Source organism: Arthrobacter sp. 18067, from assembly GCF_902706295.1.
Classification (GTDB): domain Bacteria; phylum Actinomycetota; class Actinomycetes; order Actinomycetales; family Micrococcaceae; genus Arthrobacter.
In genome coordinates this window covers 1-57671 of sequence record NZ_CACSJJ010000027.1, presented here as the reverse complement: position 1 = coordinate 57671, position 57671 = coordinate 1, and the positions used below count along the sequence as shown (strand labels likewise).

General features: G+C 64.1%; 50 protein-coding genes and 1 rRNA gene (1 of these 51 running past the window's edge). 29 read left to right on the top strand and 22 right to left on the bottom strand.

The window, feature by feature from the left end:
* Window positions 1–179 carry the 3' portion of a N(5)-(carboxyethyl)ornithine synthase gene (locus GVL04_RS21735; protein WP_159708402.1) on the top strand. The gene continues 979 nt to the left of window position 1, outside the view, so the window shows 179 of its 1158 coding nt (coding positions 980–1158); its start codon lies beyond the left edge, outside the window; the stop codon is at window positions 177–179.
* Window positions 180–245: 66 nt separating this feature from the next.
* On the opposite strand, the gene GVL04_RS21730 is transcribed toward GVL04_RS21735, so the two are convergent.
* Window positions 246–1631, bottom strand: coding sequence for an MFS transporter (locus GVL04_RS21730; RefSeq protein WP_159708400.1), 1386 nt, complete (start codon window positions 1629–1631; stop codon window positions 246–248).
* A 166-nt stretch (window positions 1632–1797) separates the two neighbouring features.
* Between GVL04_RS21730 and GVL04_RS21725 the strand changes: the two genes are divergently transcribed.
* The 3 genes from GVL04_RS21725 to GVL04_RS21715 all read left to right on the top strand — a co-directional run bounded on the left by GVL04_RS21725 (window position 1798) and on the right by GVL04_RS21715 (window position 4114).
* Window positions 1798–2652: a LysR substrate-binding domain-containing protein gene (locus GVL04_RS21725; RefSeq protein ID WP_024818365.1), complete on the top strand. Its 855-nt coding sequence runs from the start codon at window positions 1798–1800 to the stop codon at window positions 2650–2652.
* Between the two features lie 48 nt (window positions 2653–2700).
* Window positions 2701–3267 (top strand): GNAT family N-acetyltransferase, encoded by a 567-nt coding sequence (locus tag GVL04_RS21720; protein WP_159708398.1) that lies wholly within the window; start codon window positions 2701–2703, stop codon window positions 3265–3267.
* Window positions 3268–3340: 73 nt separating this feature from the next.
* Window positions 3341–4114, top strand: coding sequence for a sugar phosphate isomerase/epimerase (locus GVL04_RS21715; protein WP_159708396.1), 774 nt, complete (start codon window positions 3341–3343; stop codon window positions 4112–4114).
* A gap of 12 nt (window positions 4115–4126) precedes the next feature.
* Here GVL04_RS21715 and GVL04_RS21710 read toward each other — a convergent pair whose 3' ends face one another.
* Window positions 4127–4891: an alpha/beta hydrolase gene (locus tag GVL04_RS21710; RefSeq protein ID WP_159708394.1), complete on the bottom strand. Its 765-nt coding sequence runs from the start codon at window positions 4889–4891 to the stop codon at window positions 4127–4129.
* On the bottom strand, window positions 4888–5925 hold the full coding sequence (locus GVL04_RS21705) for a LacI family DNA-binding transcriptional regulator (protein WP_159708392.1): 1038 nt from the start codon (window positions 5923–5925) through the stop codon (window positions 4888–4890). The genes GVL04_RS21710 and GVL04_RS21705 overlap by 4 nt, the downstream gene beginning before the upstream one ends.
* 196 nt (window positions 5926–6121) lie before the next feature.
* On the opposite strand from GVL04_RS21705, the gene GVL04_RS21700 reads away from it, so the two are divergent.
* The 4 genes from GVL04_RS21700 (at window position 6122) to GVL04_RS24560 (ending at window position 9767) form a co-directional block, all read left to right on the top strand.
* Entirely contained in the window at window positions 6122–7291 is a 1170-nt protein-coding gene (locus GVL04_RS21700; protein ID WP_026543316.1) for a Gfo/Idh/MocA family protein, read from the top strand.
* Window positions 7291–8505, top strand: a complete 1215-nt coding sequence (locus GVL04_RS21695; protein WP_159708390.1) for a dihydrodipicolinate synthase family protein — start codon at window positions 7291–7293, stop codon at window positions 8503–8505. Before GVL04_RS21700 ends, GVL04_RS21695 begins: the two co-directional genes overlap by 1 nt.
* The gene (locus tag GVL04_RS21690; RefSeq protein WP_159708388.1) at window positions 8502–9344 is read left to right on the top strand and encodes a sugar phosphate isomerase/epimerase; all 843 of its coding nucleotides are present in this window, start codon (window positions 8502–8504) and stop codon (window positions 9342–9344) included. The genes GVL04_RS21695 and GVL04_RS21690 overlap by 4 nt, the downstream gene beginning before the upstream one ends.
* Before the next feature lie 249 nt (window positions 9345–9593).
* Window positions 9594–9767, top strand: a complete 174-nt coding sequence (locus tag GVL04_RS24560; protein WP_200846927.1) for a hypothetical protein — start codon at window positions 9594–9596, stop codon at window positions 9765–9767.
* Between the two features lie 4 nt (window positions 9768–9771).
* Here GVL04_RS24560 and GVL04_RS21685 read toward each other — a convergent pair whose 3' ends face one another.
* The 4 genes from GVL04_RS21685 to GVL04_RS21670 form a co-directional block, all read right to left on the bottom strand.
* On the bottom strand, window positions 9772–10221 hold the full coding sequence (locus GVL04_RS21685) for a group II truncated hemoglobin (protein ID WP_159708386.1): 450 nt from the start codon (window positions 10219–10221) through the stop codon (window positions 9772–9774).
* Between the two features lie 61 nt (window positions 10222–10282).
* On the bottom strand, window positions 10283–10492 hold the full coding sequence (locus tag GVL04_RS21680; RefSeq protein WP_159708384.1) for a hypothetical protein: 210 nt from the start codon (window positions 10490–10492) through the stop codon (window positions 10283–10285).
* Between the two features lie 21 nt (window positions 10493–10513).
* Window positions 10514–11593, bottom strand: coding sequence for a YihY/virulence factor BrkB family protein (locus GVL04_RS21675; protein ID WP_159708382.1), 1080 nt, complete (start codon window positions 11591–11593; stop codon window positions 10514–10516).
* Window positions 11594–12032: 439 nt separating this feature from the next.
* Window positions 12033–13238: an ROK family transcriptional regulator gene (locus GVL04_RS21670; RefSeq protein ID WP_235036392.1), complete on the bottom strand. Its 1206-nt coding sequence runs from the start codon at window positions 13236–13238 to the stop codon at window positions 12033–12035.
* Window positions 13239–13380: 142 nt separating this feature from the next.
* On the opposite strand from GVL04_RS21670, the gene xylA reads away from it, so the two are divergent.
* From xylA to GVL04_RS21635, 7 genes are all read left to right on the top strand, one after another.
* Window positions 13381–14568 (top strand): xylose isomerase, encoded by a 1188-nt coding sequence (gene xylA, locus GVL04_RS21665; protein ID WP_159708380.1) that lies wholly within the window; start codon window positions 13381–13383, stop codon window positions 14566–14568.
* Window positions 14569–14656: 88 nt separating this feature from the next.
* Window positions 14657–16087: a xylulokinase gene (locus GVL04_RS21660; RefSeq protein ID WP_159708378.1), complete on the top strand. Its 1431-nt coding sequence runs from the start codon at window positions 14657–14659 to the stop codon at window positions 16085–16087.
* A gap of 69 nt (window positions 16088–16156) precedes the next feature.
* Window positions 16157–17140, top strand: coding sequence for a LacI family DNA-binding transcriptional regulator (locus GVL04_RS21655; RefSeq protein ID WP_159708420.1), 984 nt, complete (start codon window positions 16157–16159; stop codon window positions 17138–17140).
* 132 nt (window positions 17141–17272) lie between these two features.
* Window positions 17273–19009: a ribulokinase gene (gene araB / locus GVL04_RS21650; protein WP_159708376.1), complete on the top strand. Its 1737-nt coding sequence runs from the start codon at window positions 17273–17275 to the stop codon at window positions 19007–19009.
* On the top strand, window positions 19006–19713 hold the full coding sequence (locus GVL04_RS21645) for an L-ribulose-5-phosphate 4-epimerase (RefSeq protein ID WP_159708374.1): 708 nt from the start codon (window positions 19006–19008) through the stop codon (window positions 19711–19713). Before araB ends, GVL04_RS21645 begins: the two co-directional genes overlap by 4 nt.
* Window positions 19714–19772: 59 nt before the next feature.
* Complete coding sequence (gene araA / locus GVL04_RS21640; RefSeq protein WP_159708418.1) at window positions 19773–21305, top strand: L-arabinose isomerase; 1533 nt, start codon at window positions 19773–19775, stop codon at window positions 21303–21305.
* The gene (locus GVL04_RS21635; protein ID WP_159708372.1) at window positions 21302–22198 is read left to right on the top strand and encodes an aldose 1-epimerase family protein; all 897 of its coding nucleotides are present in this window, start codon (window positions 21302–21304) and stop codon (window positions 22196–22198) included. The genes araA and GVL04_RS21635 overlap by 4 nt, the downstream gene beginning before the upstream one ends.
* A 59-nt stretch (window positions 22199–22257) precedes the next feature.
* On the opposite strand, the gene GVL04_RS21630 is transcribed toward GVL04_RS21635, so the two are convergent.
* Entirely contained in the window at window positions 22258–23274 is a 1017-nt protein-coding gene (locus GVL04_RS21630; protein ID WP_159708370.1) for a LacI family DNA-binding transcriptional regulator, read from the bottom strand.
* 126 nt (window positions 23275–23400) lie between these two features.
* Between GVL04_RS21630 and GVL04_RS21625 the strand changes: the two genes are divergently transcribed.
* The 6 genes from GVL04_RS21625 (at window position 23401) to GVL04_RS21600 (ending at window position 30079) form a co-directional block, all read left to right on the top strand.
* Window positions 23401–23808, top strand: coding sequence for an L-rhamnose mutarotase (locus tag GVL04_RS21625; protein WP_159708368.1), 408 nt, complete (start codon window positions 23401–23403; stop codon window positions 23806–23808).
* Window positions 23805–24971 carry an L-rhamnose isomerase gene (gene rhaI, locus GVL04_RS21620; protein ID WP_159708366.1) on the top strand — a complete coding sequence of 389 codons (1167 nt, stop codon included), beginning with the start codon at window positions 23805–23807 and terminating at the stop codon, window positions 24969–24971. Before GVL04_RS21625 ends, rhaI begins: the two co-directional genes overlap by 4 nt.
* A gap of 8 nt (window positions 24972–24979) precedes the next feature.
* Window positions 24980–27022, top strand: a complete 2043-nt coding sequence (locus tag GVL04_RS21615; RefSeq protein WP_200846928.1) for a bifunctional aldolase/short-chain dehydrogenase — start codon at window positions 24980–24982, stop codon at window positions 27020–27022.
* 8 nt (window positions 27023–27030) lie between these two features.
* Complete coding sequence (locus tag GVL04_RS21610) at window positions 27031–28533, top strand: rhamnulokinase family protein (RefSeq protein WP_159708362.1); 1503 nt, start codon at window positions 27031–27033, stop codon at window positions 28531–28533.
* Between the two features lie 26 nt (window positions 28534–28559).
* Window positions 28560–28991, top strand: a complete 432-nt coding sequence (panD, locus tag GVL04_RS21605; protein WP_024818390.1) for an aspartate 1-decarboxylase — start codon at window positions 28560–28562, stop codon at window positions 28989–28991.
* A 161-nt stretch (window positions 28992–29152) separates the two neighbouring features.
* Window positions 29153–30079: an AEC family transporter gene (locus GVL04_RS21600; protein WP_159708360.1), complete on the top strand. Its 927-nt coding sequence runs from the start codon at window positions 29153–29155 to the stop codon at window positions 30077–30079.
* Between the two features lie 77 nt (window positions 30080–30156).
* On the opposite strand, the gene GVL04_RS21595 is transcribed toward GVL04_RS21600, so the two are convergent.
* The gene (locus GVL04_RS21595; RefSeq protein WP_159708358.1) at window positions 30157–32793 is read right to left on the bottom strand and encodes a trehalase-like domain-containing protein; all 2637 of its coding nucleotides are present in this window, start codon (window positions 32791–32793) and stop codon (window positions 30157–30159) included.
* A gap of 106 nt (window positions 32794–32899) precedes the next feature.
* Entirely contained in the window at window positions 32900–33889 is a 990-nt protein-coding gene (locus tag GVL04_RS21590) for an LLM class flavin-dependent oxidoreductase (RefSeq protein WP_159708356.1), read from the bottom strand.
* A gap of 280 nt (window positions 33890–34169) precedes the next feature.
* Here GVL04_RS21590 and GVL04_RS21585 point away from each other — a divergent pair, with 280 nt between their 5' ends.
* Window positions 34170–35168 (top strand): ABC transporter substrate-binding protein, encoded by a 999-nt coding sequence (locus GVL04_RS21585; RefSeq protein WP_159708354.1) that lies wholly within the window; start codon window positions 34170–34172, stop codon window positions 35166–35168.
* Between the two features lie 151 nt (window positions 35169–35319).
* Here the strand turns inward: GVL04_RS21585 and GVL04_RS21580 are convergent, their stop codons facing one another.
* Window positions 35320–36249 carry a threonine/serine dehydratase gene (locus GVL04_RS21580; protein WP_159708352.1) on the bottom strand — a complete coding sequence of 310 codons (930 nt, stop codon included), beginning with the start codon at window positions 36247–36249 and terminating at the stop codon, window positions 35320–35322.
* Between the two features lie 79 nt (window positions 36250–36328).
* Between GVL04_RS21580 and GVL04_RS21575 the strand changes: the two genes are divergently transcribed.
* Complete coding sequence (locus GVL04_RS21575; protein WP_200846925.1) at window positions 36329–36778, top strand: GNAT family N-acetyltransferase; 450 nt, start codon at window positions 36329–36331, stop codon at window positions 36776–36778.
* A gap of 99 nt (window positions 36779–36877) precedes the next feature.
* Window positions 36878–38059, top strand: coding sequence for a VCBS repeat-containing protein (locus GVL04_RS21570; protein WP_235036391.1), 1182 nt, complete (start codon window positions 36878–36880; stop codon window positions 38057–38059).
* A 154-nt stretch (window positions 38060–38213) separates the two neighbouring features.
* Here the strand turns inward: GVL04_RS21570 and GVL04_RS21565 are convergent, their stop codons facing one another.
* Genes GVL04_RS21565 through GVL04_RS21535 form a run of 7 tightly spaced genes read right to left on the bottom strand, consistent with a single transcriptional unit; the run spans window position 38214 to window position 45518 of the window.
* Window positions 38214–39560, bottom strand: coding sequence for an NtaA/DmoA family FMN-dependent monooxygenase (locus GVL04_RS21565; RefSeq protein WP_159708348.1), 1347 nt, complete (start codon window positions 39558–39560; stop codon window positions 38214–38216).
* A gap of 9 nt (window positions 39561–39569) precedes the next feature.
* A complete protein-coding gene (locus tag GVL04_RS21560; protein WP_159708346.1) occupies window positions 39570–40628 on the bottom strand; it encodes an LLM class flavin-dependent oxidoreductase in 1059 nt (352 codons plus the stop codon).
* Window positions 40625–41470, bottom strand: coding sequence for a DUF1684 domain-containing protein (locus GVL04_RS21555; protein ID WP_159708344.1), 846 nt, complete (start codon window positions 41468–41470; stop codon window positions 40625–40627). The genes GVL04_RS21560 and GVL04_RS21555 overlap by 4 nt, the downstream gene beginning before the upstream one ends.
* Window positions 41454–42620, bottom strand: a complete 1167-nt coding sequence (locus GVL04_RS21550) for an LLM class flavin-dependent oxidoreductase (RefSeq protein ID WP_159708342.1) — start codon at window positions 42618–42620, stop codon at window positions 41454–41456. The genes GVL04_RS21555 and GVL04_RS21550 overlap by 17 nt, the downstream gene beginning before the upstream one ends.
* Window positions 42617–43618: an ABC transporter substrate-binding protein gene (locus tag GVL04_RS21545; RefSeq protein WP_159708340.1), complete on the bottom strand. Its 1002-nt coding sequence runs from the start codon at window positions 43616–43618 to the stop codon at window positions 42617–42619. Before GVL04_RS21545 ends, GVL04_RS21550 begins: the two co-directional genes overlap by 4 nt.
* Window positions 43619–43626: 8 nt before the next feature.
* Window positions 43627–44556, bottom strand: a complete 930-nt coding sequence (locus tag GVL04_RS21540) for an amino acid ABC transporter ATP-binding protein (protein WP_235036390.1) — start codon at window positions 44554–44556, stop codon at window positions 43627–43629.
* Window positions 44553–45518 carry an amino acid ABC transporter permease gene (locus tag GVL04_RS21535; protein ID WP_200846924.1) on the bottom strand — a complete coding sequence of 322 codons (966 nt, stop codon included), beginning with the start codon at window positions 45516–45518 and terminating at the stop codon, window positions 44553–44555. The genes GVL04_RS21540 and GVL04_RS21535 overlap by 4 nt, the downstream gene beginning before the upstream one ends.
* A gap of 288 nt (window positions 45519–45806) precedes the next feature.
* Here GVL04_RS21535 and GVL04_RS21530 point away from each other — a divergent pair, with 288 nt between their 5' ends.
* From GVL04_RS21530 to GVL04_RS21515, 4 genes are all read left to right on the top strand, one after another.
* Complete coding sequence (locus tag GVL04_RS21530; RefSeq protein WP_159708336.1) at window positions 45807–47741, top strand: FAD/NAD(P)-binding domain-containing protein; 1935 nt, start codon at window positions 45807–45809, stop codon at window positions 47739–47741.
* 57 nt (window positions 47742–47798) lie between these two features.
* Window positions 47799–48317 (top strand): GNAT family N-acetyltransferase, encoded by a 519-nt coding sequence (locus GVL04_RS21525; protein WP_159708334.1) that lies wholly within the window; start codon window positions 47799–47801, stop codon window positions 48315–48317.
* A 9-nt stretch (window positions 48318–48326) separates the two neighbouring features.
* On the top strand, window positions 48327–50027 hold the full coding sequence (locus GVL04_RS21520) for a helicase HerA-like domain-containing protein (RefSeq protein ID WP_200846923.1): 1701 nt from the start codon (window positions 48327–48329) through the stop codon (window positions 50025–50027).
* 115 nt (window positions 50028–50142) lie between these two features.
* On the top strand, window positions 50143–51171 hold the full coding sequence (locus tag GVL04_RS21515; protein WP_159708414.1) for a hypothetical protein: 1029 nt from the start codon (window positions 50143–50145) through the stop codon (window positions 51169–51171).
* Window positions 51172–51288: 117 nt separating this feature from the next.
* Here GVL04_RS21515 and GVL04_RS21510 read toward each other — a convergent pair whose 3' ends face one another.
* The 3 genes from GVL04_RS21510 to GVL04_RS21500 form a co-directional block, all read right to left on the bottom strand.
* Entirely contained in the window at window positions 51289–53262 is a 1974-nt protein-coding gene (locus GVL04_RS21510; protein WP_159708330.1) for an NHL domain-containing thioredoxin family protein, read from the bottom strand.
* A complete protein-coding gene (locus GVL04_RS21505) occupies window positions 53262–55427 on the bottom strand; it encodes a cytochrome c oxidase assembly protein (RefSeq protein WP_159708412.1) in 2166 nt (721 codons plus the stop codon). Before GVL04_RS21505 ends, GVL04_RS21510 begins: the two co-directional genes overlap by 1 nt.
* 211 nt (window positions 55428–55638) lie before the next feature.
* Complete coding sequence (locus tag GVL04_RS21500; protein WP_011776355.1) at window positions 55639–55926, bottom strand: HU family DNA-binding protein; 288 nt, start codon at window positions 55924–55926, stop codon at window positions 55639–55641.
* A 497-nt stretch (window positions 55927–56423) separates the two neighbouring features.
* On the opposite strand from GVL04_RS21500, the gene GVL04_RS21495 reads away from it, so the two are divergent.
* Entirely contained in the window at window positions 56424–57413 is a 990-nt protein-coding gene (locus GVL04_RS21495) for a patatin-like phospholipase family protein (protein ID WP_159708328.1), read from the top strand.
* A 132-nt stretch (window positions 57414–57545) separates the two neighbouring features.
* Here the strand turns inward: GVL04_RS21495 and rrf are convergent.
* Window positions 57546–57662 (bottom strand): 5S ribosomal RNA (rrf, locus tag GVL04_RS21490).
* Between the last annotated feature and the right edge of the window lie 9 nt (window positions 57663–57671).

Here is a 57671-nt window from a genome sequence, read left to right as displayed (position 1 = left end):
GGGAGATTAGCGAGGCGTTGCTTCCCTTCCTGGACACTGTGGTTGCGGGACCGGCCGGGTGGGATGCGAACGAGACCATCTCCCGCGCCATCGAAATCCGCGACGGCGTCATCCGCAACCCGGACGTCCTGGAATTCCAAGGCCGCTCAGCGGAGTACCCGCACCTGGCGACTGCCTAAAGAAGCCAACGGTCTGACAATCCATCATTGAAGCGCCCGCGGTCCAACCGCGGGCGCTTCACTCGTTCAGGCCGCCTGCGGCTCCTGCACGATCCGCAGCACCCGCCGCCGGTCGCGCAGATCCACCTTGAGGTGGAGCGAGGACTTCCGGGCAAGTACGACGGCGACTACCGCAGCTGCGATGGCCGGCACACCGCCGGATACCAGAACGGCCAGATGCGGACCGAGGTGCTCGGCCAGCCAACCCATCATGGGACCACCGATGGCTTGGCCACCTATGAGCACCACGAGGTAGAGGCTCATGACGCGGCCGCGGATGCTCATGTTGGAACTGGTCTGCACCATTTGGTTGGCCGCGGTGAGGAACATGAGGCACCAGAATCCGGCGAGGACCATGGTGACGCTGAACCACACCATGGACGGCATCAGCGACGACGCGCAGAGCATGAGCCCGTACAACCCCGCCGACGTCACCACCGAGCGCAACCGAAGCTGACGACGCCGGGTGGACGCGACCGCTCCCGCGAGTGCACCGAGCGCGACCATGGCGTTCAGCAGTCCGTAGCCTCCGGCCCCGGCGTCGTACACGTGGTCCGCAAAGGCGGCCAGCAGCACTGGCAGGCTCATCGCGAAAACTGCCACGAAGCCGGCCATGAGCCACGGCCAGTAGATGGTGGGCTTGCTGAGCGCGTAATTGAGTCCCTCACGCAGCATCCCCTTCTTGCGGGGTGTCGGCTGGCTGAGGTGCAACTGGTCCTTGCGGAGGATCAGCAGCATGGCCACCGTGGAGCAGCACGCCACTGCATTGGCGGCGAAGGCCCATCCGGCGCCCACAGCCGTCAACAGCACGCCGGCAAGCGCCGGACCGATCAAGCCTCCCAGCTGGAAGGTTGTGGAGTTCACGCTGATGGCATTGCGCAAGTACTTGGGGCCGACGAGCTCGTTGACGAAGACCTGGCGGGCCGGCTGGTCCAGGACCGTCACGAAGCCCAGGGCGAGTGCGATGACGTAGACATGCCACACTTCGACGCGGCCACTCAGGGAAAGCACTGCCAACAGGGCTGCCAGCACAGCCGCCGCCGATTGACAGATGATGAGGATCTTGCGCTTGGCAAAGCGGTCGGCAATCATGCCGCCCCACGGACCCAGGAACAGTGAAGGCATGAACTGCAGCGCCACGGTAATGCCGACGGCGGTGACGGAACCGGAAAGCTGGAGCACCATCCAGTCCTGGGCGATGCGCTGCATCCAGATGGCGATCACGGCGATGAAGTGGCCGATCGCGAAGATCCTGAAGTTGGGGACCTTCAAGGAAATGAAAGTATGACGCCAGGGCAGCTTCTCGCTCACGACGGCGAGGGGCTGGGTGACGGTGTCCGGCGCCGGAGGGGCGGACAGGGAATCGATGACGGGCTGGCTGACGTTTGCCGCTGAAGGCGGTGGGGGTGCCAAAAGTAGTCCTCGGATCGAGAGTTTCGGTGGGATACGTTTAACGCTATGGTTGCCAGCAGCAATTATGGAAGCGTATTGCGCCTATAACTAGCATTGCGGAATGCAATGAGCTCTCTTCACTGGCGCAGTACTCCGGCCCGTCGCTGACCTGCGCTTTAGGAGTTCCGTGTTCGAACCTGTCCAGCTCCGTTCCTTTTTGGCCGTCGCGGAAACCTTGAGTTTCACCAAAGCGGCGGAGCGTCTTGGGCTGGCACAGCCCACTGTCAGCCAGCACGTCCGCAAGCTGGAAGCCGCCGCCAAACGGGTGCTGGTGGCCCGCGATACCCGCGAAGTCAGGCTGACGGACAACGGTGATGCAATGGCCGGTTTTGCCCGCAGCATCCTGGCCGCCCACGATTCCGCTGCCCGGTATTTTTCCGGCTCGGCCATGCGCGGGCGACTCCGTTTTGGCACCGCAGACGACCTCGCCATCACGGGTCTCCCCCGGATTCTCCGCGAGTTCCGGCAGTTGTACCCGCAGATCAACCTGGAGCTCACTGTCAGCCAAAGCGACCAGCTCTACAAACGGCTCAACGCCGGGCAACTGGATCTGGTGTTCGTGAAGTGGGTGGCCGGCGCCAAAGAAGGCACGGTGGTCAGGCATGACAACTTCGCTTGGGTGGGCGTCGAGCAGACCGTCCTCGAGCCCGGAGCCCCGGTCCCCCTCATCGCCTACCCTGCGCCCAGCCTCAGCCGAAAACTGGCCATCGATGCCCTCGAAGCAGAGGGCCGCACCTGGCGGATAACCTGCAGTACCAAGCAGATCAGCGGAGTGCTGGCGGCCGTGAGGGCTGGCATTGGAGTTGCCGTGATGCCCGCTTCCTTGGTGCCCGAGGACCTGAAAGTCATCACTCAGCGCTTCGGTCTGCCGCCCGTGGGGGACGTCGACTTCACCCTGATCCGCAACCCGCTGGCCAACGCAGAAGTCATCGATGCCCTGACGCAGGCCATCATGGGCAGGACGCTGAGTAAGTCGAATTAGTGGCTGGGCGTACCGGGCGCACTGTGTCGACCGTAGTACGCTCACCCAATGATTCACGCCGAGCTCACACGTCCGTCGTCAAGCCTCCATGCATCCTGGCTGGAGAGCTGGGACGAGTGGAGAACCCTCGATCAAGACGGCTCCGCGGCTTTTCTGGCAGCACGCTACGATTTGGACCTCCGCGAGGCCGGCGGCTTCGCCCGGTGGGTTCAACTGCTCCACGAAATGCCCGAGGAGGGCTTCCAGCCTCCGGAAGGCTTGGCCAAGCAAACTACCATCTGGGCGGTGGAGGGCGCCGCCTATCTGGGCTCCGTCAGCCTCAGGCACTCGTTGGTCAACGAGTATCTGATCGAAGTTGGCGGACATATTGGCTATGGAATCCGGCCCAGTGCCAGGGGGTACGGCCTGGCCAAGCTGGTCCTCAGGGGTGCCCTGCAGGAAGGGCGCGCGCTCGGGATGGAGCGCGTTATGGTGACCTGCAAGCAGCCCAATCTGGCGTCTGCGCGCACCATTGAGGCCTGCGGTGGCGTGCTTGAGTGCGTCCGCCCTCCTGAGAGTTTCGCATCGGAGCTGGGAGTGAGCGAACCGATCCGTCGATACTGGATCAACCTGTAGATAACGGCGTTCATTTTTGTTCAACAGGCGATACGCCCTTACCGGGTAAGCGCATTCCCGGTATCCTGTTGAGATGATCGACCTCACCACGCTGGCTGACCTCACGCCGGGCATTTGTTCCGTCACTCTTCGATCGCACGGGATTGACGACGTCGTCCGAATTTCCTCGGGCGCAGGCCTTGCCGGCATCGAGTGGGGCACTGACGTTCACGTCAGCGACGCGGAATCCGCCGCTCATGCCAAAGCCGTTACGGAAGCCGCGGGTCTCACGGTCCTCTCCATGGGTTCCTACTACCGGTGCGGGGCATTCGGGGATTTCGATCGCGTCCTGGACCTGGCCACAGGCCTCGGTGCTCCGAGGATCCGGGTATGGGCCGGGGAACTGGGCTCGGCCAGTGCAAGCGAAGAGCACTGGGACTCAGTGGTGAAGGATACCCAGCGCATAGCCGATCTAGCTGCCGAACGCGGGGTCGCCATCGCTTTCGAATACCACGGCAACACCCTCACCGACTCTCCCGCTACCACCTTGGACCTGTTGAACCGGGTGAACCACGCCAACGTCGGCACCTACTGGCAGCCCGCCGTCGGACTTTCCGACCGGCAGGCGCTGGAGTCCCTCCACGAAGTCCTCCCCCACATAGTTGGCGTCCACTGCTTCTCCTGGGGACCGGAAGCCGAGCGTTTTCCGCTGCGGAACCGGAAGCTGCTGTGGCAGACCGTGACCGATGTCCTGCGGGGTAATGGCAAGGATATGGACATCATGCTGGAGTTTGTCGAGGACGACCTCCCGGACAACGTGCTCAACGACGCCGCCTTCCTGCACACCATCACTTTGGGCGAGGACTAAGCGGGGCGAGGACTAAGCCCACATTCGGCTGAGCCAAGCGGCACACAGCCCCGTCCACTGATCAGCGCCGGGCGTTCCCGACGCAAGGCCAATGCCGTGAATGCCGCTCGGGAACACGTGCAACTCCGTGGCAGCTCCGGTCCTGCTGAGCGCAGCCGCGTAGGCGAGACTGTGGCTGACCGGGACGGCTTGGTCGTCGGCAGTGTGCCACAGGAAAGCGGGCGGCGTGGCAGGCGTGACGTGCAGTTCCGTTGACAACTCCCGTAGGACCTCCGGCCCGGCACCTACTCCGGCGAGATTGTCCACGGACCCCTGATGCACCGCGTCCACGAAGGAAATGACCGGATAGCAGAGGATACTGAGGTCCGGCACAGCGGCGGAAACGTCCAAGGCAGCATCGCCGGTGGACACCCCGACGGACAAGGTGGCAGCAAGGTGCCCGCCGGCCGAAAAGCCGAGGACACCCACACGCGACGGATCAACCTTTAGGCCATGTGCACCGGCACGAATCCACAGCATGGCCTGTTTCGCTGCAGCGAGCGGCGCCGGATGCCTGTCCGGAGCCACCGGATATCGCAGGACGAACGCATGGATCCCCAGTGAAGCAAGCCATTCAGCCACCGGTTCCGCTTCGTGGTCGGCCGTTTTCGCATATCCTCCGCCAGGAAGGACCAGGACGGCAGGCGCCGCTTCAGTGGAAGGCCCCGCCACACCGGAATGTCCGACGGCGGGAATCACCGTGAGCGCCCGGGGCGCCTGGCCGTGCCGTGGTGTCATACCTGCGATTCAACCGGAGTTTCAGTGCTGCGGCGGAGCTTGACCGCACCGCTGACGGGAGGAGTATCGGGATCGCCGGCAGCGAGCCGTCCAATGTCTTCGAGCGGCAGGTGGACGGTGGACAGGGCGGGCCGGAAGTCGCGCAGGGTTTCGATGTCATCAAAGCCGGCGATGGTGGCGTCGCGGGGAATCCACACGCCCTCCGGTCGAAGGGCGGCAGTGACTCCAATGGCCATGACGTCATTGACGGCGAAGATGCAGAGCCGCTCCTTGGAAGCCTTGATCCGTTCGGCAAGTGCAAGGCCGGCTTCGTACCCTCCGGCACGGTTGAAACCCGTGCGGATAACCTCGGCCGTCGGCCTGCCGGCATCCGCGAGCCCGCGCTGGAAACCGCGCACCCGGTCATCTGAGGTGTACAAGCCTTCAGGACCGGCGACGATCAGGAACGAACCTTCGTGCGTGGCGGCCAATTCAGCAGCAAGGCCGGCAGAGAGTTCCTCGTTGGGGACTTTCACCACGTGGTAACCCTCGTCCGTGGAGGCACCAACAACCGGGTGACCAACCACCCCCACGTGCCCGCCGTTGCGGCAGTAGCGGTCCAACTCGGCGGCCAGCTCAGTGTTTCCTTGCTTATCCTCGGTCCGTACCGAACGTGAACCGGCAATGACGATCGAGTCTGCGCGACGGGCGGCGAAGGCTGCCACGGCCTCTTTTTCATCCGCCGGAGCACCGGACGTGCTGGCCAGGAGCACCATGCGGTTCTGCTGGTGGGCCGCTTCCTGGACGCCGCGGGCGATAGCTGAGAAGTAGGGATCGGCGATGTCATGGACGATCAGGCCGATCAAGCCCGAACTCGACTTCGCGAGGGCCTGCGCCTGCGCGTTGGGAACGTAGCCGAGTTTGTCTGCTGCCTCGCGGACGCGCTCGGCAATGTCCTCCGCCGGCTTACGGGTAGAGCCGTTGAGGACCCGGGACGCAGTGGCCAGGGAAACCCCGGCCAATCGGGCAACTTCACTCAGTGTGCTGGCGGCCACGTGGGCCCTCCTTTTCTGCAAGCGTCGGGACTGGCGCTAAGGAAATTATGTCAGTCTTCCGACAGTTTTGGGAAAGCGCTTGCCAACCTGGCGCGCCATGGTGCATGATCGATTGCAACGGGAATGCGCTTTCCCATATGAACCGTCAAACACCGGTATCCGCAGAGCGACCGGCACACAAGGCACTGGAGAAAACATGGGCTACGAAACAAAGACGATCCGCATCGCCATGAACGGCATCACTGGCCGTATGGGCTACCGCCAGCACCTGCTGCGGTCCATCCTGCCCATCCGCGACGCCGGCGGCTTCACCCTCGAAGACGGCACCAAGGTCCAGGTTGAGCCCATCCTCGTCGGCCGTAATGAAGCCAAGATCCGCGAGCTCGCCGAGCTCCACAAGGTCTCCGAATGGACCACCGATCTGGACGCAGTCATCGCCGATCCCACCGTGGACATCATTTTTGACGCTTCCATGACCAGCCTCCGCGCCGCCACGCTGAAGAAGGCCATGCGCGCCGGCAAGCACATCTTCACCGAGAAGCCCACGGCTGAGACCCTCGAAGAGGCAATCGAACTCGCACAGATCGGCAAGGAAGCCGGCGTCACCGCAGGCGTCGTGCACGACAAGCTGTACCTCCCCGGCCTGGTCAAGCTCCGCCGCCTGGTGGACGAAGGCTTCTTCGGCCGCATCCTCTCCATCCGTGGCGAATTCGGCTACTGGGTCTTCGAAGGCGATGTCCAGGCTGCACAGCGTCCGTCCTGGAACTACCGCAAGGAAGACGGCGGTGGAATGACCACGGACATGTTCTGCCACTGGAACTACGTCCTCGAAGGCATCATCGGCAAGGTCAAGAGCGTCAACGCCAAGACCGCAACGCACATCCCCGCACGTTGGGACGAGGCCGGCAAGGAATACAAGGCCACCGCAGACGACGCTTCCTACGGCATCTTCGAACTCGAAACCCCGGGCGGCGACGATGTGATCGGCCAGATCAACTCCTCCTGGGCCGTCCGCGTCTACCGCGACGAACTGGTTGAGTTCCAGATCGACGGCACCCACGGTTCCGCCGTCGCCGGCTTGAACAAGTGCGTTGCGCAGCAGCGCGCCCACACCCCCAAGCCCGTCTGGAACCCGGACCTGCCCGTCACCGAATCCTTCCGCAGCCAGTGGCAGGAAGTCCCCGCCAACGCTGAACTGGACAACGGCTTCAAGCTGCAGTGGGAAGAATTCCTGCGCGACGTCGTCGCCGGTCGCGAGCACCGCTTTGGCCTGCTCTCCGCCGCCCGCGGCGTGCAGCTGGCCGAGCTCGGCCTCCAGTCCTCGGCCGAGCGCCGCACCATCGACATCCCGGAGATCACCCTCTAATGACGTCACTCATTCTTCCCACCGACGACGGCGGTACCCGCGAGTACCGCCTTCAGCCCGCCACTGCGTGGGTCAAGCCGACAGCACCGCTGACCGCCCGCCGCGCTTACGCCGCTGCGCACGTCATCCCTGAGGTCGCCGCCGACAACACCCCCGGCGCCCCGGCGCAGCTCGACTGGGACGCCACCCTGGCGTACCGGCACGAGCTGTGGTCCTACGGTCTGGGCGTCGCCGATGCCATGGACACCGCACAGCGTGGCATGGGCCTTGACTGGGCAGCCACCCAGCAGCTCATCAAGCGCACGGGTGCCGAAGCTGCTTCCGTAGTGGCCGGCAGCAACGCGGCGACGGCAGGCAAATCCGTCCGCGACCTCGTATCCTGCGGCGCTGGCACCGATCAGTTGGACATCGCCACTCTTCCAGAGGGTGCGGCCGGCATCCAGGCCGTCATCGACGCCTACCGTGAGCAGATCGCCGTCGTCAGCGAAGCCGGCCCCAAGGTCATCCTCATGGCTTCCCGCGCGCTGGCCAAGGTTGCCAACGGCGCCGACGACTACCTGCACGTCTACTCGACGCTCCTGCAGGAAGTTGACCAGCCTGTCATCCTGCACTGGCTCGGCACCATGTTCGACCCCGCGCTGGCCGGCTATTGGGGTTCCGATGACGTCTCTGTCGCTACGGAAACGTTCCTCAGCCTCATCCGCGAGCACTCGGACAAGGTTGACGGCGTGAAGGTTTCGCTGTTGGACGCTTCCCACGAGGTCGCCCTCCGCGCCAACCTCCCGGAAGGCGTCCGCCTCTACACAGGCGACGACTTCAACTACCCGGAACTGATCGACGGCGACGACACCCACCACTCGGATGCCCTGCTCGGCATCTTCGCGGCGATCTACCCGGCCGCTTCGGTCGCGCTGCAGAAGTACGACGCCGGCCAAGGTGCTGAAGGGCGCGCCATCCTGGACTCCACCCGTGAGCTCGGAAAGCACATCTTCAGCGCTCCGACGTTCTACTACAAGACCGGCATCGCGTTCATGTCCTGGCTCAACGGCAAGCAGCCCGGTTTCCAGATGGTGGGTGGCCTGCACTCGGGACGCTCCGTCCTGCACCTGGCCAAGACCTTCGAGCTGGCTGACCAAGCCGGCCTGCTGAAGGACCCGTCGCTGGCAGCCTTCCGCATGTCTGACTTCCTGCGGATCAACGGGGTAGGCGCATGAGCCCGGATTTCTCGCGACTGTCGCTGAACAGCGCCACCACCAAGAAGTGGACACTGGCCGAGGCCGTAGATGGTTGCGCCCGTGCTGGTATCCCTGCAATCGGGCCCTGGCGTGACCGCGTTGCCGAAGCCGGCCTGGACAAGGCCGCCAAGCTGATCAAGGACGCCGGCCTTCGGGTTTCGTCCCTGTGCCGCGGTGGATTCCTCACGGCAGCCGACGCCGAGGGACAGGCCGCAGCGCTGGCCGACAACTTCGAGGCCGTCCGTGAAGCAGTAGCCCTGGACACGCAGGAACTGTTCCTGGTGGTCGGTGGACTCGCTCCCGGTGAGAAGGACGTCGTCGCTGCCCGCCAGCGCGTCGCCGACCGGCTCGAGGAACTGGTTCCGTTCGCTTCCGAGAACGGTGTGCGCCTGGTGCTGGAACCGCTGCACCCGATGTACGCCGCTGACCGCGCGCTCATCTCCACACTCGGCCAGGCACTCGATCTCGCCGCGCCGTACGACGCAAAGGCTGTTGGCGTCGCCGTCGACACCTTCCATGTCTGGTGGGATCCGGAACTGAAGGCCCAGATCGACCGCGCCGGTCGCGAAGAGCGCATTGCCTCATACCAGGTGTGCGACTTCAACCTGCCGATCGCTGCGGACGCGCTGCTCTCCCGCGGCATGATGGGCGACGGCGTCATCGACTTCGCCACCATCGGCACCTGGGTCAGGGACGCCGGATACAAGGGCGACATCGAGGTTGAGATCTTCAACCAGGAAATCTGGGACGCCGACGGCGACACGGTCCTGGAAACCATGAAGCAGCGCTACGCGGAGCTCGTCCTGCCGTTCGCCTAACAACGTGATCCTCCCGCGGATGCCCTAAGCTCCGCGGGAGGATCACTCCAAAACCAGCGGGTTCCTGCCAAGGTCACGGCAGGGGCCCGCTTTTTGGTGTTCTCCTTGTGTCGGCGATGAGCCGCGGTATGGGCATGTGAGGTAAGTGGTACACGGCCGAAACATTGCGTCGATGGGAGGAAACAATGCCCACTTACGCTGGTTTTACCTGGACAAAGACGTCCACGAAACCACTGAAGGGACACCACAATGATGCTCTTGAAGACACTGAACTTTTTCCTCGATGCGAGCGGCAGCCACAGCGGGCAGCCCGGGGATTCCGCCAGCGAACACGTGCCAGCCTTCGCCACTGAACGCCTGACCTCCAGCGCATGGGAGGGCTGGTGGGATGACGCCGATCAGGGCTTTCCGGCCGAAGCCTGAGCGCTCAATCCGGGACGAGTCCGCCCCAGGACCATTTGGGGATCAGCAACCCGGTCGGGACATCATCCGCTGAGCGCTCATAGCGGGCCATGGTGTTGGTGGTGGCCCAGGCAAAGTAATCGTGCAGGACTTTGCGGAGCGGATCATCCACCACCCCGACGTCTGTCAGCGCACGGTCAAAGCACTCGATCGCCCGGCGGTTCATCTCTTCGTGGGGACCGTTCCCGCTGTGCATCCTGACCACCGACGTCTCATCCCCGTAGGTGCCCGAGTACAGCGGTGGGCCGCCCAGGGCCTCGCTCCAATAGGCTGCCAGCCGATGGATGTGCTCGGGGTGAACACCATGACGGAATGCGTGCCCCACGACTTCGTCCTCAACCACCCGTACATGCCAGGCACTGGCTAACCCTACGAAGAATTCAGTGCCACCGGCCGCCTCATACACCGTGTCCATGAGGACACGATTGCAGGAGTGCGGCCGGACTGGAAGTGGAAGCGTAAGGAACGGTCCGAATTCAGGAGGCTCGCGCAGCGAGCTGCACCCTGGTCTTCGGCAGGCCGATGAAGGTCACCGATCCGCCGTCGGGACCTTTCAGTTCCAGCCTGATGTTTCGCGAACCCTCTTGTGGTTCCACTGAGTTGACCCGAAAGACCTCACCGCGGATCCGGACGCTGTCGCCATTCCTGATGGCTTTGAGCTTCTTGTCTTGCGTTTCAGTGCCCATGGGCGGGGATCTCCACTTCGGCTACTTGTTTTTCGTCGGCTCGTCGCCGTGCGTTTCACGGATTTCTTCGCCGTCCCGAATGACTTCGTCTTCCTTCTCCTGCATCTTGTCGCTCTTCTTGGTGTCACGGGGTGGCAGCTGGATGGTCTCTTCGGCTTCAATGCCTCCCTGGAGCTGGCGGCCACGTTCCATTTCGGCGTCGAACTCCGCGCCGAACAGCAAAGACATGTTGAGGATCCAGAGCCACAGCAGCATGATGATCACACCGGCGAGGGCCCCGTAGGTCTTGTTGTAGTTGCTGAAGTTCGCAACGTAAAACCCGAATCCCAGCGATGCCAGGGCGAAAATCACCAGGGCGATCAACGAACCCATGCTCATCCAGCGGAACTTGGGCTGCTTGACGTTGGGAGTGAAGTAGTAGAGCACAGCGATGATTGCCACCACGACGACAATGAGGACCGGCCACTTGGCGATGTTCCAGACAGTCAGGAACGTCTCCGACAGGCCGATGGCGCCGCCAATGGCTTCTGCCACGGGACCGCTCAAGACCAGCATGGCAGCTGCGAGCGCGGCACCGACGACGGCGACGACTGTCACAGCGAGCATCGTGCCACGCAGCTTGATGAAGCCGCGTCCTTCGTCCACTTCATAGACGCGGTTCATGGCGCGGCTGAATGCGGTGACATAGCCGGAGGCTGACCACAGCGCCACCACGATGCCGAAGACCAGCGCAAAGCCGGCCGCATTGGATTGGGTCAGTTCCTCGATGGGCTGCCGCAGCGTGTCAACGCCCGGGCCCGGCGCGAACTGCTGAGCCATATCCAGGAGGGCCGACGTAGTCTTCCCCGCGTCACCGAAGATTCCCAGCAGCGAAACCAACGCCAGGAGTGCCGGGAAGAGGGCAAGGACGGCGTAGTAGGTGAGGCCGGCCGCCGCGTCCGGACATTGATCCTTGATGAATTCGCGCAGCGTCCGCTTGGCGATGTACATCCAGGTGGGCTTCGCGAGGTCGTTGGGGCTGTCAGGCTTACGCGAATCTTCCGGGGACGGAGCGGTCTGCGCTTTGGCCGTGCTGGTCTGGGCTGAGTCTTGTGTAGTCATGGGGCACTCGTTCGTGGGGGATGGTTTGCGCGAACAACCGACCCATCAATAGTAAGCATACTGATGAATTAATCGGAAGACCCACGCCGGTTTATCGCCTGCGACCCCGGAACACTATCGCGGAACCCACCCATCCGGCGAAACCGAGGCCAAGGCACCACGCGGCAGCGAGCCACCCGGAAGGTCCGGCATCGCCGCCCAGCAGGAAAGCCCGCAAAGCCTCAGTGACCGGCGTAAACGGCTGATGCTCAGCGAAACCCTGCAATCAGGACGGCATGGTTTCCGGCCGCACGAAGGCCCACAGCTGCGAGCGCGCTCCCCCAAGCGAGAGATGAACTCGGGTTCGCCTTGGAGCGGTACTTGGATGGCATGGAGGCGCTGATGGTGCGCCGGGCTTCCAGCGCCGGCCGCGGCTGGGCACTGGCACTGGCACTGGGCACTACGCCAGTTTGCTCGCCAACAGGAACTCAAAAGGCGACTCAATGACGGAACGAATCACTTGGCCGGCAGCGCCGAGGAGCGTGCCCGAATGCTCGAGGCCTGACACTGTCAGATTGCCCGGCTCCAACAGCCCCGGCGCGTAGCGCTCCAAGCTTGCCAGCAACGCCGGCCTGAGCCACTCCGCCAGTAACGCGAAATGCCCACCGAGGACTACGGCTTCAATATCCATCAACCTCGCAGAAGAGGCGAGCGCGACGCCCAAGTACCGTCCGGCGTCGTGAACTGCCTTGGTGGCCCGCGGATCCTGCGCGGCCAAGGCAGCAAGCAGTAGTTCCGTGCGCCCGCCCAGCGAACCTTCCGGGATTCCGGCCGCCTTGAAAATGGCTTCCTGGCCGGCAAAAGTTTCCAGGCACCCGGCCCCGCCGCAGGAACAGGCCGGGCCCTCGGGGTGCACCACGATGTGGCCCAGTTCGCCAGCCGAGCCTCCGGGTCCGGTGTAAAGCTCGGAGCCGATGATGACCCCACCACCAACGCCTACTTCGCCCGAGACGTAGAGGAAGTCCGGCCGCCCACCTCCGTACCAAAGCTCACCCAGGGCTGCACTGTTGGCCTCATTGGACAGGCGGACACCAAGCGGAGCGCCTTCCAGCAGTGTCCGCGGATGAAGTTGAACATTCTCCCAATGGAGGTTCGGCGCGGAGAGCACCATGTTGTGCTGCCCGTCCACCAGTCCCGGGACCGCCAGTCCGCCACCCATGATGGCGATTTTTTCTGCCGACGCAGCGGCCTTGGCCTCTGCCGCCAAGCCCCCCAGGCGTTCCATGACCTTTTCAGCAGCCAACCCTCGGTTTCGAGACTCCACCGACGCATGGAACCGAAGGTTGCCACCGAGGTCCACCAGCCCCACAGCCAGGTAGTCGACATTGATTTCCATGCCGATGACGCCGCGGCGTGAGCTGAGTTCCAGCCCTTGGCCGGGCCGTCCGCGTTCCCCGTCACGATAAAGGCCCACTTCCGAAACCAGCCCCGAATCTACGAGGTCGGCCACGAGGCTGGACACTGCTGCCTTGGTCAGTCCCGTACCGGCGGCAAGCTGGGCGCGGCTGGGCTTGGCATCGCCGGTCCGGGCAATGGAGTCCAGGACCAGCGAAAGATTTCGACGTCGGACGTCGCCGACGCGGCCTGGCGCGGTTGACTCGTTCACTGGTGTGGGACTCCCTGCGGATTTGAAAAATTGTTGCTGGCTTCCATTGACCATGATCCATCATCCCCCATATAGTTCAGATTGAAAACTAAATGGAGGGCTTTTCTTCCACACCCTCCCCACTGCTTTGCAAAGGAGCAAAATGACACCGCAGCCCACCCCGCAGGACCGCTTCACCTTTGGTCTCTGGACGGTCGGATGGACCGGCGCCGACCCCTTTGGCGTAGCGACACGCCCGGCCCTGGACCCTGTCGAGGCCGTGCACAAGCTCAGTGAACTGGGCGCCTACGGCATCACGTTCCATGACAATGACCTGATCCCGTTCGATGCCACAGCATCCGAGCGCGACCTCATCCTCAAGAACTTCAAGGCAGCATTGGCTGAGACCGGCCTGAAGACCCCGATGGTCACCACCAACCTGTTCAGCCACCCGGTGTTCAAGGACGGCGGATTCACGTCAAACGACCGCTCCATCCGCCGCTTCGCCCTGAGCAAGATCCTTCGAAACATTGACCTCGCCGCAGAGCTTGGCGCAGAAACCTTCGTCATGTGGGGCGGCCGTGAAGGCAGCGAATACGACGGTTCCAAGGATCTGTCGGCCGCACTGGACCGTATGAAAGAAGGCGTGGACACCGCCGCCGGTTACATCAAGGAAAAGGGTTACGACCTTCGGATCGCCCTCGAACCCAAGCCGAACGAACCCCGTGGAGACATCTTCCTCCCCACCGTCGGCCACGGCCTGGCGTTCATCGCCCAGCTGGAACACGGCGACATTGTGGGCCTCAACCCGGAAACCGGCCACGAGCAGATGGCCGGGCTGAACTTCACCCACGGCATCGCACAGGCGCTGTGGGCAGGCAAGCTCTTCCACATCGACCTCAACGGCCAGCGCGGCATTAAGTACGACCAGGACCTGGTCTTCGGCCACGGCGACCTCACCAGCGCCTTCTTCACGGTGGACCTGCTGGAGAACGGCTTCCCCAACGGCGGACCCACGTACGACGGCCCCCGCCACTTCGACTACAAGCCCTCCCGCACCGACGGCTACGACGGCGTATGGGAATCAGCCAAGTCCAACATGTCCATGTACCTGCTGCTGAAGGAACGCGCCCTTGCCTTCCGGGCGGACCCGGAAGTCCAGGAAGCCCTCGCCACGTCGGGTGTCTTCGAACTGGGTGAGTCCACCCTGAACGCCGGCGAGACCACTGCGGACCTGCTGGCTGACGCCAGCGCGTTCGAAACGTTCGACGCCGATAAGGCCGCCGAGCGTTCATTCGCCTTCGTCCGCCTCAACCAGCTGGCCATCGAGCACCTGCTCGGCTCCCGCTAAGTCACTCCCACCCATCACAGTCCCGTCGCCGGGCTCCGCGAGGTTCTCCTTGCCGGGCCCGGCCACGGTTCGCCAAAGGAACAAACGCATGCCTCTCGTAGCCGGGATCGACAGCTCCACCCAGTCGTGCAAAGTGGTTATCCGGGACTCAGTCACCGGCGCCCTGGTACGTCAAGGCCGGGCACCCCACCCTGAGGGTACGGAAGTACACCCTGATCACTGGTGGACGGCCCTCCAGGAAGCGATCCACAAGGCAGGCGGGCTGGACGACGTCGAGGCCGTTTCCATTGGTGGCCAGCAACACGGGATGGTGTGCCTCGACAAATCCGGCGATGTAGTGCGCCCAGCCCTGCTCTGGAACGACACACGCTCCGCGCCCGACGCTGAGGAATTGATTCTTGAAGCCGGTGACGGCGATGCCCTCGCCGGCGCCGCTTTCTGGGCTTTCAGCACCGGAACCGTACCGGTGGCATCGTTGACTGCCACCAAGCTCCGATGGCTGGCTCGGATCGAACCGGAGAACGCCCGACGCACGGCTGCGGTTTGCCTGCCGCACGATTGGCTTTCCTGGCGGCTTGCCGGCCAAGGTCCTGGCAGCGGCCCCGAATCCTTGGAGCTCCTCCGCACCGACAGGTCCGATGCATCAGGCACGGGCTATTTCTCGGCCAGCACCGGCCAGTACTTACCCGAGGTCTTGGAACGTACGCTGGGCCACGTCCCTGTGTTGCCAACCGTCGTCGGCCCCTTGGAAGCTGCCGGCAAAACGCCGGGCGGTGCCCTCATCGGCCCCGGTGCGGGTGACAACGCCGCAGCGGGCCTGGGCGTCAGCGCCGCCGTCGGGGATGTCGTCATTTCCATTGGAACGTCCGGGACCGTGTTTGCGGTATCAGGCGTGCCGGCACAGGATGCCAGCGGGCTGGTCGCAGGCTTTGCGGATGCAACTGGTCATTACCTTCCACTGGCGTGCACACTCAACGCGACACGGATCTTTGATGCTACGGCCGCGTTGCTGGGAGTGGACTTGAAGGAACTGGGCGCCCTTGCGTTATCCGCGCCCGAAGGAGCGGAGGGGCTGACCCTGGTCCCGTATTTCGAGGGCGAACGGACACCTAACCTGCCTGACGCTACGGGTTCGCTCCACGGCATCACAGTCTCCAACTACACGCCGGCCAATCTGGCGCGGGCAGCAGTGGAGGGTGTGCTGTGTTCACTGGCGGACGGCCTCGCCGCGCTGCAAGCCCAAGGTGTAGCCGCTCAGCGGATCATCCTGGTGGGTGGAGGCGCGCAATCGGAGGCTGTCCAGCTGGTTGCTGCTTCGACCTTTGGATTACCGGTGTTCGTACCCCACCCCGGGGAATATGTTGCCGACGGCGCTGCACGTCAGGCCGCCGGCGTGCTGACAGGCCAGTTGCCTGAGTGGTCACTGGAAGGCGTGGACGTGACGCCCGGGGACGTCGCTGGGCCCGCACCCTTCCTGACGAGATACCGCCAGTACGCCGCCAAGGTGGCTATGGGCTGATCATCGCCGCGGGTGCTCTATCGTGACAGGGTGAGCTCTGATCAATCTGCACCAGCCCGGCCTCCTGTCATGGAGGACGTCGCCCGCGTGGCGGGGGTCTCCCACCAGACTGTTTCCCGGGTCCTGAACAACCACCCCAACGTGAGTTCCAAGACCCGCGAGCGTGTGGAACAGGCCATCACCGAGCTGGGCTATCGACGGAACACCGCGGCACGCAGCCTGGTGACCCGACGCTCCCAAACCATTGGAGTACTCGGCAGCGAAATGGCGCAGTATGGGCCGTCCCACACCCTCCTGGGCGTTCAACAGGCGGCACGGGATGCGGGCTATTTTGTCAGCGTGGCCGGCCTGCGGGAAGTCACGCCGGAGACTATCAAGGACGCCATCGCGCACTTCATGGATCAGGGCGTGGACGGCATCGTCGTGACCGTGCCCCACCCCGGAACATTTGATGTTCTCCGTGACATCACCGCTCACGTGCCCTTGGTAGCCGTCGGCTCTCTTGGCGATGAATACCTCAGCGGCGCCACCGTGGACCAACGGGAGGGCGCCAGGCTCGCTGTCCAACACCTCCTGAGTCTCGGCCACCAGCGGATCGGCCACCTGTCCGGGCCGTCGGATTGGATCGACGCTGCTGCCCGCATAGACGGCTGGCAGGAGGCGTTGACTAAGGCGGGGCTTGAACCGGCCACCCTGATCGAGGGCGATTGGAGTGCCGAATGCGGCTACCGCGAAGGCCTGAAAATTGCGGCGGACCGTTCCGTGACAGCCCTGTTCGTCGCCAATGACCAGATGGCCCTAGGCGTCCTGCGCGCATTCAACGAGACAGGCGTGCAGGTACCGGCAGACGTCAGCGTTGTGGGCTTTGATGACCAGCCGGAGTCGGCCTACTTCATTCCTCCGCTGACTACGGTGGCGCAGGACTTTGAGGAGCTCGGTCAACGCTGTATCGGCCTGCTTCTGGATCGCTTGGAAAACGGCACCCCCGTCTCAGCTGCCACCGTCACGCCACGCTTGGTCATCCGCTCCACCACGGCACCCGTCTCAGGCTGACCCAAAACAGTCCCACGGCACGGCCTCGCTCTTGACATCAAAGTTGTGAGCGCTAACAATTGCATCAGACCTTCTTCACTTTTCCACCCCGACCCCCGGCAATGAGGCCCTGGCCAGCCGGATGGAGACCCCATGAATACCTCTAAGAACCTCCCGCTCGACGAGCAGTTCGTCATCGGCGTGGACTATGGCACTTTGTCCGGGCGCGCCGTCGTCGTGCGCGTTTCGGATGGTGCCGAACTCGGCAGCGGGGTGTTCGACTATCCCCACGCAGTCGTGACGGAAAAGCTCCCCGGCACCGGCCAACGGCTGCCGGCCGATTGGGCGCTCCAGGTCCCCAACGACTACCGCGACGTTCTGCGAAACGCTGTACCGGCCGCCGTCGTGGATGCCGGCATCAACCCGGAGAACGTGGTGGGCATCGCCACCGACTTCACCGCGTGCACCATGGTTCCGACGACGGCGGACGGCACGCCGCTGAACGAACTGGAACGCTTCGTGGACCGGCCGCACGCCTTCGTGAAGCTCTGGCGTCACCACGCCGCGCAGCCGCAAGCCGACCGCATCAACCAGCTCGCCGAGGAACGTGGCGAATCCTGGCTCCCACGCTACGGTGGCCTGATTTCCTCGGAATGGGAGTTCGCCAAGGGCTTGCAGCTCCTCGAAGAAGACCCTGAAGTTTACGGCGCGATGGACCACTGGGTTGAGGCAGCCGACTGGATCGTCTGGCAGCTCTGCGGCAGTTATGTCCGCAACGCCTGCACCGCTGGCTATAAAGGCATTTACCAGGACGGGAAGTACCCTTCTGAGGACTTCCTGGCAGCATTGAACCCCGATTTCAAGGGTTTTGTATCCGAAAAGCTGGAACACGCGATCGGCCGCTTGGGCGATGCCGCGGGCTACCTCACCGAAGAAGCCGCAGCCTGGACCGGCCTCCCCGCTGGGATCGCCGTTGCAGTAGGCAACGTGGATGCCCACGTCAGCGCACCGGCCGCGAACGCCGTGGAACCCGGACAGCTCGTCGCGATCATGGGCACCTCCACCTGCCACGTCATGAACGGCGACGTTCTGCGCGAAGTCCCCGGCATGTGCGGGGTCGTCGACGGCGGAATCGTGGACGGACTCTGGGGTTACGAAGCCGGCCAGTCCGGAGTCGGCGACATCTTCGGCTGGTTCACCAAGAACGGCGTCCCTCCCGAATACCACCAGGCCGCAGCAGAAAAGGGCCTGGGAATCCACGAATACCTCACCGAACTCGCCGAGAAGCAAGCCATCGGTGAGCACGGCTTGATCGCGTTGGACTGGCACTCAGGCAACCGCTCGGTGCTGGTTGACCACGAACTCTCCGGCGTAGTGGTCGGCCAGACCCTGGCCACCAAGCCCGAGGACAGCTACCGGGCGTTACTGGAAGCCACGGCGTTCGGCACGCGCACCATCGTGGACGCCTTCCGCGATTCCGGAGTTCCGGTCAAGGAGTTCATCGTGGCCGGAGGATTGCTGAAGAACAAGTTCCTCATGCAGGTCTATGCCGACATCACGGGCCTGCAGCTCTCCACGATCGGATCCGAACAGGGCCCGGCGCTTGGCTCGGCGATCCACGCAGCAGTGGCAGCCGGGAAGTACAAAGACATCCGGGAAGCCGCCGCGTCCATGGCAGCCGCTCCCGGCGCGGTCTACACCCCGATCCCGGAAAACGTTGCCGCCTACGAGGTCCTCTTCCAGGAATACCGCACCTTGCACGACTACTTCGGCCGCGGCACGAACAACGTTATGCACCGCCTCAAAGCCATTCAACGCGCCGCGATCCACGGCTCAGGACAACAGGGGTCGGCGAAGCAGGCCAACACCCTCGAAGGAGTCTCCGCATGAGCACCCTCCTGGAAACCATCGCGAGGGTCCGCCAGGAAGTCTGCGAACTGCATGCCGAACTGACCCGCTACGAACTGGTGGTCTGGACTGCCGGCAACGTCTCGGGCCGCATCCCCGGTCACGATCTCATGGTCATCAAGCCCTCGGGTGTTTCCTATGGCGACCTGACTCCGGAGCTCATGGTGGTCACTGACCTTTATGGCACACCTGTGCGGGGAATGAACACCGGAAGCGCCGGCACCGTGGATTGGGGCAACCCGGACCTCTCACCATCCTCGGACACCGCCGCCCATGCCTACGTCTACCGGCACATGCCCGAGGTAGGCGGCGTGGTGCACACGCACTCCACCTACGCCACTGCCTGGGCTGCACGCGGCGAGGAAATCCCCTGCGTGCTGACCATGATGGGCGACGAATTCGGCGGACCCATTCCGATCGGACCGTTCGCGTTGATCGGGGACGACTCGATTGGCCAGGGAATCGTGGAGACACTGGCGAACTCCAACTCCCCCGCGGTGCTCATGCAGAACCACGGCCCGTTCACCATCGGCAAGTCCCCCCGCGAAGCCGTCAAGGCAGCCGTGATGTGCGAGGAAGTGGCCAGGACAGTCCACATCTCCCGCCAACTCGGCGATCCACTGCCCATCGATCAAGCCAAGATCGAGTCGCTTTACGACCGATACCAGAACGTCTACGGGCGCTAACGCGCCGCCGCCTTCAGCGCCGTTGCCACCACCCCGGACCACACCCAGGAGCCATGAAAATGCCCAGCGCCACCACTCCCGCCAACAACACTTCCTTGGACCAGTACGAGGTCTGGTTCCTCACCGGCAGCCAGCACCTGTACGGCGAGGACGTCCTCAAGCAGGTCGCAGCGCAGTCGCAGGAGATTGCGAACGCCCTGAACGCCAGCAGCGACGTCCCGGTCAAGCTCGTGTGGAAGCCGGTCCTCACCGATTCCGACGCCATCCGCCGCACCGCGCTGGAAGCCAACGCCGATGACTCCGTGATCGGCGTGACCGCCTGGATGCACACCTTCAGCCCCGCCAAGATGTGGATCCAAGGCCTGGACCTGCTCCGCAAACCGCTGCTGCACCTGCACACCCAGGCCAACCGCGACCTTCCCTGGGCTGACATCGACTTCGACTTCATGAACCTCAACCAGGCAGCCCACGGCGACCGCGAATTCGGGTACATCCAGTCGCGCCTCGGCGTGCCGCGGAAGACCGTCGTCGGGCATGTCAGCAATCCCGAGGTCGCCCGCCAAGTGGGTGCCTGGCAGCGCGCCTCGGCCGGTTGGGCCGCCGTCCGCACACTGAAACTGACCCGCTTCGGCGACAACATGCGCAACGTTGCCGTCACCGAAGGCGACAAAACAGAAGCCGAGCTGCGCTTCGGTGTCTCGGTGAACACCTGGTCCGTCAACGAACTCGCCGAGGCCGTCCACACCGCCAACGAGTCCGACGTCGACGCCCTGGTTGCCGAATACGAACGCCTCTACGAGGTGGCCGACGAACTGAAAGCAGGCGGTGCCCGCCACGAATCATTGCGGTACAGCGCCAAGATCGAACTGGGACTGCGCAGCTTCCTGGAAGCCAATGGTTCCGCAGCCTTCACCACCTCCTTCGAGGACCTCGGCGAACTGCGTCAGCTGCCGGGCATGGCCGTCCAGCGCCTCATGGCCGACGGCTACGGCTTCGGCGCGGAAGGTGACTGGAAGACCGCCATCCTGGTCCGTGCCGCCAAAGTCATGGGCGGGAACCTGCCCGGCGGCGCCTCGCTCATGGAGGACTACACCTACCACCTGGAACCAGGCAGCGAGAAGATCCTGGGCGCGCACATGCTGGAGGTCTGCCCGTCGCTCACGGCCAGGAAGCCGCGCGTCGAAATCCACCCGCTGGGCATTGGCGGCAAGGAAGACCCCGTCCGCATGGTCTTCGACACGGACGCCGGCCCCGGCATCGTCGTCGCGCTGTCCGATATGCGCGATCGGTTCCGCCTGGTCGCGAACGTGGTGGACGTCGTCGACCTCGACCAGCCGCTCCCCAACCTGCCCGTGGCACGCGCGCTCTGGGAACCCAAGCCCAACTTCGCCACCTCCGCCGCCGCGTGGCTCACCGCCGGCGCCGCGCACCACACGGTATTGTCCACGCAGGTGGGTCTGGACGTGTTCGAGGACTTCGCCGACATCGCCAAAACCGAACTTCTCACCATCGATGAGGACACCACCATCAAACAGTTCAAGAAGGAACTCAACTGGAACGCCGCGTACTACAAGCTGGCCGGCGGCCTGTGAGCACTGAATACACACTGAGCGCGGACGGTTACACAGCCGTTGTGACCGCCCACGCCGCCGCCTTGCGCGTCCTGCAGTTCGACGGCCGGGACCTGGTTGTCCCTTTCACGGCCGGCGGTCCCATCCCGGATTACCGTGGCATCATCGCCGCCCCGTGGCCCAACAGGATTGCTGACGGCAAGTACAGCTTCGACGGCGCTGCGCACGAATTGCCGATCAACGAACCTGAGCGGGCAACGGCGTTGCACGGGCTCGCTTTCCCGCTCGACTGGGCCTGGAAAGAGTCCGACGCCGGCTCCCTCACCTTGACGTGCACGGTTGGGCCTACAGCGGGGTACCCGTTCGTGGTGGAGCTTTCGGCCCACTACACCTTGGATGATGCCGGCCTGCACACGTCCGTCACAGCCCGGAACGCGGCCGACGTCGCTGCCCCCTACGGCGTGTGCCCGCACCCGTATCTCGTGGCGGGCTCGTCGCCCCTGGATGAGTGGGTCCTTGAGTTTTCCGCGGATTCGTTCCTGGAGGTCACCCCGGACAGGTTGCTGCCTGTCGGCACTGTGCGGGTGGACGGCTACGCTTTCGACTTCCGCTCAGCGCGGGCCATCGGCAGCACCGAAATCGACCACGCCTTTACGGACATAGCGTTCGACGGCGGGCTGGCGCGGCTTTCCGTGCGGGACCCGGCGGGCACCGGCGTCGGAATGTCATGGGACGAAAGCTGCCCGTGGCTTCAGATCCATACGGCTGACAAACCTGCACCGGTTCCGGGACGGCTTGGCTTGGCCGTGGAGCCCATGACGTGCCCGCCCGATGCCTTCAACAGCGGAACAGACCTGATCCGGCTGGAGCCCGGCGCCCAGCACACGGCGTCGTGGAGCATCTACGCCCTGTAATACCCAACTAAGTCGCATTTAAGCGCGTTTTGAGCGGTCAAAACGCGCTTAACTGCGACTCAGTTGGGTGAGCCGGCCGTGCTTTGCCGCACCACCAGCTCGGGGGTGAAGACCACAGCCCGGTGCTTGGTTCCTCCGTTGTCCTGTTCCTCCGCGAGCAACTCGATGGCTGTCCGCCCGAGGGCCTCGGTGGGCTGCCGGATGGAAGACAGGGGCACCACCGCGGAGATGGCGAAATCGATGTCGTCGTAACCAATAAGCGCGATGTCCTCGGGAATCCGGACGGTGCGCAGCATGGTGAGGGACTGCATGACACCGAGGGCCAGGAGGTCGTTGGAGCAGAACACAGCTTCAGGCCGCTCTTCCGGGGAGCGTTCCACCAAGCCGTTGCCCACTTGCCGGCCCGCCAGGACCGTCTGCCCGGCCGAGTCAAGGATCTCAACACTCGCCCCTGACACCTCGGCCACGGCACGCTGCGCGCCCTTGAGTCGGCTGGCCACTTGGCGGATGGACGGCGTGCCAACAAACGCCAGACGACGGCGGCCCGTGTCCAGCAGGTGCTTGGCGGCCAAATACCCGCCTTCCTGGTCATCCACGGATACAGAGCTGCAGCGCTCGGTGTCTGCGAGTTCATCCACCAGGACCGTGGGGACGCCGCGTTCACGAAGGGTATCGATCCGCGCACCCACATCACCCACCGGCGAGATAAGCAGGCCTTGGACCCGTTGCTCCTGGAACAGGTCCATGTAATGCGCTTCGCGGGAAGCGTCCTGGCCACTGTCCCCTACCAACACGACGCTTCCAAGGGCAGTGGCAGCATCCTCGGCAGCACGCGCCACTGAGGAGAAGAAGGGGTTTCCGACGTCCAGCACGATCAGCCCAATGGTCCTGCTTTGGCCGGCGCGAAGCTGGCGGGCGGCGTCGTTGCGCACGAAGCCGAGTTCAGCAATGGATTTCAGGACGCGTTCCTTGGTCCTCTGCGAAACCCGATCCGGATAGTTCAGCACGTTGGAAACAGTTCCCACTGCTACTTGGGCGTGGGTGGCAACGTCTTTGATGCTGGCTGTCTGGGACATGCTTTCCGATCTCCGCTGGCTGACGTCAATGTGTTGGAAACGCCTTGACACCCTCCCGTTTACGAGGGTAATTTGAATCGTAACAAATGAAACGATTCAAAGACGAGTAACCCTGGAGATCCGCACATGAGGGTTTGTTTCCGCTCTTCAGTCCAGCCGGAACTGATGGCCGAGTACAAGCAGCGCCACGCCGCCGTATGGCCGGAGATGCTGTCCGCACTGAAGAACGCCGGGTGGAACAACTATTCCCTGTTCCTCGCTCCCGACGGCCAATTGATCGGTTACCTGGAGTGCGAAGACTACGAGGCAGCCCAGGCCCGCATGGCAGTGACGGAGGTCAACGCCCGCTGGCAGGCCGAAATGGCCACCCTCTTCGCGAACAGCGACGTCCCTCCAGACCAAGGCTTTGAGATCGTCGAGGAAGTTTTCAACCTTGAAGACCAGCTTGCGGCTGCAGGCGTCGTCACAGATGCCACCAGCGCCACACACATAGACAAAGACTCCGCCCACGAATACCAAAAGGAACAAGCATGAACACCACAGAATCGGCCCTGGGCCGTCTAGGAGAACTGGCCATTGAAGTGCCGTCCTGGGCCTACGGAAATTCCGGGACCCGGTTCAAGGTCTTCGGCACTCCGGGTACTCCGCGCACCGTCCAGGAAAAGATCGCCGACGCCGCCAAGGTCCACGAGCTCACGGGGCTGGCCCCCACCGTGGCCCTGCACATTCCGTGGGACAAGGTGGATGACTACGCCGCCCTCCGCGAATACGCTGCGGGCCTGGGTGTTGGGCTGGGGACCATCAACTCCAACACCTTCCAGGATGACGAGTACAAGTTCGGTTCCCTGACCTCCTCCAACGAGTCCGTGCGCCGCCGCGCCATCGATCACCACCTCGAGTGCATAGAGATCATGCATGCCACAGGTTCCAAGGATCTGAAGATCTGGCTGGCTGACGGCACCAACTACCCGGGCCAGGACGATATCCGCAGCCGTCAGGACCGTCTGGCGGAGTCCCTTCAGGAGATCTACGCGGGCCTCGGCGACGAGCAGCGCCTGGTCCTGGAGTACAAGTTCTTCGAGCCGGCTTTCTATCACACCGATGTTCCGGACTGGGGTACTTCCTACGCCCAGACCCTTGCCCTCGGTGAGAAGGCTTTCGTTTGCCTGGACACCGGCCACCATGCACCGGGTACCAACATCGAGTTCATCGTGATGCAGCTCCTGCGCCTCGGCAAGCTGGGTTCCTTCGACTTCAACTCCCGCTTCTACGCCGATGATGACCTCATTGTCGGCGCAGCTGATCCGTTCCAGCTGTTCCGCATCATGCACGAGGTCATCCGCGGCGGCGGTTTCGGCAAGGACTCAGGCGTCGCGCTGATGCTGGACCAGTGCCACAACCTCGAAGAGAAGATCCCGGGCCAGATCCGCTCGGTCCTCAACGTCCAGGAAATGACCGCCCGCGCCCTGCTCATAGACACCGCGGCACTCTCCGAAGCCCAGCGTGCCGGCGATGTCCTGGCCGCCAACGGCATCTTCAACGATGCCTTCTACACCGATGTCCGCCCGGTCCTGGCCGAGTGGCGCGAATCCCGCGGCCTGCCCGCCGATCCGATGGCCGCCTATAAGGCCAGCGGTTACCAGAAGAAGATCAACGAGGACCGCGCAGGCGGCCAGCAAGCCGGATGGGGCGCGTAAGCATGAACATGCAGAACACAGGTAAAACTGTTGAAGAACTGATTTCCCGTTCCAACCGCCTCGGCGCGGACAAACGGAACACCAACTTCGCCGGCGGCAATACCTCCGCCAAGGGCACCGAGAAGGACCCCGTCACGGGTCAGGACGTCGAACTCCTCTGGGTCAAGGGCTCCGGCGGCGATCTCGGCACACTGAAGGCTGAGAACCTTGCAGTTCTCCGACTGGACCGCCTGCAGGCGCTCAAGTCCGTTTACCCCGGCGTCGAGCGTGAAGACGAAATGGTGGCCGCGTTCGATTACTGCCTGCACGGCAAGGGCGGCGCCGCGCCGTCGATCGATACCGCCATGCACGGGCTCGTGGACGCCGCACACGTTGACCACCTGCACCCGGACTCGGGCATCGCGATTGCTACCGCCGTTGACGGCGAGGCACTGACCTCCAAAGTCTTCGGCGACAAAGTTGTCTGGGTTCCGTGGCGTCGTCCCGGTTTCCAGCTGGGCCTGGACATCGCCGCGATCAAGGAAGCCAACCCGCAGGCCATCGGCACCATCCTGGGCGGCCACGGCATCACCGCCTGGGGCGCCACCAGCGAAGAGGCCGAGGCCAACTCGCTCTGGATCATCGACCAGGCCGAGAACTACATCAAGGACAACGGCAAGACCGAGCCCTTCGGCGCCCAGCTCCCCGGTTACGGCGCCCTCCCCGAGTCGGAGCGCAAGGCCAAGGCAGCCGCCCTCGCACCCGTGATCCGCGGCCTGGCTTCCACGGACAAGCCGCAGCTGGGTCACTTCAGTGATGACGCCGTCGTTCTTGAATTCCTTGCCGCGGAAGAGCACCCGCGCCTCGGCGCGCTGGGCACGTCCTGCCCGGACCACTTCCTGCGCACCAAGGTCAAGCCGCTGGTCCTGGACCTGCCGGCCGACGCCTCGATCGAAGACTCCGTGGCCCGGTTGAAGGAACTGCACGCCGCGTACCGGGAGGATTACCAGGCGTATTACGACCGTCACGCCGACGCCGATAGCCCGGCATTGCGCGGCGCTGACCCGGCCATCGTGTTGGTTCCGGGCGTGGGCATGTTCTCCTTCGGCAAGGACAAGCAAACCGCACGCGTCGCCGGTGAGTTCTACCTCAACGCCATCAACGTGATGCGCGGCGCCGAGGCCATCTCCACCTACGCCCCGATCGAGGAATCCGAGAAGTTCCGCATCGAGTACTGGGCGCTGGAAGAAGCCAAGCTCGCCCGGATGCCCAAGCCCAAGTCCCACGCGACCCGCATCGCACTGGTGACCGGTGCGGCGTCGGGCATTGGCAGGGCGATCGCCACCCGTTTGGCGTCCGACGGCGCGTGCGTCGTCATTGCCGACCTGAACCTTGAGAACGCCCAAAAGGTCGCCGAGGAACTGGGCGGTTCCGACGTCGCCATCGGCGTCCAGGCCGACGTGACCGACGAAGCCCAGATCGCCGCTGCCATCCAGGAAGCCGTGCTCGCTTTCGGTGGCCTGGACCTGGTGGTCAACAACGCAGGCCTGTCCATCTCCAAGCCGTTGCTGGAAACCACCGAGAAGGACTGGGACCTGCAGCACAACGTCATGGCCAAGGGCTCGTTCCTGGTGTCCAAGGCCGCGGCCAAGGTCATGATCGATCAGGGCCTGGGCGGAGACATCATCTACATCTCCTCCAAGAACTCCGTCTTTGCCGGCCCGAACAACATCGCCTACTCCGCCACCAAAGCAGACCAGGCCCACCAGGTCCGCCTGCTCGCCGCTGAACTGGGCGAATACGGTGTCCGCGTCAACGGCATCAACCCCGACGGCGTGGTCCGTGGCTCCGGCATCTTCGCCGGCGGCTGGGGCGCCAAGCGTGCAGCGGTGTACGGCGTGGACGAGCAGGAACTGGGCAAGTACTACGCCCAGCGCACGCTCCTCAAACGCGAAGTCCTCCCGGAACACGTCGCCAACGCCGCGTCCGTCCTCACCAGCAACGAGCTCTCCCACACCACCGGCCTCCACATCCCCGTGGACGCCGGCGTGGCAGCGGCATTCCTCCGCTAGGACCTTCAGTGACCATCGGAACCACCACGAACACCGCCCCGGCACACGCCGGGGCGGTGTCCTCTCAAAGAGTGTTCGCAGCAATAGATATCGGAGCGTCCTCGGGCCGCGTCATGCTGGGGCGCGTCTCCGCAACGTCCGGGGTATCCCTCGAGACGATCCACCGATTCCCCAACGGGGTGGTGGAGTTCGACGGCGGACTCCACTGGGACTTCGACGCCCTCTTCGCTGAGGTACTCAAGGGTTTGGCTGCGGCCGCTTCGGTGGCAGCCACGAACGGCGAGCGCATCGCCAGCATCGGCATCGACACCTGGGCCGTGGACTACGGATTGGTAAACGACGCCGGGGAACTCACCGCGGTGCCTTTCAGCTACCGGGACGAGCGCAGCCGGGCTACCGTGGAGCGAGTGCACGCAGCAATTCCCCCGGAAAAGCTGTATGCCGCTACGGGCCTGCAGTTCCTGCAGTTCAACACCCTTTACCAGCTCGCAGCGGAGCCCGACCTTCATGGTGTGCAAGCTCTGCTGATTCCGGACCTGATCGCCTTCCTGCTGACGGGTGAACGCCGGACCGAGGCCACCAACGCCTCCACTACCGGGCTGTTCGACGCTGTTGCCGGTGAATGGGCCATCGAGTTCCTGGACGCCCTCAGTTTGCCCCGGAACCTCTTCCCGCCTCTTATCCAGCCCGGCGAAACCGTCGGAACGCTGCTTCCGGCAATCATTGAACTAACGGGCCTGCCAACGGACACCACCGTGGTTGCCGTGGGTTCGCATGACACCGCATCAGCCGTTGCCGCAGTCCCCGCTGAGGACCAGGACTTCGCATACATCTCCTCCGGCACGTGGTCGCTGGTGGGTGTGGAGCTCCTCCGCCCGGTGCTCAGCGAAGCGAGCCGTCAGGCCAACTTCACCAACGAACGCGGCGTGGACAGCACAATCCGCTACCTCCGAAATGTCGGTGGCCTCTGGTTGCTCAGCGAATGCCAACGTGCGTGGGCCGCTGAAGGCTACACGCAAGCCCTCACGGCGTTGCTGGACTCGGCGGCGGCGCTTCCGTCCGGCGGTCCGCAGATCAATGCGGATGATCCCGCTTTCACCGCGCCGGACAACATGCCGGACCGGATCCGCTCAGCCGTGCGCAACACTGGTGCGGTACTCCCGGACCGGCCTGCCGCCGTCGTGCGTTGCATCATGGACAGCCTCGCGGCGGGGTATGCCCGGACGCTGGCCGACGCCGAGCGGCTTACCGGCCGCACTACCGGCGTGGTGCACATTGTGGGTGGCGGTTCGCTGAACCGGCTCCTGTGCCAGCTCACCGCCGATGCGACCGGGAAACCTGTGATCGCTGGACCAGTTGAGGCGACCGCGCAGGGCAACGTCCTGGTCCAGGCACGCGCTGCAGGAGTGGTGACCGGAGGACTGCCTGAGCTGCGTGCGCTGGTAGCCGCAGGGACGAGCCTTGAGAGGTACGAGCCAGCTGAACGTCTGGTACGTCACAGCGCTGGATGAGGGTGCCGCGCTAAACTGATCGCATTATGATCCGCACAATGTTCAAGTCCAAGATCCACCGCGCAACGGTGACCCATGCCGACCTCCACTATGTCGGTTCGGTCACTGTCGACCTGGACCTCCTGGACGCGGCCGATATCCTGCCCGGCGAACTCGTCTCCATTGTGGACGTCACCAACGGCGCCCGGCTGGAGACGTACACCATTGCCGGCGAGCGCGGTTCCGGCGTGATCGGGATCAACGGTGCGGCTGCCCATATGGTCCACGTTGGCGACACCGTCATCCTCATCACCTACGCGGAAATGACCACCGAGGAGGCCCGGAGCTACGAGCCCAGGGTGGTCCACGTGGGCAAGGACAACAAGATCCTGCAGCTCGGCAATGACCCTGCGGAGGGCCACACCCCCGGGCTCATGCGCCCGCCTCACGCGCTTAGCAACGCAGCGCACCTCAGCTAAGGCTTCACAGCAACGCTCGACGCCGGCACTCACCAGAGTGTCGGCGTCGAGCGCGTTCTGGAGTCCGCATAGCGGAACAATCGCGAGAAAACGCTTACTCGCCCGTGGGTTCTGGCTAGGCTGTAAGTCGTGATCCTACGAAACCCCACCCGCACGCTGTCATGATCGGAGTCCTGTCGGGTTTCTTCGTTGTCTGGGCCATCATCCTGGTGGGCACGTTCGTGGGGCGTCGGGAGATCCTCGGCGAGAACGCCAGATCCGTCCTGAGCTCGCTGACCTTTTTCGTAGCAAGCCCGGCGCTCCTGTTCGAGACGTTGAGCAAAGCCAAGCTGCACGATGTCTTTGCAGCGCCTCTCCTGGTCACCGCTGTGGGCGCCATCATCACGGGCCTGCTGTTCTTCCTGATCGCGAAGTTCTGGCTGAAGCGTGCCATGCCGGAAGCCCTCATGTCGTCCATGAGTGCGTCGCTGGCCAACTCCGCGAACCTCGGCATCCCCATTGCCGTGTTTGTGCTGGGCGATGCGAGCTACGTGGCGCCGTTGTTGATCTTCCAACTGGCATTTTTCACCCCGATGTACCTGATGGCCCTCGATGCCAGCACCAGCTCGCACCGCACCACTCCCCTGCGCTTCCTGCTGATGATCGTAAAGAACCCCATGATCGTGGGCTCGGCACTCGGCCTGCTGGTGGCCGGTACCGGATTCCAGGTGCCAACGCTGATCCTGGAGCCCATCCACCTGATCGGCGGAGCGGCGATTCCGGCCATGCTGATGGCTTTCGGCATGAGCCTCAATGGATCCAAGCCGCTGCAGAAATCCGCTGGACGCAGGGTGGATACGTTGCTGGCGAGCGGCTTCAAACTGGTTGTGCACCCGTTGATCGCCTACCTGTTCGCCCGGTTTGCCCTGGGGATGGACGGGCATGCGCTGTTCGCGGTGGTGGTCACGTCCGCGCTGCCGACGGCCCAGAATGTGTTCGTCGCGGCCAACCGGTACCAGGCAGGAATCACCGTGGCCAAGGACACCGTGCTGATCACCACTATCGTGGCCGTGCCCGCGATGATCGCCGTGGCGCTGCTGCTCGCATAGCCGCACCAGCACCCAACTGAGTCGCAATTGTGCGCGTTTTCAGCGCTCACAACGCGCACTGCTGCGACTCAGTTGGGCTACTCCACGTCTGCGCTGGCCAGGTAGTGGTCCAGTAGTTGCGCACAGCGGATGAAGCCCAGATGCGAGTATGCCTGCGGATGGTTTCCCAGGTGCGTTTCCGTGCCGGGATCGTACTCTTCCGGCAGGAGTCCCGTAGGGCCGAACAGCGCCACCAGCTGGTTGAACAGCTCCAGCGCATCGTCCAGGCGGCCCACAGCGAGATACGCCTCGATCAGCCAGGTGGTGCAGATGTGGAAGCCGCCCTCCAACCCCGGCAGGCCGTCGTCGTACCTGTACCGGAAAACCGTGGGCCCCACACGCAACTCGCGCTCAACGGCAGTAACCGTGTCCAGGAACCGCTGGTCCTGGACATCCAGCAGGCCTGAAATTCCGATGTGAAGGACCGCGGCGTCAAGGTCCGGGCTGTCGTAGGCCACGGTGTAAGACGCAGCGGATGAATCCCAGCCCTCGTGGAGAACTTCCGCACGGATCGTGGCTGCCGAGGGCGCCCAGTCCGCATGCGCCACACGCCCGTGCATGGCTGCAGTCCGGAGGGCACGGTCCAGCGTCACCCAACACATGACCTTGGTGTACACATGGTGCCGCGGCGGTCGGCGGGCTTCCCAAATCCCGTGGTCCGGCTCATGCCAGCGGGCAAGCACGGCGTGCGCCATCTGCTCCATGAGGTACCAGTGTTCGTCCGGCAGGAAACCGCGCCGCTCCGCAAGATCATGGATCAGCTCGGCGATAGGCCCAAACACGTCCAACTGCACCTGATGGTCCGCGGCGTTGCCGATCCGCACCGGGCGCGATCCTGCATAACCTGGCAGGCTCTCCACGATGGCTTCAGTGGACAGCGGCGACCCGGTCACCGAATACAAGGGGTGCAGCCACTCAGGCCCGGGCGCGTTCTCCAGGATGCGGCCCAGCCAGCTGAGGAAACCGTCAGCTTCTTCCGTAGATCCCAAGGACACCAGCGAGTTCACCGTCATGGACCCGTCCCGGAGCCAGCAATACCGGTAGTCCCAGTTCCTTGTCCCGCCGATGCCCTCGGGCAGGGACGTGGTGGGCGCCGCCAGTACCGCGCCCGTGGGCTCGTGGACGAGCGACTTAAGCACCAGCGCGGAGCGCCGCACCAGTGACGTTTTGATGGTTGGCAACTGCAGTGCCTTGACCCACTCACGCGCTACCTGCCCGACGGCGGCACGCCGCTGAGGTTCGCCGGCCGGGTCCGGGGTTGGCGGCTCAGTGTCCCCGCACCGCAGATTCAGGACGACGGGACCGGGTTGAAGGGCGACCTGGGCTGTTGCTGTCGCATATTTTCCGTCGCTGGTGATGGTGAAATCAACGCCCGGCGCCGAAAGGATGATCGGATCCGACGTACCGATGATGTGGACCTCATCGCCGCGGATCTCCATGTTGAAGGGAGCATTGGCGTAGTCGGGCCGTGGCGCGAACACCACGCGGGCGTTACCCGTCCCGGACAGGACGCGAACCAGGCTGGTGATGCCCTCCGGCGCGGGCTCCAGATAATCGGTTACAGTGACATCCGCCCAGCGGGTTTCGACGATCATGGTGTTCTCCACATAGCGCTGCGCCAGCACCTGGGAGGGCTTCACCGGCTCAATACTGAAGTGGCCTGCCGGATCGCCGCCGAGGATGTGAGCAAAGAGCGAGCCCGAATCGGGCAAAGGGTGGCTCATCCAGCAGACTTTCGCATCCGGAGTGAGCAGCGCCGTGGAGCTTCCGTTGCCGATCATCGAATGCCGCTCCAGACCTACCGCGTCCTCGCCGAACAGCCAGGCCCGCCGTAGTTCGAACAACAAAGCCAGCACGCGTGCAAAGGATTCCGGGTCCGAGATGGTGTGTGCCGCCGTCGTGTCCCCCGCGCCGACATGCAACCCAAGGTCCGGGCCACGCAAGGTGGCGAGCGCCTTTTCATCGCTCTCGGCGTCGCCCGCATACAGTGCAGCGCTGACGCCAAGCCTCGAGCGGAGCTGTTCCAGGGCTTGGCCCTTGGCCGGTTCCTCGACGGTGAGGTCCAGGACGGATCCGTCCACAATGAAGTACAACCCGTATTCGATAGCGATCTGTTGCGACCGGAAGATTACGCGGTCCACTACCTCCGGCGTCGCTGGCCGGGTATGCACCGCGACGCCCACAGGTTTGCGGACAATGCTGATGCCCTTCTCGAAACCGACTGCTTCCGTCAGGGCGGTGGCCGCCTGCTGAAGCAGCTGTTCCGTGGCAAGCGAGAGCGTGTAGGCGTAGCCCATGTCGAACTCAACCCCATGCGACCCCACCAAATGCACCTCGGCCGGCAGCCGCGACACCGCGGCCAGATCCCTCAGGGAACGCCCGGAAATGATGGCGGTGTGCGTGTTCGGCAGGGCGGCGAGCGCACGGAGCGCGACGGCCGCACTGTCCAAGGGCAAGGTCTCCGTGGAAACGCCTTCAGCGGAGCAAAGAGTGCCTCCGTAATTGCATGCCACCAGCAGGCCAGGGACCCGGGCAAGGACCCTGAGCTCTGCGAACAATTGAGGTGTAATGCCGTTCTCCGCGTCGGACTGGAGCACTGTTCGGAGAAGGCCAAGCGGAAGCGACTTCATCAGCAGCGCGGAATCGGCGACTGATTGGTTCAAATGCGTAGGCATGGCGAATCCTTCCGAAGCGGATAGCTACAGTCTCCGCCCGGACGGTTTCGCTTGACTACCTAGCAGATTGCAAATGCGTAAAGCTTTTCCTTGGATTTATGCAGGGCTACGCAGGAACCAGCCCTGCAACCTCGGCCACGAGTTCCACGGACCGCAAACGCTCGGCGGTGCCGATGCTCTGGTGGGCCACTATGAGTTCATCGGCTTCAGCGAAAGCCGCGAACTCGTCAAGGTAGTCACGCACCACGTCCTTGGTTCCTATAGCCGAGAACTTCATCATCTGGGCGATGTGCTGGCCTTGCGGCGAGTCGAGCACCATGTCCGCCTCGTCATCGGTGAACTCGCGTCCGCCGCCGAAGAACAGGGAAACCCGGGCGCGCTTTACGGCGAGGTGGATGGCCTGCGCATCGGCGTTGCTGTCCGCTGCGGTGACGTTCACTCCCGCGATCACATGCGGCTCGGACAGCTGCTCTGACGGCTTGAATTCGCGTCGGTAAACGGCAACAGCGTCCTGCAGGGCTGCCGGCGCGAAATGTGAAGCAAAAGCATAGGGTAGTCCCAGTTGGGCTGCAAGCTGCGCACCGAACAGCGAGGAGCCCAGGATGTACAGCGGCACGTTGGTGCCCTTGCCCGGCGTCGCTTCAACACCTTGGATGCGTGTGGGACCGGTGAGGTATCCCTGGAGTTCCAGCACGTCCTGCGGGAACCTGTCCGAGGACGTGTGGTCGCGGCGCAAGGCGCGCATGGTGTTCTGGTCACTGCCGGGCGCGCGTCCCAGGCCGAGGTCGATCCGTCCCGGGTGCAGGGTCTCGAGCGTGCCGAATTGCTCCGCGATGGTCAGCGGAGAGTGGTTGGGCAGCATGACGCCCCCGGCGCCGAGGCGGATGGTGTTGGTGTGCGCGGCGACGTGGGCGATCAGCACGCTGGTGGCCGAGGAGGCAATGGCGGACATGTTGTGGTGCTCCGCATACCAAACGCGGCGATAGCCCAGCTCTTCGGCCTTCTGCGCCATGGCCACGCTGCCCGCGAGGCTTTCCGCCACCGTCTGGCCCTTGCCGATTGTTGCCAGGTCGAGGATGGAAAGAGGAACAGTCACGTGAAGGCCTTTCGATACGTTTGCGGTGCCCGCACTGTTGGTTGCCGGGCACTCTAGCGACAACGACGGCGGCACCCGGCTTATTTCTGTGAGTTGCGTCGCGCGTGTCTTTCCGAAGGTCTTGGGGCAGTTTTGTGACCCCGTTCTACGCCCGATTAACCGCCGTGAACCCCTGTATCCCAGCGTTTCAGGGTGCTTTGACCTGCATCGTGAGCTGCCGGATAGTTGCAGCCACAAGTACGCATCAGACTTCCCGAATCTTGCAAACCAAGGAGAACAAATGGCACGTTTCGCAGCCAAATCCGGCGTGACCGCGGCGCTGGCCGCTACCGCCCTGTTGGGGCTGGCGGCCTGCTCCGATCCTGGGGCGACGGCGGCAACGGGCGCGTCAGCGTCGGCGTCGGCGTCGAACGCTTCTTCCAGTTCGTCCACCAAGGAGTTCAACCTGACCCCGCAGCAGGACCGCATCAAGGTGAGCGTGGACTCCGCGGCGGCCGCACTGGTTCCGGACGCCATCAAGGCCGACGGGAAGCTCACAGTGGTCACCACAGGCGGCACTCCCCCGCTGAGCACGTTCGCCACGGATAACAAGACCCTCATCGGCAGCGAAGTGGATATTGCCTATGCGGTGGGCGAGAGCCTGGGACTGCAGGTCGAGGTGCTGCCGGTGGCGTGGGCTGACTGGCCGTTGGGCGTCGAATCAGGCAAGTACGAGGCCGTCCTGTCCAACGTGACCGTCACCGAGGCACGCAAGGAGAAGTTCGACTTCGCCACCTACCGCAACGACCTCCTGGGTTTCTACGCCAAGACGGACTCGGACATCTCCAGCATCAAGGAAGCCAAGGACGTGGCCGGCAAACGCATCATCGTCGGCTCGGGCACCAACCAGGAAGCAATCCTGGTGCGCTGGGACGAGGAGAACAAGAAGAACGGCTTGAAGCCGGTTGAGTTCCAGTATTACGACGACGACTCCGCCTCCCAGCTCGCCCTCCAGTCAGGCCGCGCGGACCTCACGTTCGGGCCAAACGCCTCCGCAGCGTACAAGGCGGCCAAGGATGGCAAGACAAAGGAAGTGGGCACGCTCGAAGGTGGCTGGCCGCTGAAGGCAGAGATTGCCTTCACCACCCAGAAGGGCAACGGATTGGCCGTGGCCGCCCAGGCTGCGCTCAATACCCTCATCAAGGACGGCAACTACGGCAAGATCCTGGACCGTTGGGGGCTCTCTTCCGAGGCCATCCCCGCGTCCGAACTGAACCCGGCAGGCCTGCCCAAGAAGTAGGAACCGCTGTGGCAGGGCAGACCTGCCGACGCCGAATCCCCGCCGGAAACCAGCCGGCGGGGATTCTTTGCGCCCGCTGACCCAAGTAGGTCGCAGTTCAGGTCGTTCTGAGCGCTGGGAACGACCTGAACTGCGACCTACTTGGGTGTGGTTAGAAGTGGGCGGGGTCCGTGTTGGCTCCGCAGAGAATGACGGCCACTGTTTCGCCGTCGGCCGGTTTGTACGCGCCTGACAGGAGGGCAGCGTACGCAGCGGCAGCACCGTGTTCCACGACGATCCGGTGCTTCTCCCAGAGTGCACGACGTGCTCGGACGATCTCCTCATCCGTGACCAGCACGCTCTGAACGCCCGTGCGGCGGGCGACTCCGAAGCCAATCTCGCCGATCCGGCGGGCACCGAGGGAATCGGCAGCGATCCCGGAGACCGCCACATCCACTGGTTCGCCTTGGGCCAGCGCGGTGTGCAGGGTGGGAACCGTTTCGGGTTCGACACCCACAACACGCGCCCTGCCCTCTGCCGCCGCCGCGATGCCGCCCATCAGGCCGCCGCCGCCAACAGCAACGAGGATGGTGTCGACGTCGGGCAGTTCATCAAGTAGCTCCAGCCCAACCCCGCCGGCGCCTGCCACGATCTCCGGCTGGTCGTAGGCGTGACAATAGACCGCGCCTTTCTCCTCGGCGAACCGCACAGCAGCGGCGTAGGCCTCGGCGTACTCGGCGCCACCCTGGACCACCGTGGCACCAATGGCGTAGAGCTTATGGACCTTGTTTGCCGGTGCGGAATCGGGAACAAACACTGTGGCAGGGACGCCCAGCTTGGCGGCAGCGTAGGCGTTGGCCAGCCCCGCGTTGCCACCGGAGGCCACTACGATCCCAACTGCCGGATCGAGTTCGCCGTTTTCCTTCGCCGTGAGGAGCCGGTTGAAGGCACCACGTGCCTTGAACGAGCCCGTGTGCTGCATGTATTCGCACTTGAACCACAGGTGGTACGGCTCCTGGTCCCCGCTCTCGGCAAGGGGCGTGTGGCGGACCCAGCCCGCTGTCCGTGAGTACGCTGCTTCTACTTCTTCGCGTGTGACCATCGTGGCTGCACCTTTCCGTCCGTTTCATCCTATGGTTTGCCGGGGCAGCCAGGGAGACTGTGCAGCATAGGCTGGATCCATGTCCGTTGACTTCGTCCTCCGCCCAACCGTTGCCTCCGACGCTGCCTGGATATCAGAACTCCGGGCTGTGGTGATGCGCCCTGACCTGGAACGGTTGCAGCGATTCGATCCCGTCCGTGTCCGCGAGCGCTTCCTGAACGGTTTCCAACCGGAGCACACGTACATCATCCATACCGGCGGCGTCGATGCCGGTGTCATTGCCGTCCGACCGGAGCCGGACACCGTGTGGATTGAGCATTTCTACGTGGCTCCCACGCATCAGGGCAAAGGCCTGGGCGGCGCCGTGCTCCGACACGTCTTGGCGGGTTCCGTGGATGAGCGGCCGTTCCGTTTGAACGTGCTGCAAGGCAGCGCGGCGCGCCATCTGTATGAGAGGCATGGCTTTGTGCTCGAATCCGAGGACCCGATCGATGTGTTCATGGTGGCCCCGAACCCCAACGCCTCCTGACCGCCGGCCGCCCGTGCGGTAACGTCAGCACAAACGTCAATGCAGGCTTCTGGGGGGAACATCATGGGGAACGTTCGAGCACGCACCAAAAGGTATCCAATGCTTCCAGCAATGGCCCTGGCAGCCGGGCTGCTGGCGACCGGACTGTTGGCCACCGGGGCACCGCCCGCGGCTGCGGACACTCAACCAACGCCCATCATCGACGGCGTCCCTTACGTGGGTGCCGAACTGCGCCGTCAATACGACTACAGCTACTGGGGCTGCAGGAATCCGGACGGCACCTCTGATGCCATCACCTTGGAATGGCTCCGCGACGGCGAACCACTATCTGAGGACCGGCAAGGGGACACGCTGCGGATCCTCCCAGAGGACCAGGGCAGCCGAATATCGCTGCGGGTCCATCCGCTCACACCCGGGAACCAAGGCTGCCCCACCGGCACGCAACTGAGCACTGAAACGCTGCCCGTCAAGGCATCCAGCAGGGCGATGGGCTGGACCGGGCGGGGCAACTTTGAGCCCCTCGCCCTGACCAACGACGGCAGGCTCATCCTGTACCCACGCACGTACACCTACTACAAGGGCGCCTGCGAGGGGCCTTGCCCTGCTTACTGGGGTTCCTGGGACGAGCCCGAGCAAGTGGGACAAGGGTGGAACGTGTTTAATATTGTCTTCTCCCCCGGCGACTTCGACGGCGACGGCTTCAACGATCTCCTCGGCCGGGACGCCGCCGGCAAGCTCTTCCTCTACCCCGGCGACGGCGACGGCGGGTGGCTCGACCGGCAGCAAGTTGGCCAGGGCTGGAACGTCTTCAACACCATCGTGGGCCCCGGCGACTTCAATGGCGACGGCACCAACGATGTGCTGGCACGCGACGCAGCAGGTGGTCTATTCCTTTACCCCGGCGATGGAGACGGCGGCTGGCTCGACCCCGAGCAGGTGGGTTGGGGCTGGCAGGTCATGAACAAGATCATCACCGGTGGCGATATGAACGCCGATGGTGCCGTGGATGTTTTCGCACGCGACCAGTATGGCCAGCTGCACCAGTACCCCTCCGACGGTGAAGGCGGCTGGGAGGAGCCTGCACAGGTCGGCATCGGGTGGGAGTCGTTCTCTCAAGTGGCCGGACTCGGCAGTTCCGGCCACTCGAAATACAACGAGATCTCTGCCGTTGATGCCAACGGCAACCTTCTCAGTTACATTACCGGCGCTTCAACCTCAGGGCTGCATGGCCCGTATGGGCCCATCGGCCGGGGCTGGAACGTCTTCAAGGAACTGCTCTAAAGCGCCTGTCCCCACACGGTCAACTGAAGGCTGATAGTCCCGCGCGAAACGTCGACGACGGCGGCACCCGACTCGCCGCCGTCGGGCGCGCTGCCGTGCTGGTCCGGCGTGAAGCCAAACCAGCCTCGGCAGAGCTGCAGCAGGCGGCCCATGATCAACGGACCTGCACCGATTCTTCCGACCGCACCGGCGTCTCCAGCCCCAGGTTTTCGCGGAGGGTCGTGCCACGGTATTCCGTGGGGTAGACGCCGCGTTCCTGGAGCTCGGGCACCAGGTGGTTCACGATGTCATCCAGGCCAGTGGGAATGAGCCACGGCGAGATGTTGAAACCATCCACGGCGCCGACACGGGCATACTCCGCGAGGTGGTCTGCCACGGCAGTGTAGGAGCCCGTGAAGGTGGCATCAACGCGCGCTGTCTTGGACGTGACGAACTGGCGGATGGACAGGCCTTTGTCCTTTGCCTCTGCACGCCACTGATCTGCGAGCTGCCGGGCCTTGGCACCGTGGAAGCCGCTGCCCCGGGTCTCGGAGGTTTCTTCCACCACGGGATCGATCTCCGGAAGGGGACCGTCGGGGTCGTAGGAGCTGAGCTCGCGGCCCCAGAACTGTTCCAAGTAGGCAATGGCCTGCTGCGGGCCGATCTGCAGGCTTCGGACCCATGCCTTCTTGTCCTGGGCTTCCTGGTCCGTGGCAGCGAGGATGAATTCGCTGGCCGGCATGATCTGCACGGCGTTGGCACCGCGGCCTGCTGCGATGGAGCGGGCGACGATGTCGCGGCGGAATTCCACGGCGTTGTCGAACTTGGGGTGCGCGGAGAAGATCACGTCTGCCTGGCGGGCTGCGAAGTCGCGGCCATCCGGGGAGTCGCCGGCCTGGAAAAGCACGGGGCGGTACTGGGCACTGCGGGGCAACAACGGGGTGACGTCCACAGCGTAGTGCTGACCCTCATGACGAACGCGCCGTGCCGGGCCGGACGGTGTTTCCCACGAATCCCAGATTCGCTTGGCGGTCTCAACGAAGGCTTCTGCGTGCTTGTAACGGTCGGCATGGTCCAGGTAACCACCCCGCCGGAAGTTTGCCCCTGTCCAGGCGTTGTCCGTGGTGACAATGTTCCACGCAGCACGGCCGCCGGAGATCAGGTCCAGCGACGCCAACCGGTGCGCGAGGTCTGCGGGATCGTTGTAGGTGGTGTTTTGGGTGGCTACCAAACCGATGTTGGACGTCACGGCAGCAAGGGCGGCCAGCATGGTCTGTGCATCCGGCCGACCCACGACATCCAGGGCGTGCGGACGCCCCAGGTGCTCACGCAGGCGCAGCCCTTCGCCCAGGAAGAAAGCCGCAAACTTCCCGCGCTCTGCGGTCTGGGCGATGTGCCTGAACGATTCGAAGTCGGTCTGCGAACCCGATTGCTCGGCTTTCCAGATAGTCCCGGAGTTGACGCCCTGGAAGAAGATGCCGAACTGGATTTGGCCGCTCGGCTGGAAAATGTCCCGTGTCATGGTGTTCCTTTACTTTCCTGCGCCGGACGCAGTGGTTGCATAGCGGTTCTCCGCCGGTCCGAGGCCCAGCAGCTCACGGAACGTCCCGTCCTGGACGGGCGCCCGCAGCGAACCGCGGCGACGCAGTTCCGGCAGGACAAGCCGTGACAGTTCGTCCAACTCCGCGTCAAAAACAGCCGGGTGGAGGCGAACTCCGTCGGCTTCCTGAAGCAGCGCATCGAGAAGGTCGATGAGACCCGCGGCAGAGCCGACAAACCGCGCCCGGCCGGTTTCCGTATCGGACAAGGAACGCGAGGCCGCAGCTTCGCCGCGCGAGTCCAGGACGACGTCGAGCTCCGCAACAATCGCCAACGAAGAACCAAGCCGGGCTCGCACGTCGCGGATCTCGGCGGCGAGCAGTTCAGGCGTCGGCGCGGACACCAGGACAGCATCCACGGCACCGGCCGGAACCAGGCCGTCGCCCACCAGCGACGCCGCGGCAAGCACCGGCAACTGTCCCTGCAGAGGCCTGGGAATGATGGAAGGGCCTTTCACGGAATACCCGGGTCCCGCAAAATCAGCGGGCGTTTCGAAATCCGCGTAGTGCAGCTTGTCCACGTCGAGGTACCGGCCGGTGGCGACGTCGCGGATCACGGCGTCGTCTTCCCAGGAGTCCCACAGGCGGCGACCAACCTCGATCGACGCGGCAGCTTCCTGGGCCAGGGCGTCACCTTCGACGAAGGAACGTCCGACGGCGGCAGCGGCCTCGGGCGACTCGGCGGCAGTCACGATCCACCCAGCCCGGCCACCGGATACGTAGTCCAGGCTCGCGAGCTGCGTGGAGACGTGGAACGGTTCCGTGTAGACGGTGTCCACCTCGGGGACCACCGCGATGGTACGGGTGACGGGGCCGGCAAAGGCTGCACGCTGAAGGGCGTTGGCCCGGCCGGAAACCCGTCCGTCCGTGAAGGTTGCCGCGTGGAAACCGGCGGACTCGGCTGCGAGGACAGCGCGGGCAAGGTTCTCATACCCGGCGCCATCGAGTTCAATCGCCAGGAACCCGGCCTTGTTGTCTTCGGAGGAACTCACTTCTGGTCCTGACGTTCGTAGGGAGTCTTTTCGCCGGCTTCGATGGCCACCGGAAGCCGGTTTTCGGCGGGCGGCAGCGGGCAGGTGGCGAGGTCGGTGTAGGCGCACGGCAGGTTCACCGCCCGGTTGAAGTCGAGCCGCACGGAACCATCCGCGTCGGGAACCACGGACAGGGAGCGGTTGGCCGCGTAGGTGGTCTTGCCCGAGGTCTGATCCGTGAACAGCACGGACAGCGATCCCGGCGCGTGTCCGTTGAACGCGGTCAGCGCCAGCTCCTCACCGGCCAGTTTGAAGCGGATCTCGCCCGGAGCTTCGTAAACATGCTGGATACCCTCGACGGCGGCACCCACCGTAGTGGGTCGCGGAGCCTCGAACGGGACAAACGTTCCGGCCACCGCAAATGCCGCATTGGGCGTGTAAGCCGGCGTGCCCTGGTACTCCTGCAACAAGGCATTCGACGGGTTCCGCGGCCGCACGATGTACTCGCCCCCACGCTTGGCAACCTCGATCACGGTGTCGCCCGAGACCAGGTTGATGCCACCGCGTTCCTCGATCGGCCCAAACTCAATCGGCTCACCATTGTTCAGTTCAACGCCGTCCTGCTGCAGGCTTTCGCCCAGCTCCAGGACAACGCGCACGACGTCGGCATCCGTACTCCAGCTGCCTGGTGCACCTTCCAGCCGGGTAGCCTCGCTGCTGAGCCAGTGCAGGTGGGTCACGGCGAGGAAGCCATGCGGGTGGGCACGGTGACGCTCGTGGGCGTCGTGCCACTCCTGCCACTCCTCGTCAAAGGATTCGAAGGCGGCTGCGGTGTGCGCAGCGCTTTTAGTGTGCAAAGACATTGGCGGTATCGCTCCTGTTCAAGGCGTGGTCTGCTGTGACTGCGGCGGCGGCGTCGGGTTCAGTGGCACCGGCGAATTCGGGTCGGCCACCGAAGGGATCGCTGGACTCCCACAGGGTGGTCGGCGCCGAAGCCCGGACAGCCGGAATGACTTCCACGGCGAAACGTTCCAGGATCTCCAACTGCTGTTCGAAAGGCAGCGTGGTGGGCAGGGAGATCGACTGGAGGTCGTGGCGGTACAGCGAGTGGTAGCTGAGGATCTTGTCGATCACTTGCTCGGGGCTGCCCACCAAGGCCGGACCCTCCGCCACGGCATGCTGGATGTCGCGGAAGGGCGAGTTGTTGCCGGGTACGTTGCGGCCGGCAGTCAGGCCTTCATACACCGGGCCGTACTGGCGGATGGCTTCCTGTGTGGTGTCCGCGATGAACACTCCGCCGGCACCGCTGCCCGAGCCGAGGTACTGGTGCCGCGGATCATGTCCGTGGCGCTCATACTCTTCGCGGTAGTGGTCGATCAGGACCTTGTAGTTTTCCCGCGGCTGGATGGCGTTGGCCGTGAACAGCGGATCGCCCCACTTGGCGGCAAGCGCAGCGGACGTCAGGGTTGTAGCCGAGCCGTGCCAAATCCGGGGTGAGCCCGCGAAGGGGCGTGGCGTCGTCGTGGTCGGCTCCGTGAGGGCGGGCCTGAAGCGGCCGGACCACGTGACGCTTTCCTTACGCCACAGCGCACGGAGCAGTGCGTACTTTTCGGCGAGCAATTCCCATTGATCGTCCAAGGACAGGCCAAACAAGGGGTACTGGAGCACCTCATTGCCTTTTCCGATCACGAGTTCCAGTCGGCCACGGCTCAGTTGATCGATGGTGGCGTAGTCCTCGGCCACACGGACGGGATCCAGCACGGAGAGCACGGTGACGCCGGTCTGCAGGCGGATGCGACTGGTGACGGCGGCAATCGCGGCCAGGACCGTCGTCGGGGATGACGACACGAATTCCCCTGCGTGGCGTTCCCCCACGGAGAAGCTGTCGAAGCCGAGCTCCTCCGCCCGCCGGGCTGTCTCCACAACCTGATTCAGGCGGTCAGCAGTGGAGACGATTTCCCCCGTCACTGGGTTCTTCAGATGCGGAATGATGTCCAGGACTTGGAACTTCATTTGCCGGTACCAAAGGTCGATTCAGTGACAGTCTTCGATTCCGTCAAGGCTTCCTCGGAGAGGCCCCAGCGTTCCAGGACCTTGCCGTACGAGCCGTCCTTGATGGTGGAGTTCAGCGCGTCGGTAATGGCCGGAGCCAATCCGTTGCCCTTGAGCGTGGTGGCGGCCACCAGCGTTTCAGCCGGCCAGCCTGCATTGACCTTGCCCACTACTTTCAAGTCGTCGCGGGTGTTCTCGCGGTACGTCACGGACGGGTACGGCGCCAGGTTCAGGTCGGTGCGGCCTGAGGACAAAGCCAAGATGGTATCGGCGTCCGCGGAGTAGTACTGCAGCGTCGCCGGCGCCTTGCCCTTGTCCTCAAGTTCCTTGTTCCACGCCAGCAGGATCTTCTCCTGGTTGGTGCCCGAGCCCACGGAGATCTTCAGGCCGGAAATATCGTCCGAGCCCTTGATGTCGTAGCTGGAGCTCTTCTTCGCTTCGAAACCCATGTACGCGGCGCGGTAGGTGGAGAAATCGAACAGCTTCACGCGGGCCGCGTTGATGCCCACGTTGGAGAACACAGCTTCGAAGTCGCCGGACTGGGTCTTGAGCGGCCAGTTCTCCCACGACGTCACCTGAAGGTCCAGCTCCAACCCGAGTTTGTCTGCCACGAGCTGGGCAATGTCCACCTCCACACCAATGGGAGTCTTGTCGTCTGTGGCGTGGAAGGACAGCGGGATGGAACCGGCCGTGGTGGCAACAGTCAGTTTCCCGTCCTTGGCGATGGCTGCAGGAACGGCCCCCGCTGCGGCAGCGTCTTTCTCTCCACGGATCCGGTTCTGGTCAACAGAGGTGTTGTAGACGATGCCATTCTTGGCAGCTTCCGACTCCGGCTTGGCGGCCGACGCACCGGGATCGGAGCACCCGGCCAGCACGGGGAGCACGACGGCGGGAAGTACAGCGAGTGCCAAAAGCTTGCTTTTGGAGGTGGCGGCGAAGGCGCGGGTAGTGCGAAGCATGGGGTGTCCTAGATGTTGAAAGCTGGTTCGATGACTTTGGAGAAGAAGCTGCGGGTGCGTTCCTCGCGGGGGTTGGCGAAGATGTCCTGGGGTGTGCCGGACTCGACGATTTGTCCTTGGTCCATGAACACCACGGTGTCCGCGACGTCCCTGGCAAAGCCCATCTCGTGGGTCACGATGATCAGCGTTGTGCCGGACTTGGCGAGTTCACGGATGACGTCCAGGACCTCGTTGACCAGCTCAGGGTCCAGCGCGGAGGTGGGCTCGTCGAAGAGCAGGATCTTGGGATCAAGCGCCAGCGCCCGGGCTATCGCAACCCGCTGCTGCTGGCCCCCGGAGAGCTGGCGGGGGTAGGCGTCTGCGCGGTCCTTCAGGCCCACCCGGTCCAGCAGTTCCAGCCCACGCTTGCGGGCTTCTGCCTTGGAGCGTTTTTGGGCCACGATGGGCGCTTCAATGACGTTCTCCAGGGCGGTGAGGTGCGGGAAGAGGTTGAAGCTCTGGAACACCATGCCTATGTTGGTGCGCTGCTTGAGGATGTCTTTCTCACGCAGTTCGTGGAGCTTGTTCCCGCGGACCTCGTAACCCACCAGTTCGCCATCAATGGTGATGTAGCCGCCGTCGACTTTTTCCAGGTGGTTGATGGTGCGCAGGAGCGTGGATTTACCGGAACCGGATGGACCGACGATCACGGCAACGCCGCCCGGCCGAACGGACAAGGAGACACCCTTGAGCACCTCGGTGGCGCCGAAGGACTTCCGGACGTTGGTGATGTCCACCTGGCCGCGGGTGACTTTCGTGTCCGCAGCGGTGGGTCGGGCCGTGGTCGTGCGTTCCCGCTGGGGAGCACCACCTTGGGGAGCTGACGGTTCCTCGGCCAGTTTGGCCTCTGCGAGGTGGGCGGCGGCAGCCGCTTCGGAGGAAGAGAAGACGGTGGTCATCGGGTTTCCTTCGTGGGGGTGGCGGCAACGTGGGTGGTGAAGAACTTGCGGGCCTTCTGCAACGGGGTGAGCGGCAGTGTCCGGAGGGCGCCCTTGGAGAAGTGGCGTTCGATGTAGTACTGGAAGACGCTCAGCACGGACGTGATCACCACATACCAGAGCGTGGCGACGAGCAGCAGCGGCAGAACCTGCTGGGTCCGGTTGTAGATGACCTGGACCGTGTAGAACAGCTCGGAGTAGGCCAGGACGTAAACGATCGAGGTGCCCTTGACCAAGCCGATGATCTCGTTGAAGGCGTTGGGCAGAATAGCGCGCATCGCCTGGGGCAGCACGATCCTGGTGGAACGCTTCCACGCCGGAATGCCCAGGGCCGAGGCAGCTTCCAGCTGGCCCTGGTCCACGGAGAGGATGCCGCCGCGGATGATTTCTGCGGAGTAGGCTGCCTGGTTCAGGGTGAGGCCCAGGACGGCTGCGGCGAACTGGCTGATGAGCGTGGTGGTCTGGGCTTCGAAGAATCGGACGTCCGTGAAGGGGATGCCCAGGCTGATCTTCTCGTAGAGGTAACCCAGGTTGTACCAAAGCAGGAGCTGGACCAGCAGCGGCGTGGAGCGGAAGATCCAGGAGAACGTCCAGGAAACCGAAACCAGCAGCGGCGAGGCGGACAGGCGCATGAGGGCAAGGATGAATCCGAGGACGAACCCCAGGACACCGGAGATGGCGGTGAGCTTGAGGGTCTCGATGAGTCCGTTGACTACCGACTGGGCGGTGAACCACTCGGCCACAACGCCCCACTCCCAGCGTGGGTTGGTGACCAGCGACCACGCAATGGCAGCGACGCCGGCGGCAACCAGCACGGTGCCCACCCACCGCCAGGGATGCCGGGCGGGAACCAGCTTGTACTCGGAGTAGTCCGGGGTGGGCGGTGCAGTGTCCGCCGTGGCAGGCGGTGCGATTGCACTCATGCGCCACCTCATTTCAGTTCGGTTGTTGTCTATCGGATGGCTGCCAATCTAGGGCCGCGCGAAACCCGGCAGCAAGGCAGGAATTTGCACTTCTTCACTGGAGTTCGCGGGGCTTCGCCGGAGTTCGCACAGCGTCACAATCGCCTTCATGAGGCGCCATATGAGTCGGGATCTTGCGCGGCTTAACGCTGCATGACGCGTGGTGAACGGCCGTTACCACCGCCTCGACCGGCAGCCTGCTTCGTCCTTAGATTGGGCATCACCAACCACTGCTTTTCAGGAGATCCCATGCCGCCACGAGTTCCCGCGATCGCCTTCATTGGCGGCGGCCCGCGCACGGCCGGCGTCCTTGAACGGCTTGCCGCCAACCGCCCGGCATTGTTTCAGGGCCCCCTGCACATCCACGTCATCGAGCCTCATGAACCCGGCTCCGGGAGGATCTGGCGCTATGACCAGGATCCCGGCCTGCTGCTCAACTCAACGGCCGCCGATGTCACCATGTTCACCGACGCCTCGGTGGCCTGCGACGGGCCCTCTGTTGAAGGCCCCGGCCTCTCCACCTGGGCCGCCGGCGTGTTGGACGGCACCATCCGGGACATCCCTGCGCTGGAGCCGCACCTGCTCGCGCAACTTCGCTCCCTGACGCCCGCGTCCTTTCCCACCCGGCAACTCCAGAGCAAGTACCTTGAGTGGTTCTTCGGCCGGGCCGTCAGCACCCTCGGCCCTGAGGTCACCGTGACGGTGCATCGCGAAACGGCCACAGCCGTCTCAGCTACCCAAGGCGGGCACGACGACGCTGCGCACCGCGTGCGGTTGGCTTCCGGCACTGACGTTCCAGCCGACGTCGTGGTCTACGCGTTGGGCCACACCGATTCCTTGCCCGACCCCGAATCCGTCCGCCTCAGTGAGTTCGCTGCCAGGCACGGCGGGTTCCACGCGCCGCCGTCGTACACCACGGACGTGGACTACTCCGGTGTCAAGGCAGGCCAGGACGTGATCGTCTCCGGCATGGGCCTGGCCTTTGTGGACCTGCTGGTGCTGCTGTTCGAAGGCCGCGGCGGCCGTTTCGAACAAAGGCCCGACGGCGAACTGGACTATGTGCCCTCCGGCGCCGAACCCCGGGTCTGGGCCGGTTCACGACGCGGCGTGCCGTACCACTCCAAGATCTCCTCCGTTCTCCGCGGCGAGCCGATCACCCGGCCGCGGTACTTCACTGCGGAGGCCATTGATGCCCTGCTCGCTGGGCACCAGGAACTCGATTTCCGCACGCACCTGTGGCCGCTGATCGCCAAGGACGCCGGCTACGCCTACTATCGGGAACTGTTTACCGGCTACCCGTCGCGGGTTCTGGGGACATGGACCAGCTTTGAGTCGCGCTTCGACGCCGTTGATTGGTACAGCGCTGCCAGGGAAGAACTGGTCAACTTCTCGGTCCCGGATCCTGCTCTTCGCCTGGACCTCGAGAAACTGGACCATCCGTTGAGCGGTTGCGCGTTCGCCGACCATGACACAGTGCAGCGCTCTGTTGCCGCGTACATCCAGAACGACCTGAACCTGCGCACAAGCCCGGACCACTCCGAGACCCTCGCCCTCTTTACTGCTCTGTTGTTCGTGTACATGGACCTCGGCCGGCTGGTCCCGCAGGAACGACTCAACGCACGCTCCCAGCAGGCGATCCACGGTTGGTGGCACGGCTTCTTCAGCTTTGTGGACTCCGGACCGCCGTCGCACCGCCTCCGCGAGATGCTGGCGCTGCACAGGGCCGGGCTCCTGAAGTTCCTGGGTCCTGGCATGTGGGTCCGCGCCGATGATTCCCTCGGCCGGTTCGTGGCCGGTTCGTTCCAGTCGCCCGTGGTGGTGGACGCGTCGGCCTACATCGAGGCGCGGCTGCCGTCCGCTTCCGTTGAGCGTTCCGCCAATCCCGCGCTTGCCGACCTGCACGACGCCGGATGGGGCACCGAACAGAGGCTCCTGACCTCCGAGGGCGCCCACTCCACGGGGAAACTCCTGGTCTCCGGGAATCACGAGGTACTGTCCTCTGTTGGTACTCCCCAGAGGGGTTTGTTCGCGGTGGGCCCGTGGACGTCCGGGTGGGGCGCAGGGGCGTTCGCCCGGCCCAACACCAACGCGGCACCCTTCCGGGAAAACGACGCCCTGGCGCGCCGGATCCTGTCCACCGTTGCTGCCGCCCGCCCAACTGAGTCGCAGTTGAGCGCGTTTTGATCGACCAAAACGCGCTCAACTGCTACCTATTTGGGTTCCACCTACGAAAGGCCTGACATGACCACCACCCCAACCCTGCCGACGTCGGGCCTAACCGTCCTCAGCCTGCCCATGCGCGATCCCCGCGTCCGTCCGCTCCTGGACGAACTCGCCGTCGAATACGAAACCCGCTACGGGAACCTGTTCGGCACCGGGGGCGCAGCCGAGGAACTGAACCGGTACCCGGCAGAGGAATTCGAAGCCCCGCACGGCGCGCTGGTCATCATCCAGGAGAACGGCGAGTCCGTGGCCGGCGGCGCGTTCCGCCGCTATGACGAACACACAGCCGAGCTCAAGCGGATCTGGACCCACTCGGCCCACCGACGCCGCGGGCTGGCCCGCCTGGTCCTGACGGAACTGGAGAAAGAGGCTCGACGGCGGGGCTACCGAAAGCTCTACCTCACCACTGGCCCGCGCCAGCCGGAGGCCAAGAACCTGTATCTGGCCACGGGCTACAAAGCGCTGTTCGACCTCGCCGCAGACCCCGAGGAAATCAAGCATTTGGCGTTCAGCAAGGATCTTGCCGTGCACAGCTAAGCTATGCGCATGGCCAACAAACCCACTGCCGAAAAAATCGCCACCATCCAGCAGGGGTACACCCTGGAAGGTGCCACCATCGAACTCGGCGCCGCGATCGTTGACGGCGAGATCCACAAGGAAGCGCAGGTCCGGCTTCCACTCGCCATGATGAACCGGCACGGACTGGTGGCCGGCGCCACGGGTACCGGCAAGACGGTCACGCTGCACATGATCGCCGAACAGCTTTCGACGGCGGGTGTTCCGGTCTTCCTTGCGGACATCAAGGGTGATCTGTCCGGACTGGCGACGCCGGCCACCGGCAGTGAGAAGCTGACGGCCCGCACGTCGGCGCTGGGGCAGGACTGGCAGGCCAAGAACTTCCCCGTCGAGTTCCTGAGCCTCGGCGGCGACGGCCACGGGATCCCGGTCCGCGCCACTATTACCTCCTTTGGACCCATCCTGCTCTCACGCATCATGGACCTCAACGACACCCAAGAGTCCAGCCTCCAGCTGATCTTCCACTTCGCGGACAAGAACAACCTGGAGCTGATCGACCTCAAGGACCTCCGCGCCGTCATCCAGTTCCTCACCTCGGACGAAGGCAAGGCCGAACTGGCAAACCTTGGTGGCCTGTCCAAGGCGACCGCAGGCGTGATCCTGCGCGAACTGGTCACCCTTGAAGCCCAGGGCATGGAGAAGTTCTTCGGTGAGCCCGAGTTCGATACCGCCGAACTCCTGCGCACGGCACCGGATGGCCGCGGCGTCATTAGCTGCCTCGAGTTGCCCACCCTTCAGACCAAGCCGTTGCTGTTCTCCACGTTCCTCATGTGGCTCCTCGCGGATCTGTTCGAGGACCTGCCCGAAGCCGGCGACCTGGACAAGCCCAAACTCGTCTTCTTCCTGGACGAAGCACACCTGCTGTTCAACGGCGCTTCAAAGGCTTTCCTCGACGCGATTACCACCACGGTCCGGCTCATCCGCTCCAAGGGTGTGGGCATCTTCTTCGTCACCCAGACCCCCAAGGATGTTCCCGCTGATGTCCTGGGCCAGCTCGCCAACCGTGTGCAGCACGCCTTGCGTGCCTTCACCCCCGAGGATGCCAAGGCCTTGAAGGCCACCGTCTCCACATTCCCGGTCAGCGACTACGACCTCGAAGAAACCCTCACCTCCGCTGGAATCGGTGAAGCGGTCATCACCGTCATGAACGAGAAGGGTGCGCCCACGCCGGTTGCCCTGACCCGGCTCCGCGCACCGGAGTCCGTGATGGGCCCCAGCACCGACGAGCTGGTTCTCAGCACCGTGGCCGCGTCCTCTTTGTTGGTGAAATACGGAACCGCAGTGGACAACCTTTCCGCCTACGAGAAGTTGAACGGCCAGGCGGCCGTCCCCACGGGCGATGCTGCACCGGGGCTGCCTCCCGTGCCTGCTTCGGGCGGTTCCTCCCAGGCAGACATCGACGCCGAAGCCCGCCGCATCGAGGAGGAAATCCTCGGCCGCCCCAGTTCGCGGCCGTCGTCCGCACCTGAGTCCTCCCCGGCCCCGCCTGCTCCGGCCCCCGTTCCGCAGCAGGCCCCGTCTCAGCAGGACGGCATGTTCGGCGACATCGCCGGCGCCCTGGGTGGGGCGCTGGGCGGAGGACTCAAGAGCATGGTCCGGTCCATGGGCACGCAGCTGGGCCGCGACCTCCTGCGCGGCGTCTTCGGCACCTCCTCACGGCGTCGCCGCTAGTCCTGGTTGACTGTCCAAAGCACGACGGCGGGTGGCGGCAATGCCTGCTGCCACCCGCCGTCGAGCCTTCTCCAATCGGTGGACATACGTCATAACGGGGCCTTCGTGCACAGTGATCGCTGCCGCGGCAGGTAACGTAAAGGGCGTGCAGTTGAGTCAAGCGTTCGTCAAGACCGCAGCCGGATGGCTGCTCGGTCTGATGCTTGCTGCCGCCGGGGCGATTGTCTGCATCAACCTGGTGAGTTCTTCAGTGGCCAGTCCCCAACAGCCCGTCAAGGAGTATCTGGCGGCGCTGCAGAAGGGCGAGGGCGAAGAGGCGCTGGGTCTCCTCCGCGCCAAAGTACCCACCTCAAACGCATCCATGCTCGATGGCACAGCCCTGCAGACCGCGGCTTCCAAGATGTCCGACGTCAAGGTGGGAAACCCTGAATCACGCGGCAGCAACCGCGTGGCCGTCCCGGTTGACTACACCTTGGACGGCAGTAAGCTCCACACCGAGTTCCTGATGGAACGGACCGGGACGCAGTGGTTGTTCTTCGCGAAGTGGGCGTTCGTGCCCACCACCCTGCCCACCATTGAAGTCACCGTGGTCAACGCCAGCGAAGCCACCCTCAATGGGGTCCCCGTGAACATGCCCAACGGCCGCAACACCTTCGCCGTGTTCTTCCCTGGCAAGTACGAGGCAAGCCTCAACGGCACGTTCTTCGAAGCCCCCGCCACCTCCGCCCTTGTGTCAACGCGCGACGGCGGCCAAGCACCCCTGAACCTGCAGACGCGCTCCACGAAGTCCATGAACGAGGCAGTCGCCGGGAAGGTCCGGGAGTTCCTGGACAACTGCGCCGACCAAGCTACCGAGCAGCAGCGACTCCAGCCGGATTGCCCGTTCTACCACGCCAGCAATGCCCGCGTGGTTGACGGGACCATCAAGTGGTCCATCACCGAATACCCCAAAATCACCATCGAACCCTTCGGCGGCCAGTGGGTGGTGGCTCCCCTCAACGGCAAGGCCACACTGACCGCCAGGGAGATCAACCTCTTCAGCGGTTTCGTCAACGATCTCAACGTGGAGCACGACTTCAGCTTCACCACCCAGTTGGACGTAGGTAGCGACACCGTGACGGTTACTCCCCTGCTGACGTTCTGAGTCTTTCCGCCGACCGAACTGGCGCACCGACCGGGCCGGCCCACACGACGTCGTCACGAAAAATGGCCCGGGTCTTCCGCCGAAGGAGCAAACCCGGGCCAATCCAGTCTGCCCGGCTTAGTCCATGCCTCGCAGGTCCAGCACCAGCTCAGACTCACCGTCGGCCTGCAGGACCACCGGAATGCCCCAATCCTGCTGGTACAGGTGGCAGGCTGCGTGGTCCGGGATTTCGCCGTCTTCAGTTTCGGGCCCATCGCATGCGGCAGCGCGGGCCGTGATGTGAAGGATGCCCTCGGGTACATCAGCGGACAGCTCAAGAGTGCGCAACAAGCCCACCGACGTTCCGCCTCCGGAGACCAGCAGCTCCGGCGGGGTGGAGGAGATCTTCAACTGCGTGGGATCGCCCCAACGGTCGTCCAGCTTCTGGCCGGTGGGGGCCTTGAAGCGGACGGCGAGTTCCAACGTACCGGGGGTCACGGGGCTCTTGGGACGGTGCGTCTGCGATGCGCCTTCGTCCACCTGCTGGGCTTCCTTGGGAATCGGTACCAGGACCAGTTGGTGCTTATTGGACTCCACCACCACAAGCAGCGGCTCGCTGCCTTCAACCTGGACCACGACGACGTCACTCGGCTCAGCGAGGCCCCTCGCCAACGTGGACACGGACTTGGTGGCGGGGTCGTACCGGCGAACGGCACCGTTGTAGGTGTCGGCGATGGCCACGGAACCATCCGGCAGGACCGTGACGCCGAGTGGGTGCTGCAGGCGGGCTTCAGAGGCGTCGCCGTCGCGGAACCCGAAATCGAACAGGCCCTTGCCCACTGCGGTTTCCACGGTCACACCGGAATCGCTGACCACCAGGCGACGCAGCGACGATGTCTCCGAGTCAGCCACCCAGATATTGCCTTCGGCGTCGATTGCCAGCCCGGACGACTGGGCGAACCAGGCTTCCTCGGCCTTGCCGTCCAACAAGCCCTCAAGCCCTGAGCCGGCCAGGATGGAGACCTCGTTGCTAAGGGGGTCGAAGGCGAAGATCTGGTGGGTACCGGCCATGGCGATGACAACACGCTGCAGCTTCTCGCTCCACACCACATCCCAAGGCGAAGACAGGGATACCTCGGTGCCGAGACCCAGCGCCCCAACATCGATGGCGTCGGCGGCGAAGTCAGCCGGACCGGCGTCGTGGTGTTCAGACCACGTACCGGCGCCGGTGTCCGTCACACGGGCGGGCCCGGCGTCGAGCAAGCGCTGCACGCCATTGCCGGCAACCGTCTGCACATAGCCCGAGCTCAGCGTCACTCCACGGAGGCGGTGGTTAACGGTATCGGCCACAACGGCGTCGTAGCCAAGCTTCCAGGCGAGCTCCGAGGGGAGCATCGCGACGCCCTGCGGTTCGTTGAATTGTGCGATCTCGGCCTGCCCGTCCAAGTAACCCTTGGTGCCGGAGCCGATGACGCGCTCTACGGTTTCGAGGTCGGGGCGGAGCTCCACGAGCCTGTGGTGGCCGGAGTCCACTACGAGGTAGTTGCCGTTGGTCAGCTGCGTGGCTTTGCCCGGGAAACGCAAGGTGCCCGACGTCGCCACGGGAGCCACGTATGGGCCGTTGCCGCGGTGGAGGGTTCCTTTGGCTTCGTGCTCGGAAACGAGTTCTTCCAACAGGACAGCCAGGCCGTCGGCGTGGCCCTCGCCCGAAAGGTGGGCCACGATGTAGCCCTCGGGGTCGACGACCACCAGGGTGGGCCAGGCACGGGCCGTGTACGCCTTCCAGGTGGCCAGCTCCGGGTCATCCAGGACCGGGTGGTGGATTTCGTAGCGCTCAACGGCCGACGCCAGGGCAACGGGATCTGCCTCGTGCTCAAACTTGGGCGAGTGCACGCCAACCGTCACCAGGACGTCCGAGTACTTTTCCTCGAGCGGGCGTAGCTCGTCCAGGACGTGCAGGCAGTTGATGCAGCAGAAGGTCCAGAAGTCGAGCAGCACGATCTTGCCCCGCAAGGACTCGAGGTCCAAGGATTTGCCGCCCGTGTTGAGCCAGCCGCGGCCCTCCAGTTCGGAGGCCCGGACCCGGAGTTGGGTGCGTACGGTTTCGCTCATCAGCGTCCTTCCAGCTTGGTGTTTGTTTCAGTCTGCCCGGCAGGGTCTGTGGTGGGGCGTTCCGCATTGGTGCGTTCGGCGTTGGTGCGATCGGCCTGGGCCGTCCTGGATGGTTGGGCAGTGCGGTTTGCCATCTTGGCGTCGCGGTCAGCGAGCCGGGCAAACATATCGTTGTAAGCGCTGAGGTCGGCGTCGTTATTCCTGTCGGCGGCCCGATCAACGCGGCGGGTCTCCCGCTCGTCCGAACGGGACCACATCACGGCCACCCCGATCGCCACCAGCAGCGTGGGAACCTCGCCGATCCCCCACGCCACGGCGCCGCCCAATTGCTGGTCTCCAATCGCCGACGGCCCCCAGGCCCGGCCAAGGTTTCCGAAGTAGTCAGCGGCCAGCAGCCCGGTTCCACCCATGATGGCGACGCCGAAGAAGGCATGGAAGCCCATGGTGGCCAGCAGGAGAAGCAGGCGCATCGGGTACGGAGCACGGCGCGGCAGAGGATCGCTTCCGATCATGCTGAGGACGAAGATGTAGCCCGTCAGGAGGAAGTGAACGTTCATGAGCTCGTGGCCCACGTGCTCGCGCATTGCCAGGCCGAAGAGGTCCGAGTAGTAGAAGAGAACGATCGAGCCCGCGAAATTCGCTGCGGCGAACAACGGGTGCGTCACGATCTGCGAGAACCTGGAGTGCACAAACAGCAGCAACCATTCGCGGAGGCCCCGTGAGCCGTGGGCGCCTTCGCCCCTGGACGGCAGAGCGCGCAGCGCCAGCGTCACGGGCGCGCCCAGTACCAGGAAGATCGGGGCCACCATGGTCAGTGCCATGTGGTCCACCATGTGCGCAGAGAACAGCACACGTCCGTACACAGCGGGCGGGCCCGAGGTGATGTACGTCAGCACCACCAGCCCGATCATCCAGTTCACGGCCCGGAACCATGACCACTTGTCTCCACGCTTGCGGACCTTGATGATGCCCATGATGTAGGTGACCGCGCCGAACAACGCCACTCCCACCCACAGCCAGTCAAAGCGCCATTCGGTGAGCCAGCGTTCCGGAGTGAGCTCCGGTGGGAGCTCGTAGCCGGAGAGGATGAACGACGGCGATGCATCAGGTGCGTAGGTGGTGGGCTGCGGCGGAGCCGAGCGTCCGAGCGCCACGGCAAGTCCCGACGTCGCGCCCATGACCAGCAGCTCAACCAGAACCAGCTGCCACAACACGCGGCGGGCAGACATGGAACCGTTTTTGCCAAGCTGCGGGATGACCCATTGCCGATGCATGAAGCCGATGCCACCCAGCACCAGCGTGGCCAGCGACTTCGCGACGATGAGTTGACCGTATGGGGAACCGAACAGGTCGGCGGGGTTGGTCACGCGGATGGCGGCATTGATGACACCCGAGGCGAACACCAGGACAAAGGCGAATCCTGCAAGGGCCGAGAAACGCCGGAGGGTTTGCTCGGTGATGTCAGGAGTTCCCTTGCTCCTGGACCCCGTGAGGATACCGGAGAGGACCGCGAGCATGATGATTCCGCCCACCCACGTGGAGACCCCCACCAGGTGGAGTCCCAGGGAGTTGATTGCACCTTCATGGTCGCTTGAGCTTGAAGAGTGCCCGATCAATGCCGTGGGAACAAGGCCGATCAATGCCAGCAGCAGAGTGAATGCCAGACCGGTCAGGGATCGGACGCCGAACAGGGCAGTGGTCACCACTGCGGCGATGATGGTTACGGCGAGCCAGGCCTTGCCGGTCTCGATGTCTGTCATGAAGTACACCAAGGAGCGGGTGAACTCGGCGTCGCCGGAGAGCCCTTGGCCCGCCACATCTGCATAGGTGAGGACGAGGACAGCCACAGCGGACAAGGTCCACGCCGCACCAGCTGCGGCGGCGACGGCGAGGGCCCGGGCAAACGCGGGATGTTCGGGGGCGTCGACGTCCTTCTCGCGGGAGCGCGACCCACCGAGGTTCTTGGGCAGGATACCGACGGCAAAGATCAAGCCGCCCACCACCGTGGCCACCGAGACGTTGTGGATGGCTTTGGCGAACGGAAGGCCCCACCGGACCAAGGCGCCTGGGTCGGAAACCTGCCGGGCTGCGGAGGCACCGGAGAAGATGAGTGCCGCTGCCAGCGCGAGGAACAGCACCGCCAAGCCAGCTAGTTGCCAGGGCAGGGAAATCCCCGCGGCTGTAGTGCCTCCCCGCGCTCCCGGCTTGGGAACAGGCGAAGGGGCAGTTGCGGAACTTCTTGCTGATGGCACTTATCCATTGTCCGCTACCTGTCGCCGGGCTGCGAATCGGGAGGGCGCTATGTGGATTAACTCAAAGCAAAAGGGACGGCAACCGTCAGGTTGCCGTCCCTTCAAGGCGTTCGCCGAAGAGTAATTACTTCTTCTTGGCGACAGCAGCCTTCAGCTTGGAGCCAGCGGTCAGCTTGACGCTGTGGCCGGCTGCGATCTGGATGGTTTCGCCGGTCTGCGGGTTGCGGCCGGTGCGAGCTGCACGGTCGGTGCGCTCAACTGCGAGCCAGCCCGGGATGGTGATCTTTTCGCCGGCGGCGACAGAAGTCTCGAAAACTTCGAACAGTGCATCGAGCACGGAGTTGACTGCTGCCTGGCTGGTGCCAGCCTTGCCTGCTACCTCTGCAACGAGTTCACTACGGTTCTTAGCCATTTACGTCCTCCTGGACTCATACGTTTTTGAGCTTTCAAGCGGAATGCGAGCAAGCCACTGTTCGAAAACTTACCAGCTTGGACTGGCATGGCCAGCAAATTCCGCGTGTTTCCGCGCCTTTTTGACCAAAATCACCGGATTATCGGGGTTTTTTGGGGTGCTTTACGCCCTTGGCGTACCCTTCGGCGGTGATCCGGACCTGCGCCTGGGCCAGGGGCGGACCAGAATGCGCTGGGGAGTATGTGATCCCGCCCCATCCTTTTGCGGCCATGCCCACGTCGCCACGGTGTATCCCGCCGACTCTATCGGCGCCGACTGCGACAATTGCGTAGAGGGTCAGAGGGGTGATAGTTTTCCGATGATCGTGAACTTTTGGCAGGAGGTGAGACCCATGAACGCAGTACCAACAGTGGGCGCTCCCCTGCAGTCCACGATCTCGCGACTGAGCTAGTCGCCTTTGGGAGCGCCCGTACCGCACTTCGCGAAAGGCGACTCCCATGAACACATCATCTTCTTCACCACTGCACAGCACCCCGACGACGGTCACTCACCGGCGTGGTTCTGACGAGCCCTTGCCTGTGGTCGATGCCACCAGTCGGCTGCACCCTACGGGCCAGCGGGCTTTGGTCCTCGGCGGCGGCGGTTCCACAGGCAACGCATGGCTGATCGGCGTGATCGCAGGACTGTCCGACGCCGGGCTGGATGCAACCACGGCCGACCTCACCATAGGAACATCAGCCGGCGCGACGGCCGCGGCCCAACTGGCTGGTGCGACGCCGGCAGAACTATTTGCCGCAGCCCTAGCACCTGTCCCGCAACGACCGGGCGCTCAGGCGATAACCGACCGTCGAAATTCGGCCAAGCCCGTGGTGGACCACATGGACAGAACAGCCAGGATCATCGCTGATTCTGAGGACATGGCTGATATGCGCCGCAGAATGGGAGCGGCCGCTATCGACATGGCTGAGGCGATGGACGGGGCCAGTGCGCGGTGGAGGGCCACCGTCGCAACCCGGCTGCCCCAACAATCGTGGCCGGAACGAGCAGTGCTTCTCACTGCAGTTGACGCCCAAACAGGTGAACCGGTGGTATTCGACCGTGATAGCGGCGTGGAGTTGGTGGACGCCGTGGCCGCCAGCTGTGCCAGTGGCTTCGCCTACAGTATTGGCAATGGCCGCTACATCGATGGTGGATACCGATCCAACGCTGAGAATGCCGACCTGGCAGCCGGGCACGCACGGGTCCTTGTGCTGTCACCCTTTGGTGGCCAAACGCGGACACCTATGGAATGGCGCATGCACCTTGCAGCCCAGATAGACGCACTACGGGGCAGCGGCAGCCGTGTGGAAACGGTCTTCCCGGAAAGCGATTCGGAGCACATGTTCGGTGTCAATGCCATGGACCTGTCTCTGCGACCGGCCGCAGCCCAAGCAGGGTTCGACCAGGGCAGGGCCCTCGCCGGTCAGCTCCGCGAGTTCTGGCAATAACGCCACCAGGACAGCCGCGGTTGACGGATCCCGAATAGCCGTCGGCTGTGGCTTTTTGGGTTCAGCTGGTGTGTTGGATGTGTTAAATGCGAAGAGCCCCGACCGTCGTGGTCGGGGCTCTTCTTAATGTGTGTCCGGCGGTGTCCTACTCTCCCACACCCTCCCGGGTGCAGTACCATCGGCGCTGTGGGTCTTAGCTTCCGGGTTCGGAATGGGACCGGGCGTTTCCCCCACGCTATGACCGCCGTAACCTTGTTA

Excerpts from the sequence above, each read along its gene's own strand:
- GVL04_RS21700 (WP_026543316.1), top strand. The coding sequence starts at position 6,122 with ATGGGCTACGAAACAAAGACGATCCGCATCGCCATGAACGGCATCACT.
- GVL04_RS21565 (WP_159708348.1), bottom strand. The coding sequence starts at position 39,560 with ATGACACGGGACATTTTCCAGCCGAGCGGCCAAATCCAGTTCGGCATC.
- xylA (WP_159708380.1), top strand. The coding sequence starts at position 13,381 with ATGACACCGCAGCCCACCCCGCAGGACCGCTTCACCTTTGGTCTCTGG.
- GVL04_RS21595 (WP_159708358.1), bottom strand. The coding sequence starts at position 32,793 with ATGCCTACGCATTTGAACCAATCAGTCGCCGATTCCGCGCTGCTGATG.
- araB (WP_159708376.1), top strand. The coding sequence starts at position 17,273 with ATGAATACCTCTAAGAACCTCCCGCTCGACGAGCAGTTCGTCATCGGC.
- GVL04_RS21710 (WP_159708394.1), bottom strand. The coding sequence starts at position 4,891 with ATGACACCACGGCACGGCCAGGCGCCCCGGGCGCTCACGGTGATTCCC.
- GVL04_RS21720 (WP_159708398.1), top strand. The coding sequence starts at position 2,701 with ATGATTCACGCCGAGCTCACACGTCCGTCGTCAAGCCTCCATGCATCC.
- GVL04_RS21600 (WP_159708360.1), top strand. The coding sequence starts at position 29,153 with ATGATCGGAGTCCTGTCGGGTTTCTTCGTTGTCTGGGCCATCATCCTG.
- GVL04_RS21695 (WP_159708390.1), top strand. The coding sequence starts at position 7,291 with ATGACGTCACTCATTCTTCCCACCGACGACGGCGGTACCCGCGAGTAC.
- GVL04_RS21540 (WP_235036390.1), bottom strand. The coding sequence starts at position 44,556 with ATGACCACCGTCTTCTCTTCCTCCGAAGCGGCTGCCGCCGCCCACCTC.
- panD (WP_024818390.1), top strand. The coding sequence starts at position 28,560 with ATGATCCGCACAATGTTCAAGTCCAAGATCCACCGCGCAACGGTGACC.
- GVL04_RS21680 (WP_159708384.1), bottom strand. The coding sequence starts at position 10,492 with ATGGGCACTGAAACGCAAGACAAGAAGCTCAAAGCCATCAGGAATGGC.
- GVL04_RS21555 (WP_159708344.1), bottom strand. The coding sequence starts at position 41,470 with ATGTCTTTGCACACTAAAAGCGCTGCGCACACCGCAGCCGCCTTCGAA.
- araA (WP_159708418.1), top strand. The coding sequence starts at position 19,773 with ATGCCCAGCGCCACCACTCCCGCCAACAACACTTCCTTGGACCAGTAC.
- GVL04_RS21685 (WP_159708386.1), bottom strand. The coding sequence starts at position 10,221 with ATGGACACGGTGTATGAGGCGGCCGGTGGCACTGAATTCTTCGTAGGG.
- GVL04_RS21530 (WP_159708336.1), top strand. The coding sequence starts at position 45,807 with ATGCCGCCACGAGTTCCCGCGATCGCCTTCATTGGCGGCGGCCCGCGC.
- GVL04_RS21510 (WP_159708330.1), bottom strand. The coding sequence starts at position 53,262 with ATGAGCGAAACCGTACGCACCCAACTCCGGGTCCGGGCCTCCGAACTG.
- GVL04_RS21660 (WP_159708378.1), top strand. The coding sequence starts at position 14,657 with ATGCCTCTCGTAGCCGGGATCGACAGCTCCACCCAGTCGTGCAAAGTG.
- GVL04_RS21615 (WP_200846928.1), top strand. The coding sequence starts at position 24,980 with ATGCAGAACACAGGTAAAACTGTTGAAGAACTGATTTCCCGTTCCAAC.
- GVL04_RS21495 (WP_159708328.1), top strand. The coding sequence starts at position 56,424 with ATGAACACATCATCTTCTTCACCACTGCACAGCACCCCGACGACGGTC.
- GVL04_RS21645 (WP_159708374.1), top strand. The coding sequence starts at position 19,006 with ATGAGCACCCTCCTGGAAACCATCGCGAGGGTCCGCCAGGAAGTCTGC.
- GVL04_RS21580 (WP_159708352.1), bottom strand. The coding sequence starts at position 36,249 with ATGGTCACACGCGAAGAAGTAGAAGCAGCGTACTCACGGACAGCGGGC.
- GVL04_RS21715 (WP_159708396.1), top strand. The coding sequence starts at position 3,341 with ATGATCGACCTCACCACGCTGGCTGACCTCACGCCGGGCATTTGTTCC.
- GVL04_RS21625 (WP_159708368.1), top strand. The coding sequence starts at position 23,401 with ATGAGGGTTTGTTTCCGCTCTTCAGTCCAGCCGGAACTGATGGCCGAG.
- GVL04_RS21545 (WP_159708340.1), bottom strand. The coding sequence starts at position 43,618 with ATGCTTCGCACTACCCGCGCCTTCGCCGCCACCTCCAAAAGCAAGCTT.
- GVL04_RS21575 (WP_200846925.1), top strand. The coding sequence starts at position 36,329 with ATGTCCGTTGACTTCGTCCTCCGCCCAACCGTTGCCTCCGACGCTGCC.
- GVL04_RS21525 (WP_159708334.1), top strand. The coding sequence starts at position 47,799 with ATGACCACCACCCCAACCCTGCCGACGTCGGGCCTAACCGTCCTCAGC.
- GVL04_RS21570 (WP_235036391.1), top strand. The coding sequence starts at position 36,878 with ATGCTTCCAGCAATGGCCCTGGCAGCCGGGCTGCTGGCGACCGGACTG.
- GVL04_RS21500 (WP_011776355.1), bottom strand. The coding sequence starts at position 55,926 with ATGGCTAAGAACCGTAGTGAACTCGTTGCAGAGGTAGCAGGCAAGGCT.
- rhaI (WP_159708366.1), top strand. The coding sequence starts at position 23,805 with ATGAACACCACAGAATCGGCCCTGGGCCGTCTAGGAGAACTGGCCATT.
- GVL04_RS21675 (WP_159708382.1), bottom strand. The coding sequence starts at position 11,593 with ATGACTACACAAGACTCAGCCCAGACCAGCACGGCCAAAGCGCAGACC.
- GVL04_RS21520 (WP_200846923.1), top strand. The coding sequence starts at position 48,327 with ATGGCCAACAAACCCACTGCCGAAAAAATCGCCACCATCCAGCAGGGG.
- GVL04_RS24560 (WP_200846927.1), top strand. The coding sequence starts at position 9,594 with ATGATGCTCTTGAAGACACTGAACTTTTTCCTCGATGCGAGCGGCAGC.
- GVL04_RS21655 (WP_159708420.1), top strand. The coding sequence starts at position 16,157 with ATGGAGGACGTCGCCCGCGTGGCGGGGGTCTCCCACCAGACTGTTTCC.
- GVL04_RS21535 (WP_200846924.1), bottom strand. The coding sequence starts at position 45,518 with ATGAGTGCAATCGCACCGCCTGCCACGGCGGACACTGCACCGCCCACC.
- GVL04_RS21585 (WP_159708354.1), top strand. The coding sequence starts at position 34,170 with ATGGCACGTTTCGCAGCCAAATCCGGCGTGACCGCGGCGCTGGCCGCT.
- GVL04_RS21630 (WP_159708370.1), bottom strand. The coding sequence starts at position 23,274 with ATGTCCCAGACAGCCAGCATCAAAGACGTTGCCACCCACGCCCAAGTA.
- GVL04_RS21550 (WP_159708342.1), bottom strand. The coding sequence starts at position 42,620 with ATGAAGTTCCAAGTCCTGGACATCATTCCGCATCTGAAGAACCCAGTG.
- GVL04_RS21690 (WP_159708388.1), top strand. The coding sequence starts at position 8,502 with ATGAGCCCGGATTTCTCGCGACTGTCGCTGAACAGCGCCACCACCAAG.